Source organism: Ruminococcus sp. XPD3002 (assembly GCA_900119535.1).
GTDB lineage: Bacteria > Bacillota > Clostridia > Oscillospirales > Ruminococcaceae > Ruminococcus > Ruminococcus flavefaciens_H.
Map to the genome: position 1 here is coordinate 114,499 of FPJT01000008.1, position 57,671 is coordinate 172,169.

At 46.2% G+C, this 57,671-nt stretch carries 55 protein-coding genes and 1 pseudogene (2 of these 56 only partly in view); 43 read left to right on the forward strand and 13 right to left on the reverse strand.

The features are described from left to right. Positions 1-693: the 3' portion of a recombinase family protein gene (locus BT127_RS08950; protein WP_075424667.1), read on the forward strand. Its footprint begins 861 nt before the window's first position; only the last 693 of its 1,554 coding nucleotides appear in the window; its start codon lies off the left edge, out of view; its stop codon occupies positions 691-693. Between the two features lie 52 nt (positions 694-745). Here the strand turns inward: BT127_RS08950 and BT127_RS08955 are convergent, their stop codons facing one another. From BT127_RS08955 to BT127_RS08995, 9 genes are all read right to left on the reverse strand, one after another. Further along, entirely contained in the window at positions 746-1,405 is a 660-nt protein-coding gene (locus BT127_RS08955; protein ID WP_075424668.1) for an SMI1/KNR4 family protein, read from the reverse strand. Positions 1,406-1,656: 251 nt separating this feature from the next. Further along, entirely contained in the window at positions 1,657-3,015 is a 1,359-nt protein-coding gene (gene rlmD, locus BT127_RS08960) for a 23S rRNA (uracil(1939)-C(5))-methyltransferase RlmD (protein WP_075424669.1), read from the reverse strand. Between the two features lie 59 nt (positions 3,016-3,074). Further along, a complete protein-coding gene (locus BT127_RS08965) occupies positions 3,075-3,521 on the reverse strand; it encodes a hypothetical protein (protein WP_075424670.1) in 447 nt (148 codons plus the stop codon). Positions 3,522-3,561: 40 nt separating this feature from the next. Next, the gene (hemZ, locus tag BT127_RS08970; RefSeq protein ID WP_082334969.1) at positions 3,562-5,061 is read right to left on the reverse strand and encodes a coproporphyrinogen dehydrogenase HemZ; all 1,500 of its coding nucleotides are present in this window, start codon (positions 5,059-5,061) and stop codon (positions 3,562-3,564) included. Then, positions 5,048-5,692: an MBL fold metallo-hydrolase gene (locus BT127_RS08975; protein WP_075424671.1), complete on the reverse strand. Its 645-nt coding sequence runs from the start codon at positions 5,690-5,692 to the stop codon at positions 5,048-5,050. The genes hemZ and BT127_RS08975 overlap by 14 nt, the downstream gene beginning before the upstream one ends. Before the next feature lie 24 nt (positions 5,693-5,716). Then, positions 5,717-8,056: a RelA/SpoT family protein gene (locus BT127_RS08980; RefSeq protein WP_318257207.1), complete on the reverse strand. Its 2,340-nt coding sequence runs from the start codon at positions 8,054-8,056 to the stop codon at positions 5,717-5,719. A gap of 48 nt (positions 8,057-8,104) precedes the next feature. Beyond that, positions 8,105-10,150: a single-stranded-DNA-specific exonuclease RecJ gene (gene recJ / locus BT127_RS08985; protein ID WP_075424672.1), complete on the reverse strand. Its 2,046-nt coding sequence runs from the start codon at positions 10,148-10,150 to the stop codon at positions 8,105-8,107. 183 nt (positions 10,151-10,333) lie between these two features. Further along, entirely contained in the window at positions 10,334-11,032 is a 699-nt protein-coding gene (gene sigE / locus BT127_RS08990; RefSeq protein WP_075424673.1) for an RNA polymerase sporulation sigma factor SigE, read from the reverse strand. Between the two features lie 17 nt (positions 11,033-11,049). Then, on the reverse strand, positions 11,050-11,868 hold the full coding sequence (locus BT127_RS08995) for a sigma-E processing peptidase SpoIIGA (protein ID WP_075424674.1): 819 nt from the start codon (positions 11,866-11,868) through the stop codon (positions 11,050-11,052). 200 nt (positions 11,869-12,068) lie between these two features. On the opposite strand from BT127_RS08995, the gene BT127_RS09000 reads away from it, so the two are divergent. From BT127_RS09000 to BT127_RS09165, 33 genes and pseudogenes are all read left to right on the forward strand, one after another. After that, entirely contained in the window at positions 12,069-13,796 is a 1,728-nt protein-coding gene (locus BT127_RS09000; RefSeq protein ID WP_075424675.1) for a DEAD/DEAH box helicase, read from the forward strand. A gap of 167 nt (positions 13,797-13,963) precedes the next feature. Continuing rightward, positions 13,964-14,611 (forward strand): stage II sporulation protein R, encoded by a 648-nt coding sequence (gene spoIIR, locus BT127_RS09005; RefSeq protein WP_075424676.1) that lies wholly within the window; start codon positions 13,964-13,966, stop codon positions 14,609-14,611. A 185-nt stretch (positions 14,612-14,796) separates the two neighbouring features. Further along, complete coding sequence (gene infC / locus BT127_RS09010; RefSeq protein WP_075424677.1) at positions 14,797-15,321, forward strand: translation initiation factor IF-3; 525 nt, start codon at positions 14,797-14,799, stop codon at positions 15,319-15,321. A 36-nt stretch (positions 15,322-15,357) separates the two neighbouring features. Then, the gene (rpmI, locus tag BT127_RS09015; RefSeq protein ID WP_075424678.1) at positions 15,358-15,561 is read left to right on the forward strand and encodes a 50S ribosomal protein L35; all 204 of its coding nucleotides are present in this window, start codon (positions 15,358-15,360) and stop codon (positions 15,559-15,561) included. A 74-nt stretch (positions 15,562-15,635) separates the two neighbouring features. Further along, positions 15,636-15,989, forward strand: a complete 354-nt coding sequence (gene rplT / locus BT127_RS09020; protein ID WP_075424679.1) for a 50S ribosomal protein L20 — start codon at positions 15,636-15,638, stop codon at positions 15,987-15,989. 75 nt (positions 15,990-16,064) lie between these two features. Further along, positions 16,065-16,889 (forward strand): TrmH family RNA methyltransferase, encoded by an 825-nt coding sequence (locus BT127_RS09025; RefSeq protein ID WP_082334971.1) that lies wholly within the window; start codon positions 16,065-16,067, stop codon positions 16,887-16,889. 21 nt (positions 16,890-16,910) lie between these two features. Then, on the forward strand, positions 16,911-18,191 hold the full coding sequence (gene dprA, locus BT127_RS09030) for a DNA-processing protein DprA (RefSeq protein WP_075424680.1): 1,281 nt from the start codon (positions 16,911-16,913) through the stop codon (positions 18,189-18,191). A gap of 25 nt (positions 18,192-18,216) precedes the next feature. Then, complete coding sequence (gene topA, locus BT127_RS09035; RefSeq protein ID WP_075424681.1) at positions 18,217-20,298, forward strand: type I DNA topoisomerase; 2,082 nt, start codon at positions 18,217-18,219, stop codon at positions 20,296-20,298. Then, positions 20,295-21,626, forward strand: a complete 1,332-nt coding sequence (gene trmFO / locus BT127_RS09040; protein WP_082334972.1) for a methylenetetrahydrofolate--tRNA-(uracil(54)-C(5))-methyltransferase (FADH(2)-oxidizing) TrmFO — start codon at positions 20,295-20,297, stop codon at positions 21,624-21,626. Before topA ends, trmFO begins: the two co-directional genes overlap by 4 nt. Continuing rightward, positions 21,607-22,617 (forward strand): phosphate acyltransferase PlsX, encoded by a 1,011-nt coding sequence (plsX, locus tag BT127_RS09045; RefSeq protein WP_075424683.1) that lies wholly within the window; start codon positions 21,607-21,609, stop codon positions 22,615-22,617. Before trmFO ends, plsX begins: the two co-directional genes overlap by 20 nt. Further along, a complete protein-coding gene (rnc, locus tag BT127_RS09050) occupies positions 22,607-23,302 on the forward strand; it encodes a ribonuclease III (RefSeq protein ID WP_075424684.1) in 696 nt (231 codons plus the stop codon). The genes plsX and rnc overlap by 11 nt, the downstream gene beginning before the upstream one ends. Beyond that, positions 23,289-24,287, forward strand: coding sequence for an elongator complex protein 3 (locus BT127_RS09055; RefSeq protein WP_075424685.1), 999 nt, complete (start codon positions 23,289-23,291; stop codon positions 24,285-24,287). Before rnc ends, BT127_RS09055 begins: the two co-directional genes overlap by 14 nt. A gap of 4 nt (positions 24,288-24,291) precedes the next feature. Further along, positions 24,292-27,864: a chromosome segregation protein SMC gene (gene smc / locus BT127_RS09060; protein ID WP_075424686.1), complete on the forward strand. Its 3,573-nt coding sequence runs from the start codon at positions 24,292-24,294 to the stop codon at positions 27,862-27,864. A 68-nt stretch (positions 27,865-27,932) separates the two neighbouring features. Beyond that, positions 27,933-28,835, forward strand: a pseudogene (ftsY, locus tag BT127_RS09065) (signal recognition particle-docking protein FtsY); the annotation flags it as partial. Positions 28,836-29,244: 409 nt separating this feature from the next. Next, a complete protein-coding gene (gene rdgB, locus BT127_RS09075) occupies positions 29,245-29,817 on the forward strand; it encodes an RdgB/HAM1 family non-canonical purine NTP pyrophosphatase (RefSeq protein ID WP_075424687.1) in 573 nt (190 codons plus the stop codon). Positions 29,818-29,827: 10 nt separating this feature from the next. Continuing rightward, positions 29,828-30,130 carry a YhbY family RNA-binding protein gene (locus tag BT127_RS09080; protein ID WP_075424688.1) on the forward strand — a complete coding sequence of 101 codons (303 nt, stop codon included), beginning with the start codon at positions 29,828-29,830 and terminating at the stop codon, positions 30,128-30,130. Next, the gene (locus BT127_RS09085; RefSeq protein WP_075424689.1) at positions 30,130-30,819 is read left to right on the forward strand and encodes a flavodoxin family protein; all 690 of its coding nucleotides are present in this window, start codon (positions 30,130-30,132) and stop codon (positions 30,817-30,819) included. The genes BT127_RS09080 and BT127_RS09085 overlap by 1 nt, the downstream gene beginning before the upstream one ends. Positions 30,820-30,831: 12 nt before the next feature. Beyond that, positions 30,832-32,037: a nicotinate-nucleotide adenylyltransferase gene (locus BT127_RS09090; RefSeq protein WP_075424690.1), complete on the forward strand. Its 1,206-nt coding sequence runs from the start codon at positions 30,832-30,834 to the stop codon at positions 32,035-32,037. 31 nt (positions 32,038-32,068) lie between these two features. Next, entirely contained in the window at positions 32,069-33,601 is a 1,533-nt protein-coding gene (locus BT127_RS09095) for an LCP family protein (RefSeq protein ID WP_075424691.1), read from the forward strand. Between the two features lie 4 nt (positions 33,602-33,605). Then, complete coding sequence (gene rsfS / locus BT127_RS09100) at positions 33,606-33,962, forward strand: ribosome silencing factor (RefSeq protein WP_075424692.1); 357 nt, start codon at positions 33,606-33,608, stop codon at positions 33,960-33,962. A 274-nt stretch (positions 33,963-34,236) separates the two neighbouring features. Continuing rightward, entirely contained in the window at positions 34,237-34,410 is a 174-nt protein-coding gene (gene rpsU, locus BT127_RS09105; protein WP_009984057.1) for a 30S ribosomal protein S21, read from the forward strand. Between the two features lie 139 nt (positions 34,411-34,549). Continuing rightward, complete coding sequence (gene aroQ / locus BT127_RS09110) at positions 34,550-34,981, forward strand: type II 3-dehydroquinate dehydratase (RefSeq protein WP_075424693.1); 432 nt, start codon at positions 34,550-34,552, stop codon at positions 34,979-34,981. A 10-nt stretch (positions 34,982-34,991) separates the two neighbouring features. Further along, positions 34,992-36,059 (forward strand): M24 family metallopeptidase, encoded by a 1,068-nt coding sequence (locus BT127_RS09115; RefSeq protein ID WP_075424694.1) that lies wholly within the window; start codon positions 34,992-34,994, stop codon positions 36,057-36,059. Between the two features lie 86 nt (positions 36,060-36,145). Continuing rightward, positions 36,146-36,703 carry an elongation factor P gene (gene efp / locus BT127_RS09120; RefSeq protein ID WP_075424695.1) on the forward strand — a complete coding sequence of 186 codons (558 nt, stop codon included), beginning with the start codon at positions 36,146-36,148 and terminating at the stop codon, positions 36,701-36,703. Between the two features lie 40 nt (positions 36,704-36,743). After that, entirely contained in the window at positions 36,744-37,211 is a 468-nt protein-coding gene (locus tag BT127_RS16820) for a CD1247 N-terminal domain-containing protein (RefSeq protein ID WP_075424696.1), read from the forward strand. Between the two features lie 164 nt (positions 37,212-37,375). Further along, the gene (locus tag BT127_RS09130) at positions 37,376-38,452 is read left to right on the forward strand and encodes a dockerin type I repeat-containing protein (RefSeq protein ID WP_075424697.1); all 1,077 of its coding nucleotides are present in this window, start codon (positions 37,376-37,378) and stop codon (positions 38,450-38,452) included. A gap of 111 nt (positions 38,453-38,563) precedes the next feature. Then, positions 38,564-38,977, forward strand: coding sequence for a hypothetical protein (locus tag BT127_RS09135; protein WP_075424698.1), 414 nt, complete (start codon positions 38,564-38,566; stop codon positions 38,975-38,977). Continuing rightward, the gene (locus BT127_RS09140; protein WP_075424699.1) at positions 38,974-39,987 is read left to right on the forward strand and encodes an ion transporter; all 1,014 of its coding nucleotides are present in this window, start codon (positions 38,974-38,976) and stop codon (positions 39,985-39,987) included. The genes BT127_RS09135 and BT127_RS09140 overlap by 4 nt, the downstream gene beginning before the upstream one ends. 144 nt (positions 39,988-40,131) lie before the next feature. Further along, positions 40,132-40,431: an ATP-dependent Clp protease adaptor ClpS gene (locus BT127_RS09145; RefSeq protein ID WP_075424700.1), complete on the forward strand. Its 300-nt coding sequence runs from the start codon at positions 40,132-40,134 to the stop codon at positions 40,429-40,431. A 1-nt stretch (position 40,432) separates the two neighbouring features. After that, a complete protein-coding gene (locus BT127_RS09150; protein WP_075424701.1) occupies positions 40,433-42,676 on the forward strand; it encodes an AAA family ATPase in 2,244 nt (747 codons plus the stop codon). Next, positions 42,657-43,319, forward strand: coding sequence for a leucyl/phenylalanyl-tRNA--protein transferase (gene aat, locus BT127_RS09155; protein WP_075424702.1), 663 nt, complete (start codon positions 42,657-42,659; stop codon positions 43,317-43,319). The genes BT127_RS09150 and aat overlap by 20 nt, the downstream gene beginning before the upstream one ends. Before the next feature lie 115 nt (positions 43,320-43,434). Then, positions 43,435-44,565 (forward strand): helix-turn-helix domain-containing protein, encoded by a 1,131-nt coding sequence (locus tag BT127_RS09160; protein WP_075424703.1) that lies wholly within the window; start codon positions 43,435-43,437, stop codon positions 44,563-44,565. 177 nt (positions 44,566-44,742) lie between these two features. Further along, positions 44,743-45,273 carry an isochorismatase family protein gene (locus tag BT127_RS09165; RefSeq protein ID WP_075424704.1) on the forward strand — a complete coding sequence of 177 codons (531 nt, stop codon included), beginning with the start codon at positions 44,743-44,745 and terminating at the stop codon, positions 45,271-45,273. Between the two features lie 75 nt (positions 45,274-45,348). Here BT127_RS09165 and BT127_RS16290 read toward each other — a convergent pair whose 3' ends face one another. The 4 genes from BT127_RS16290 to BT127_RS09185 are packed head-to-tail and all read right to left on the reverse strand — an operon-like array spanning position 45,349 to position 49,080. Beyond that, positions 45,349-46,275: a dockerin type I domain-containing protein gene (locus BT127_RS16290; RefSeq protein WP_082334974.1), complete on the reverse strand. Its 927-nt coding sequence runs from the start codon at positions 46,273-46,275 to the stop codon at positions 45,349-45,351. A gap of 48 nt (positions 46,276-46,323) precedes the next feature. Further along, positions 46,324-47,001 (reverse strand): 5'-methylthioadenosine/adenosylhomocysteine nucleosidase, encoded by a 678-nt coding sequence (locus BT127_RS09175; RefSeq protein ID WP_075424705.1) that lies wholly within the window; start codon positions 46,999-47,001, stop codon positions 46,324-46,326. Positions 47,002-47,020: 19 nt separating this feature from the next. After that, positions 47,021-47,764, reverse strand: a complete 744-nt coding sequence (pflA, locus tag BT127_RS09180) for a pyruvate formate-lyase-activating protein (RefSeq protein ID WP_075424706.1) — start codon at positions 47,762-47,764, stop codon at positions 47,021-47,023. Beyond that, entirely contained in the window at positions 47,761-49,080 is a 1,320-nt protein-coding gene (locus tag BT127_RS09185; protein ID WP_075424707.1) for a CCA tRNA nucleotidyltransferase, read from the reverse strand. The genes pflA and BT127_RS09185 overlap by 4 nt, the downstream gene beginning before the upstream one ends. Before the next feature lie 491 nt (positions 49,081-49,571). Here BT127_RS09185 and BT127_RS09190 point away from each other — a divergent pair, with 491 nt between their 5' ends. From BT127_RS09190 to BT127_RS09230, 9 genes are all read left to right on the forward strand, one after another. Continuing rightward, positions 49,572-49,883, forward strand: coding sequence for a hypothetical protein (locus tag BT127_RS09190; RefSeq protein ID WP_075424708.1), 312 nt, complete (start codon positions 49,572-49,574; stop codon positions 49,881-49,883). Between the two features lie 15 nt (positions 49,884-49,898). Beyond that, positions 49,899-51,872, forward strand: a complete 1,974-nt coding sequence (locus tag BT127_RS09195; protein WP_075424709.1) for a V-type ATP synthase subunit I — start codon at positions 49,899-49,901, stop codon at positions 51,870-51,872. Beyond that, positions 51,865-52,338, forward strand: a complete 474-nt coding sequence (locus BT127_RS09200; RefSeq protein WP_075424710.1) for a V-type ATP synthase subunit K — start codon at positions 51,865-51,867, stop codon at positions 52,336-52,338. Before BT127_RS09195 ends, BT127_RS09200 begins: the two co-directional genes overlap by 8 nt. A gap of 13 nt (positions 52,339-52,351) precedes the next feature. After that, positions 52,352-52,945 (forward strand): V-type ATP synthase subunit E, encoded by a 594-nt coding sequence (locus BT127_RS09205; protein WP_075424711.1) that lies wholly within the window; start codon positions 52,352-52,354, stop codon positions 52,943-52,945. A 9-nt stretch (positions 52,946-52,954) separates the two neighbouring features. Beyond that, a complete protein-coding gene (locus BT127_RS09210) occupies positions 52,955-53,896 on the forward strand; it encodes a V-type ATPase subunit (protein WP_075424712.1) in 942 nt (313 codons plus the stop codon). Further along, a complete protein-coding gene (locus BT127_RS09215) occupies positions 53,889-54,212 on the forward strand; it encodes a V-type ATP synthase subunit F (protein ID WP_075424713.1) in 324 nt (107 codons plus the stop codon). The genes BT127_RS09210 and BT127_RS09215 overlap by 8 nt, the downstream gene beginning before the upstream one ends. A gap of 72 nt (positions 54,213-54,284) precedes the next feature. Continuing rightward, a complete protein-coding gene (locus BT127_RS09220; RefSeq protein WP_502687162.1) occupies positions 54,285-55,997 on the forward strand; it encodes a V-type ATP synthase subunit A in 1,713 nt (570 codons plus the stop codon). Beyond that, the gene (locus BT127_RS09225; protein ID WP_075424715.1) at positions 55,997-57,373 is read left to right on the forward strand and encodes a V-type ATP synthase subunit B; all 1,377 of its coding nucleotides are present in this window, start codon (positions 55,997-55,999) and stop codon (positions 57,371-57,373) included. Before BT127_RS09220 ends, BT127_RS09225 begins: the two co-directional genes overlap by 1 nt. 11 nt (positions 57,374-57,384) lie before the next feature. Beyond that, positions 57,385-57,671, forward strand: the 5' end (the start) of a protein-coding gene (locus BT127_RS09230; protein WP_075424716.1) for a V-type ATP synthase subunit D. It continues 364 nt past the right edge of the window; the window shows 287 of its 651 coding nt (coding positions 1-287); its start codon is at positions 57,385-57,387; its stop codon lies off the right edge, out of view.

The window sequence follows — 57,671 nt, forward strand, 5'->3', positions numbered from 1 at the left end:
GCTATTATATCGAAAGAGACATTCCTGATGGTGCAGGAAGAAATGGCACGACGAGCGAGAACGCAGCTCCCGTTCGGCGGAAAGAAGGGCTATAGCGCCAACCACGCATTCTCGCAGATAATCTTCTGCGCTGGCTGCGGAGAGCAGTTCCGCAGAATACACTGGAACAACCGTGGCAAGAAGTCGGTCGTCTGGCGCTGCGTCACACGATTGAAGGAGAAGGACAAGTGCCGTGCCAGAACCGTCAGCGAGGAAACCTTAAAGGCAGCATTCCTTGAAGCCCTCAACGAGATGGTCTGCGACAGCGACACCTACCTGAACAGGCTCCGGGAGAACCTTGAAGCTGCGATCAATTCAGCTAATCCCATGTCGGCGGAAGCCCTCTCAGCGAGAATGGCTGAACTGCAGCGGGAGCTGATCAACCGGACGGAGCGCCGGGAGAACTTCGATGACATCACAGAGGAAATCCTGCGCCTGCGTGAGCTGCAGGAGCAGAAAGGCATGGACGAAGCTACGCAGAAGGAACACACGAAGCGCATAAAGGAGCTTCAGAAATTCATTCAGTCTCAGCCGAGTGAGATCACGGAGTTTGATGAGGCTCTGGTAAAGAAGCTGCTCGAAAAGGTTACCGTCCACGATGACTACTTGGAATTCCGGTTCAAGTCGGGCGTGACAATCAGTATTGAAATGTGAATAGATATGAAGAGCCCCGCATCACTGAATTTCAGTGATACGGGGCTGTTTTTTATTCATAATCAAATCCAATTAATTTTCTGAATGCAAAAGCATTTTCACACTTCGGATCAATGCCATTATTGCTGTCGGAGATAAACGGCATCATCTGCCAGTCCTCCATCCCGCAGCCACCACACATAATAAGGTTCATCAAGAAAGTATCAAAGTCCTTTCCGAGGATGATACCGTTGCTGTCATCTCCTTCGTGGCTAAGGTAAACTACAGGAGGATTGTCAGGATTCGAGCCGATATCTAATGAAATAATGTCACCATTTCCTACATCAATGATACCGAGCTTGTTATGCCATACTTTATCGTATTCGTCTTCTTCATCAGGGAAGCATTCTGTAACCCAGTCTCTACGGATTATTTCGTTGCTCTCGACTTCTTCCAAAGAAATCACATATTGAGCAGCAAAAATACCTTTCAGCTCCTTCGGCAGATTATCACAGAATTCATCCGGCAGAAACGCATACATTTCAAAGTTTTCAGAGAAATGCAAAAAGAAGTCTCGTAACTGTTTGGGCAAGGTGATTCCTATGCGTTCCTCTACTGCTTTGATGCTTGCTTCATCTGAACAGGGAGCAGTTTTGTAATGGGCTTTGTCATCCATTTTCTGATAGCATTTTATCAGGCGATTGCATAACAGATCTAATTTCTGATAGTCCATAGTTCTGATTCCTTTCTATACTTTTCCGCATTACTACGGATTTGTTTCCACTTTGTACATTTTGACGAATGACAACCAATCTACGAAGTATCGAACCCTCTGTTATCCAATCTGCGCACTAACCTCACTGAGCAGATTGGTTGTCAGGCGTTTTTAGTTCGTAGATGTTTTTCCAAATACAGTAAAAAGCCGGTTAGGGTTGACTTCGCAGATTGACTGTATAGCCGAAAACTGCCGTAAAATCGGCACTTTTACGCCTTATCCCTTGACATCAATACTACGCACTCAACGTGCCTGGTTCTTGGGAACAGGTCAGCGCCGCAGACTTTTACAGTATTGTAGCCATGCTGTGAGAGCCATTTAGCATCACGAGCAGCAGTTGACGGGTTACATGATATCATGACTATTTTCTGCGGAGCGGCATTTGTTACGGTTCGGAGTGTATCCTCGGAACAGCCTTTACGCGGCGGATCGAGTATTATTATATCGGGTGAGCAGCCGTTTTTACTAAGTTCAGCGAATACGTTTCCTGCATCACCTGCATAGAATTCGGCGTTTGATATGTTATTCATTTTTGCGTTGAACTGAGCATTTTTAATGGCATCGGGAACTATCTCAACTCCGATTATCTTTCCCGCTTTATGAGCCATAGAAAGACCTATAGTACCTGCACCGCAATAGAGGTCCGCAATTGTGTCTGTTGTTGAAGGTGAAGCATACTCAAGTGCCTTGGCGTAAAGTTTTTCCGCCTGAACCGTATTGACCTGGTAGAAGGAGAGGGGAGATATCTGGATGCTGTTGCCGCACATTGTATCATTTATGTGATCGCTTCCCCATAAAGTGATACATTTTTCTCCGAGGATGACATTAGTGCATTTGGGATTGATATTAAGGATGATACTTTTTATGTCCGAATATTTTTCCGTGAGATTTCTGCAAAGAGAAGAGAACTGACGTGAAACATCCTTACGGGCAACGATACAGACCATTATCTCACCTGAATGTGTACCGCGCCTCAGGTAGATATGTCTGAGAAGTCCGTTACCTGAGACTTCATCGTATACGGACAGTTTTTTAGAGTCTATGTAGTCAAGTATATCATTGGTTATGCTGCTGAATATTTCAGGCTGTAGAGCACAGTCATGGACCGGTATGACACGGTGACTTCTCTGGGCGTAGAAACCACAGACAGCCTTGCCGTTCTGGACAGCAAGCGGGTATTGAGCCTTATTGCGGTAGTGTTCGGTAGTGTCAGCGGAGAGGAATTCCTCGAATTCGGGTTCGAAACCGCCTATCCTGCGGAAAGCATCACGTACTGTATCAGCTTTTGCTCGGCATTCTGCTTCGTAGGAGATATGACGGTAAACACATCCTCCGCATTTTTTATATACCTGACAGTTATCAGTAATTCTGTCGGGAGAAGACTCTGTGATCTCCTCGACGATACCGTAAGCATAGCTGGTGAGGACCTTTACTATCCTGACCTTTATTTTGTCACCTACAGCGGTATCGGGTACAAAAACAGCCATGCCGTCCACACGACAGACACCGCTGCCTTCAGATGTAAGTGCAGTTATCTCAGCGTTACAGACCTGATTTTTTTCAGGCATATCGCCACCTCTTTCCATAATAAAGTTGTATTCACAACGGAGCTGAATATATAGGATGTTTATTCGCCCCAGAATTTGTATTTCAGACTTTCGATATAATCAGGTATACTGATCTCTTTTCCCTTGGTATCGGTTGCCCGCCAGAAATCAGGTTGATACATTTCGGTTTCTCCTGCATAATATTGCATCAGGAAGTTGTGTTCATTATCAGCACTAAGAGTGTAGATTCGTTCATCTTTGTCACTTTTTCCATCCTGAACAATATATCCGATGCATGCTTCGGTATCTTTTGCATTTATTGATCTGCTGATAGTTCCATATGGCATATATTGTCTGCCTTCAAATTCAATAACGCTATATGCTGCATCGTCATCAGAAGTATCGATATATTCGCCCATTTCAAAAGCTATCGCTTTGTCAGTAAGGTCCGGGAAATCTTTTTTTCCGCAGCTTGGAAGTGAAAGAGCAAGTACATATGCCATAAAAACAGACAGATATTTTTTCATAATGAAGCCTTTCAAGGGAGTGGAGTTAAGAAGTTAAAAATCAAAAATTGTTGCTTCCTGATAATATCCTGAGACATTCAGCGGCTTCGTTTTTCTTCGTCAGAAGTTCGTCGAAGCGTCGGATATATTCATAGGGGTACTTGTGGTTGTGAATTCGTGTTATTTTTCCGTTGGGGTATACGAGCTTCGTTGAAGCGGCACATCCTACTCCGAGAATAGTCTGAGTTTCGTCCATGATGAAGATGTTGTAAAGACTCTCGAAGCCTTTCTTTGCATAGCCAACATTTTCGAGGTTATCAACAGTATTTTTCTGACGGTACATGTAATAGGGGAGATAGTCATTTTTCATGAGACTGTCAACGCTGTAACGAACCATGTCAGCGGCAGGTTCGTGGTCCACGTTGTAACCCTCGGAGAACAGCGTGGCAGAGCGCTTTATGGTAAGAGTATGGACGGTTATACTTTCAGGTGATAGACCGATGATGCGGTCGAGAGTATTGCAGAAGCTTTCAAGCGATTCAGTCGGAAGACCTGCAATAAGGTCGGTATTGATATTATTGAAACCTACCTTTCGTGCAAGCTCGAACGCCTTTACGGCATCCTCGCCCGAATGGCGGCGTCCTATGACTTTAAGGACATCGTCATTGAGTGTCTGAGGGTTAACTGAAATGCGGTCCGCACCGTATTCCTTGATGACCTTCAGTTTTTCCTCGGTTATGGTATCAGGTCTTCCTGCCTCGACACTGTATTCACGGACGTTGTCAAGATCGAATGAGCGCTGAACGCACTCCATTATGGTACGAAGATCTTCGGCTGAGATCGAAGTGGGAGTACCTCCGCCGAAGTATATGGTATCTATCTTAGTTCCTGTTTCACGTACCATTTCACCTGTATACTCTATTTCCCGGCACAGTGAAGCCACATATTCGGGCATCAGTTTTATAGCGGAGTCCATAGAGTGTGATACAAATGAGCAGTAGCTGCATCGTGTGGGACAGAAGGGGATAGAAACGTAAAGGCTTACAGCAGAAGTATCAATCCTGTCCAGCAGAGGAAGCTGGTTTTCGGCTGTAGCGCAGGCAAGTTCGAGTTTATCGGGAGATATCTCGTATTTTTCGGTCATGATGCGTTGAATCTCATCCCTGTCGAGTCCCTGACGTATAAGCTCGATAACCTTCTTAACGGGACGAATTCCCGTCATAAGTCCCCATGGCGGCACTATCCCTGTTTTGCGGCTGAGTATATGGTATATAAGCCTGCACAGTTCATGCTCGCAGGTGTTTTTATCGGAATCTGCGGGCAGAGTTATCTCATCCTTTTCGGGAGAACCTTCAAGACATACAACAGCTGAAAGCTTCACCTTGTCCCATGAGAAAGCTGACATCTCTGCTATAACGTAGCTTTCTCCCTGGGCATCTGATACATTATCGGAAAAGCTGAATCTTGATGTGCTGAAAAACAGCTTAAGAGTAGCCTCTACCTCATATTTGAATGAATTGCCCAGAAGTACAACGGGCATTCTGTAGTTACTGTCGTTCATTGGCACCTCTCAGACCTGCAAGGTATGGATTGTTCTCACGTTCATAGTCCAGTGTTGTGGACTCGTTATGTCCCGGATATACCTTATAGTCGCCTTCAAGCTCGCCGAGTCTTATCAGTGATTGTCTGAGGAACTGAGCATTTCCGCCCGGGAAATCAGTCCTTCCTGCCGAGCAGCAGAAAAGAGTATCGCCTGAGAAGATAACATCGTCACAGATATAGCACACACTGCCGTAGGAGTGTCCGGGAGTATGGAAAACACGGAAGGTACAGTCCCCGTCATTGATGAAGCAGTCGCCTACAACAACGGTATAATCGTTTATTGGTCTGAACTCCATTATCGACATTGCGCTGTGGAGCGATTTTGCGGGACTTGTCAGCATAGGTGCATCATTCTGGTGGATATACACCTCTGCGCCTGTAGCTTCACGGACCTCCTCAACACCGCCTATATGGTCAAAGTGACCGTGGGTAAGGAGTATTTTTGTAAGACGAAGCTGTTTCATCTTAAGGTATTCAAGGAATATCCTGCTTCCTCCGCCTATGTCCACAGCAACGCATCTTCCGGGTGCAGTTTCCACGATATAGCTGTTTGCATGCAGTTCACCGAGCTGGAGTATATGTATCCTCATAGTGCTGACCTCCGATCAGTAGCTTTAAATATTGGAACGTTCAACGGTTATTACTCCTTTTACATGGCGTATCTTATCGAAAACATGTTTAAGCTGATCAGTTCCCGATATAATGATAGTACCTTCAAACAGAGCGTTTCCGTTTTTCAGTATTCTTGATGATGAATGTACGATTGGTATCCTTGCTTCAAGGAGGATAGCGGAAATATCGTATACCAGTCCCACACGGTCCGTAGCAGTTACCTCGAAGCTTGTCTGCATCTGGGTATTGCTGTTGTCGCTCCACTGTATATCGCACCAGCGGGCGAGCTCCTCGGGATCGTTCCTTGCTAAAGCTGCTTTGTAGTTGGTGCATCTTGTGGTGTGGACGGATATGCCGTAGCCTCTTGTAATGAATCCGACTATCTCATCTCCAGGTAGAGGACTGCAGCAGTGAGCGAATTTTACTACCATATCGTCTATCTGGTCGAGAACGATGTTGCTCCTTCCTGTAAGCTTTGGCTTTATAGGCGAAGCAGGAGCGGTTTCCTCTTCTGTACCGTAAAGACGGACGTACTTGTCCTTAAGTCTTGCGATTATCTTGGAAAGGGATACGCCTCCGTAGCCTATGGATGCATAGAAGTCATTGAGGTCTGAACAGTTATGGCGCCTGAAATCGTCCTGAAGGAATTCTGTGTAATCCTCTTCGGGGAGGTTGATGTGGTGACGTTTGAATTCACGTTCAAGAGCGGCTTTTCCCTCGATGATATTCTCTTCGCGGCGTTCCTTCTTGAACCACGAGCGTATTTTGGAACGTGCCTCATTGGTCTGTACGATATTGAGCCATGCTCTGTTAGGTCCCTTATCGGGATCCTTGGTGGTGAGTATCTCGCATATCTGACCTGTCTGGAGCTTGTAATCAAGGGGAACGATCTTGCCGTCCACCTTAGCGCCGACGGTCTTATGACCTATCTCGGTATGGATACGGTAAGCGAAATCGATGACTGTGGAGTTGACAGGAAGGCTTACTGAAAGACCTTTCGGAGTCATAACCACAATATCCTCGGGATCGAGGTCGGTCTTGATGATACGGACTATTTCCTCAACGTCATCGGAGGTCTGCTGAGCCTCTATGACCTGACGTACCCACGCAAGACGCTGTTCCATTTTGTCCTGACCGTGTATGCCCTCTTTGTATTTCCAGTGTGCTGCGATACCGTATTCAGCTGTCTCATGCATGTCCCATGTACGTATCTGAACCTCAAAGGGGATACCCTCCTTGCCGAGAACAGTGGTGTGTAGAGACTGGTAGAAGTTAGCCTTCGGAGTTGAGATATAGTCCTTGAATCGGTTCGGTATGGGGCGGAACATATCGTGTATGAGACCGAGCACGTTATAGCATTCACCGATAGTTGTAACGATTATTCTTACTGCGTATTTATCGTATACTTCCTCGATACTCTTGTGGTCAATAAACACTTTGCGGTAAATGCTGTAAACGCTCTTTACTCTTCCGTCTATCTGTGGAGGTCGTGTGAATTCCTCACCCTTGAAGCGCTGAGCAATACGTTCCTTGATAGTCTCGATGAAAGCCTCACGTTCCTCCTTGTTGTTTTCAAGGATGTTCTCTATCTCGGCATAAGCGTACGGATCGAGATAGTGGAAGGAAAGGTCCTGAAGCTCCTCCTTTATCGCTCTGATACCGAGACGGTGGGCAATAGGAGCGTAGATATTCATTGTCTCGAGGGCTGTGTTGCGCTGTTTGTCAAGGGGACGGTACTTAAGTGTACGCATATTGTGGAGTCTGTCCGCAAGCTTGATTATCATAACGCGGATATCCTGTGACATAGCAAGGAGTATCTTGCGTATATTTACAGCCATTTCCTCTTCCTTGGTGTTTGTAGGGATCTTGCTGAGTTTTGTAACACCGTCAACGAGGTTAGCAACGTCCTGACCGAAGCGCTTTTTCAGATCGTCGAGGGTAGCGTCTGTATCCTCAACAACATCGTGAAGGAGCGCCGCACAGATAGTGTCTGTATCCATGCCGAATTCAAGGAGGATATATGCTACTGCCAGCGGATGTATGATATAAGCCTGACCTGATGAACGCTTCTGACCTTCATGAGCCTTTGCGGCGAACTCATAAGCAGATATGATCTTTGAAAGGTCGTACTGCTTGTCATCGGTAAGTATCTTCTCGATTATCATTTCGATAGTGAAATTATCGTCATAATCAGGGATATCCTTGAGAAAATCCGCCGAATCATCCGTCTGTTCGGGAATAAGTATCTCACGTTCCTGATGTGGGATATTGGAAACGTTCATAGAGTTGATGTCCTTGTTCTCGATGTTTCCGAAATCCTCGGTATTACTTTTCTTATCCATACTCTCATCCTCCTCAATAACTTTCACGCCCGCTTACTTGCGAGTCTTTTATTTTTTACGTTCTGCGGCATCTCCGCAGAGTTCCCTTAGTCTGACCAGTACAGGAGCAGATGCAAGGTCTGCACGTTCTGTAACTCTGACACGTGATACGTTCATATCCGCTGAATTCACACGGATAAGTCCGAGCTGACGGAGTGCTTCGACTGCTACAGCAAAGCGGCAGTAATTCAGTCTCAGGTCGCTGAGACGAATGAACAGCGTGTCGAAGTTGGTACCTGTCTCGTTAATGCCTTTATAGACCTTGATGACGTCTTCACGGGAAGGCATCATGCTCGGGTAGTAATTTTTCGGAAGCTCCTCATTACGAAGGAAAGCCTCGAAAACGTCCCTGCCTGCAAAGTATTTGCTCTGAGTGAATACGTGGGGGCGTATATCACTGACGAAAATGCTTGGGGATATGTTCCCTCTGAACTCATTAACGCCGAGCGAAACTATCATATCACAGATATCGCCCTTTTTCACAGTGAGCTGCGAGGGACTGCACCTGAATACCAGAGCCTCGGCAGTGGTGTATCCGAGTTTCAGCCTTAGCTTGGAGTGTGCGCCCTCTGAAAGGGGAAATATATCCATTACCTGAGCATTTTCTATGTAGAAAAGCGGTTTTTCGTTGTCCATACCGAATGGTTCAAGGACGGAAAGTCCGCGGATATTATCGATGTCCAGTTCTTCGGGAGTAAGCTGTGCATCTGCGGAAAGCTCTGCAACAGGCATCGTTTTATGGTTCTCCAGAGCGTATTTTTCAAGAAGCCTGCGGAACTCATCAGCCTGTCCCTCTTTTATTGTGAAACCGCCTGCACCGGGATGTCCGCCGAACTTGACGAGGGTATCGGCGGCATATGTAAGCGCTCCGAATACCGAGAATTCAGCGAATGAACGTGCCGAACCCCGTATCTCGCCGTTATCTTCGGAAGCGATGAAGCAAGGCTTTCCGAACTGCTCCATTATACGTGAAGCGACGATACCTATAACGCCGTGGTGCCAGTTCTTTCCGCAGATGAAAATGATTCTGCCGCGGATGAGGTCTGGGCTGGCATCTATCATGTCATAGACCTCGGAAATAATGGCGTTTTCCGCATCCTTGCGCTCGTTGTTCAGTCGGTCCAGCTCACGGGCAATGGGAAGAGCCTCGTCGTAGTCCTCACACAGGAACAGCTTAAGAGCGGTAAGAGGTGAACCGAAGCGTCCTGATGCGTTTATGCGCGGTGCAAGTCCGAATCCCACGGCTCTTGAATCGATAGCCTTTTCTGTAAGACCGCTTACTTCTTTCAGAGCGATAAGTGCGGGACGATCCGTATTGTTTATGAGTTCCATACCGTAAGCGGCAATGAATCTGTTCTCGCCCTTAAGGCTGACTATGTCCGCTATTGTCGCTATTGCTGCAAGGTCGCCGAACTGTTCAAGCGCCATTGTGTAGTCACCTCCGTCGAGGGCAGCAACAAGTTTCAGTGCTATGACTGCACCGCAGGCGTACTTGAAGGGGGAGAAGCAGTCGTGTCTGTGGGGATCCACAACAGCCTCTGCACGGGGAAGTGTATCTCCCTGTTGGTGGTGGTCTGTGACGATGAGTTTCATTCCGAGAGCGTAGATGTATTCGGCTTCGGAAATAGCGGTTATACCGTTATCAACAGTGATTATCATGTTAACTCCGCTGTCGGAGAGTTTATCTATGGCAGTTGTATTAAGACCGTATCCCTCGTTTCGTTCGGGGATATAGTACATTACGTCCGCACCTATTTCGGTGAGGTAAGAATAGAGTATTGCTGTGGACATTATACCGTCGCAGTCATAATCGCCGTAAATGCACAGCTTCATTCCCGAGTCTATGGCGTTATTGACAGCGTCCGCAGCTTTCTGCATGTCCTTTATGAGGAAAGAATCTGAAAGTCCCTCTGCCTGAAGGTCATTGATGACGGATTCAGGGGAAGAATAGCCTTTTGAAGCAAGTACGGCAGCTGTAAGGGTACTTACGCCGCATCCGAAAGTCAGCGCAGAAACTGTTTTGCGTTCTGGGATGCGGATATTCCATTTTTTCATTTATAAGCTCCTATACGATTCCAATTTATTACTTATTATTATATCATTAAGGTCTGATTATTTCAATAGCGGCTGAAAAAATCGTCAGTTTATCCTAAATGGGGTGTTGATAATTCATGACGGATATGATTTTTAACATTACAAAGCAAAAAGCGCGTATCGAAGGACGGTACGCGCTAACGCTCATGACAGACTTTCAAGTCTTACACGAAGCTTCTTGATGATTTTTTTCTCCAGTCTTGATATGTAGGACTGGGATATGCCTATTATGTCCGCCACTTCCTTTTGCGTTTTCTCTTTGCCGTCAAGGAGTCCGAAGCGCATTTCCATTATCTCGCGCTCACGTCCACCGAGCTCCGCAACAGCATCACGGAGCATTGTGCGTTCAGCTTCGTTTTCTATGCCTTTGCTGACGATATCATCATCTGTGCCGAGAACATCCGACAGCAGGAGTTCGTTGCCGTCATAGTCGGTGTTAAGCGGTTCATCGATAGACAGGTCTCCGCGGTACTGTGAAGCTTTCCGCAGGAACATGAGTATCTCGTTCTCTATGCACCTTGAAGCGTATGTCGCAAGCTTTATGTTCTTGGTGGGACAGAAGGTGTTCACAGCCTTTATGAGGCCGATAGTGCCTATGGAGACAAGATCCTCGATGCCTATGCCTGTGGACTCGAACTTCTTTGCGATATAGACCACAAGACGAAGATTGTGAACTATGAGAGTTTTACGGGCTTCGGTGTCATCCTCCATAAGACGGCAGAATACCTCCTGTTCCTCTTGCTTTGTCAGAGGCGGAGGGAGTGTGTCGGAACCGTTGACGTAGTGGACGTTTCCCGTAAAGAAGCGCTGTATGCACTCTTTTAGTTTTTGCAGTATATTCATGTTTTCTCCTTTCGTTTCTAAAGTATTTTAGGGTTGAAAATCGCTTTTCCGCCGGTCCTGCCGAAGCCGATAAGCACTTCCGCTGACTTGCGGCGGCTGTTCCTCATATCCTTTATTATCACTTCATCGGGACGGAATACGGGTATCACTCCTTCTGCTGAGACAGTCGAGCAGGGGATAATGCGGAACCCCTTCGGCAATTCGGTCATTGTCAGTTCTGAAATCCCGGTTATACGGTACGAGTCGGCAGTATCGCAAATTATGACGGGACTACCTGTAAACAGGTCCACAAGAGCGTTACCTGTATCAGCAAGTCCTTCAAGTGAAGTGACCCTTTCGCCGTATCGTATCAGGACCTGATAGCAGCCTTCCTCACATGGAGTTGAATCGGTAAAACGCCTGAATACGGACACTCCTGCGTATGCTGCGGCAGTAGTCACAACGAGGAGTATGAGTGAGAAGTCTATGTAGAAGTAGGAATTGCAGAAATGCATTGATGCAGGCTTTAGCCACGAGTAAACAGCGTAGACAATACCTGCAAGGACAAAGTTTGAAGCGAAGAATGCAGTTGTGTTCATGACAAGACTTCTTATGCCTCCGTATCCGAAAGCGGCTGCGACTATAGTGACTGCTGCGGCGGTACGTACAGCAGTTGTAAGCGGAAACGGCATATCGGGAGCGAGTATTAGGAGCGAATATATGCTGCCGTATACAGCTGCTGCGGTGCATCTGCCTGTTTTCAGCGGAGAATGAGTTAGCTTGGCGGTAATCTTCAGCAGAAAGAAATTCACGTAGATGTTGAGGATAATAAGAACATCGATATAGATTGTCTGCAATATACGCCTCCCTTCGACTGCATCTTCAGTCTGTCCTGAGAATATTATAATGCGGAACTTGTGCGTAATATGTCGGAAAACGTCGGCTGATGATAAGTAAAAATATTTTTGTATTTTTTCATCCCTTGACCTTTGCTGATATTTGTGGTATTATGATATATAGGAAATTAGCGCAATTTGTAAACAGAGAAAGGAAAATTATGCAATTCAAGGAACTTGATCTTTCACAGGAGATAATCGACGCAGTAGAGGAGCTCGGCTTCTCTGAAATGACAGAAATACAGGAAAAAAGTATTCCCGTTCTGCTGGAGGGCAGAGACGTTGTGGGACGTTCCAACACAGGTACGGGAAAAACAGCAGCTTTCGGCATCCCTGCCGTTGAACGTGTTACGGGAAGCGACAAAAGATGTGCGGAAGTGCTGATACTCTGTCCTACGAGAGAGCTTGCAATGCAGGCAGCAGGCGAGATACGAAAATTCGCCAAGTACAAGAGGAATGTCAGGACTTGTGCGGTCTACGGCGGTGCAAGTATGGAAAAGCAGATAATGGAGCTTAAACGAGGTGCAAATATCGTTATAGGAACTCCCGGACGTGTCATGGATCACATGCGCAGACGTACACTGAAACTCGAACAGCTAAAAACTGTGATACTCGATGAGGCGGACGAGATGCTGAATATGGGATTCCGTGAGGATATTGAAACTATCCTTGCAGAAGCTCCCGAGGAACGCCAGACTGTGCTGTTCTCGGCTACTATGCCGAAGGAGATCATGGCTATAACGGAGAAATACCAGCGTGATCCCGTTCAGATAAAGATAAAGTCCGCACAGAAAACAGTGGACCTCATCGAGCAGTACTATTTTGAGGTTGCTATGGGACGCAAGACTGATGCTCTCAGACTGCTGATAGCGGCATATTCGCCGTCCTCTGCAATGGTTTTCTGCAACACCAAGAAAATGGTGGACGAGCTTACAGAGGAGCTTATGAAGTCGGGACTCCGTGCCGCAGGACTTCACGGAGACATGAAGCAGGCTCAGAGAACTCAGGTCATGAACTCCTTCAAGGCGAAAAACACAAATATACTTGTGGCTACGGATGTAGCTGCAAGAGGCATAGATGTAAGCGGTATCGATGCGGTTTTCAATTACGATCTTCCGCAGGATAATGAGTACTACATACACCGTATAGGACGTACAGGCAGAGCAGGCAAGAAGGGTGCTGCATACACGCTGATAACGGGCAGAAGGCAGTTCTTCGACCTTAAGGCTATTGCTCAGTACACCAAGGCTGAAATAAGGGAGATGCCGCTTCCGGAGCGTTCGGATATAGTTGCTCTGAAAAAACAGAAACTCGTTGAGGATATCTCGGCTATGGCACATCCCGAGGACGGTGCGGTATATGACATACTGAGCGTACTGGAATCCATGGGCATTGGTCCCCGCGAAGCGGCTGCACGTATAATCGGCGGAAAGCTCAGCGAGGAGATAGCTGCACTTCCAGAATTCAGTGCGGCGCGTCCTCTCAAAAAGGGACACAGGAACGGTGCAAAAACCGTTAAGGTGGACATCAATATCGGACGTAGCAAACGTATTGCTCCGAATTTCATCCTCGGCGCACTTGTTGATGCTACGGGAATGTCGGGACAGGATTTCGGCAAGATAGACATTTATGACGACCATACTACGGTGGAAGTTCCCGAGACCGAGTATGACTATATAATCGAAAGCACCAACCCGATGAAGATTAATGGTCATCAGGTCGAGGTGAAGCTCTATAAGGGCGGACACGAAAAGGGCAGCAGACCTGTTTACAATGACAGGAAACAGCGTCCCGACCGCAGAAAAATGGCTTACGGCGGACGCAGAAAGCAGGATGTGTTCAGTGATTACACTCCTGACAGAAGAAAACGTACAAAAAAGAGACACTGAGAGGTGATCGGCAATGGGTAAATACAGCAGACCTGATAAAAAACTGTGGATGAGAGTAGCGGTGCTTGGAGTAGCTCTTATACTTATACTTGCATACGTACTGATGCTTTTCATATGAATTGAATAATCTTTCGTTTTTTGCCAATGCTTTCAGCTGAGGTGATAAAATGAAAAAATACACAGATGCTGTGATAGCAATAGGATTAATTGCAGCGGTACTTATTTCACAGGTCGTATCCTTTTTCAGGGATGGTGATTCTCTTGAACATATCAGGGGGAACGTTCTTCGGCTCCACATTCTTGCGGATTCGGACAGTCCTCGCGATCAGGAACTGAAACTGAAAGTCAGGGATGAACTCCTTGAAAGCGGTTTGCTTTCCGAGGCTGATTCTCTTGCGGATGCAGAGGAAGAAGTGAGGGGACACATTCCAGAGATAGAACTGCTTGCTGAGGATGTTCTTCAGCACAATGGGTGCGATAAAAAAGTAAGGGCATACCTTACCGAAATGCACTTCGATAAGCGTGTTTACGGTGATATCACTATGCCGGAGGGAGACTATCATGCCCTTCGCATAGAGATAGGCAGTGCAAAAGGACATAACTGGTGGTGCGTCATGTATCCGCCACTTTGTCTGCCTGCGGCTTGCGAAGTCACGGACGATAAGGAAAAGGAGAATGACTTCTTTGACGAAAAAGAGCTTGATATACTCCGCAAACCTGAAAAATATGAGGTTCGTTTTGCTATCTGGGATAAAATCTGTGAGATGAAAGATAAAATGGTTGTGCAAAGTGATGAAATTCAGCCGACCACTTGACAACATCCGCAAAACGTATTATAATATTATGGAAAACAAAGCAGAGCGTACCGTTCTCACCGTAAGGCATTGCCGAAACGGTCAATATCAATGATCTATCTTCCCATAAGGGTTAATATATCAGAAGTATTGTGAGTGCGGATATTATCTGCACTCATTTTCTTTTATTTTATAGCTGGAGGTGCTTGACAATTAGCAAACAGGAACTGCAGATCAACGAAGAAATCAGAGACAAGGAAGTTCTCGTGATCGACGCTGATGGAAAGAAGCTCGGAGTATTATCCGCCAAGGATGCACAGAAATTAGCCTTTGAACAGGATCTCGATCTTGTAAAGATCGCTCCACAGGCAACACCGCCCGTATGCCGTATCATGGATTACGGAAAGTATTGCTTTGAACAGGCTAAGCGCGAAAAGGAAGCAAGAAAAAATCAGAAGGTAGTATCAATAAAAGAGATAAGAATGTTCTCTACTATAGATACCCACGATTTTGAAACAAAGGTCAATCAGGCTGTTAAATTCCTTCAGGGCGGAGATAAGCTTAAGGTATCCGTAAGGTTCCGTAAGCGTGCAATCGCTCACCCTGAACTGGGTAACGAGCTGCTCGATCGCTTCAAGGAGGCAGTTTCGGATGCTGGTGTCGTTGATAAGCCGGCTAAAATGGAGGGACGCAGCATCGTTATGTTCGTAAGTCCCAAAACCAATAAGTAAGAACCAGCCTGTTCTTAAATTAAGGAGGATAAAACAATGGCAAAGGTTAAGGTTAAAACTCACTCAGGCGCAAAGAAGCGTTTTAAGATTACAGGAAGCGGTAAGGTAAAGTACCAGAAGACCAACAAGAGACACAGACTTACTCAGAAGGACACAAAGCGCAAGAGAATCGCTCGTACAGCAGGCGTTGCAGGAAGCGCAAACGCTCCTACAATCAAGAAGCTCGTTCCTTATATGTGATCTGACGCCGCAGAGTTATTCGCAGCGGTATGAAAACTAATTTCGCAATTTTCAATTATTGGAGGTAAAAGACTATGGCACGTATTAAGGGTGCAATGATGACTCGTAAGAGAAGAAATAAGGTTTTAAAGCTTGCTAAGGGCTACTGGGGCGCTAAGAGCAAGCACTTCAAGATGGCTAAACAGGCCGTAATGAAGTCAGGCAACTATGCTTACATCGGAAGAAAGCAGAAGAAGAGAGAGTTCAGACAGCTCTGGATCGCAAGAATCTCTGCTGCATGCAAGATGAATGGTATGAACTACTCAACATTCATGAACGGCTGCAAGAAGGCTGGCATCACACTTAACAGAAAGATGCTCTCAGAGATCGCTATCAACGACGCTGCCGGATTCACAGCTATCGTAGATAAGGCTAAGGCTGCTCTTTGATCGGGATCAGAAACACGCTCCTTATTTATTAAGAGCGTGTTTTGTTGTATATCAGATAAAAGGGAGTGTGTGATATTGTCAGGAAATATGACATTCATCGGCGGTCTTCCCGTACCTGCCGATCACTGTATCACTTCTAAGGATAATCCCGCTGTCAAGCTGTATCTTAAGCTGTCCTCTCAGAAAAAAGAGAGACAGAGATACGGCTTGTTCGTGTTGGAGGGACTTCGCATCGTGGAGGATGCTGTGCAGGCGGGAAATGTGGAGAAACTGTTCTTTACAGAGGATAACTTCATTGCCTTTTCGGGTGAACATGACCTTTCCGATATTATGGACAGAGTGTTCATAATATCACCTGAGATAGCAAAGAAGATATCCCTCACAGAAACTACTCAGGGCGTATTTGCAGTTTGCCGTATCATGGACTGCGCCCCTGTTTTTACGGAAAACGGAAAGTATGTGGTGTTATACGGACTTCAGGATCCGGGCAATGTGGGAACTATTATCCGCACAGCTGATGCTCTTGGTATTGACGGCATTTTTATGTGCGGCTCCTGCGATCTGTATAACCCCAAAACGCTCAGATCAACTATGGGATCTGTTTTCCGTATGCCCGTTATGATAATTAATAACGATGACGAACTTTTCAGTATGCTGAAAGAAAATGAAGTAAAGACAATGGCTGCGGTCATAGATGCGGATGCTGTTAAAATAACGGATATCCGTCCGGAGGGAAAACAGGCTGTGTTCATCGGAAACGAGGGAAACGGTCTCTCACGTGAGACTGCGGACAGATGCGATATTAAAGTAACTATACCTATGCACGGAAATATCAATTCCCTTAATGCAGCTATGGCTGCGGGGATACTGATGTGGGAGATAAGCAGAGATAAGAACTGACGACCGAAGGAGGTTGCTGCCGTGAATGAAACTGTATACTGGCTGTGGCTGTCGATGGTTTTCGGCACGGGCAGCAGAAGGATTTGGGAAGCTATGTGCTTCTTTGAAACAGCTACAGAGGCTTACTGCGAGCTTTCGGCGGAGAACTGCCGCCTGAACCTTACGCAGGAAGAAATTGCCAATATACGCAGCATAACTCTGGATCAGGTACGTTCTCTCATGGAGGAATCCGAGAAAAAGGGCGTCAAGGCTGTCGGCTACAGTTCTGAGGAATATCCTCATCAGCTCAGGCATATTGTCAACCCTCCTGCCGTACTCTATTACAAGGGTGATATTTCCTGTCTTAAGGGTACACGCACTGTCACATCGGTAGGCGCAAGATACGCTTCGGACTATTCACTCAGAGCCGCTGAGGAGATATGTTCCGAGCTTGCAAGGAACGGATATGTCATCGTAAGCGGATTTGCACTGGGTATCGATATTGCATCGCATCTTGCAGCGGTATCTGTGAATCGTCCGACTGCCTGCGTTATGGGCTGCGGAGTTGATGTTGACTATCCTAAAGATAATTTCAGGTTCAGGGATATGATAATTGAAAACGGCGGTGTGTTCATTTCGGAGTTTCCCATAGGAACTCCGCCTCACTCATCGAATTTCCCTAAGCGAAACCGTATCCTTTCGGCGCTTGGCAGAGTATCGGTCGTGTTTGAAGCGACGGATCACAGCGGTTCGCTTATAACTGCGAACCTATCGGCTGAACAGGGCAGAGAAGTCTTCTGTCTGCCGCCTGCTGATATTTTCAGTTCTGCGTATTCGGGTAATATCCTCCTTCTCAGGGACGGTGCTACACCTCTTTACAGTGCCGAGGATATTATGGAACGCTTCCTGATCGGCGGTGTTAATGAACAGGAGATCAGAGAGGAAATGTACACAGGTATAGATACATTTGGCGTAGAACCTACTTCCTCAGCTGATAAACCCAAACTTGATATAACACGTCTTGCACGTCCGAAAAAGGGACGAAGAAAGAAAAAGGCAGAGAAGATTACAGAACATAATGAAGTCGTAGAAGAAAAAGAGACAGAACAAAACAAGGCAGATATCATCGGTAGTATCCCCGAGGGAACTCTTACCGATGTACAGGAAAGTATAGTGAAACTTCTGGAAGGCTGTTCGCTCCATGCAGATGTCATTATGACAAAGCTGGAGATAGAACCTGCATCACTTATGGTGGAACTCACCGAACTGGAGATGCTGGGGATAGTTAAGGCGCTTCCCGGAAAAATGTATTCACTTTGCTGAACTGTAGATTAAAGGAGAAAAAAGAATGTCAGATTTAGTGATCGTAGAGTCGCCTGCAAAGGCAAAAACCATACAGAAATACTTAGGCTCAGGATATGAGGTCATTGCTTCAATGGGACATGTTCGCGATCTTCCGAAGTCTAAGCTCGGTGTGGACACAGAAAACGATTTTGAGCCTCTTTATACCGATATGAAGGGCAAAGAGGATGTTATAAAGGAACTTAAGAAACACGCAAAGAAATGCGGAAAAATATATCTCGCTACCGACCCCGACCGCGAGGGTGAAGCTATATCATGGCATATAGCACAGATGCTGAAGCTCGATATGAACGACAATAACCGCGTCGCTTTCAACGAGATAACAAAGAGCGGCGTTCAGAATGGTATGAGCAATCCGCATAAGATAGATGTGGACCTTGTAAACGCTCAGCAGGCGAGACGTATACTGGATCGTCTTGTGGGCTACAAGCTCAGTCCTTTCCTCTGGAAAAAGGTCAAAAGGGGACTTTCAGCAGGACGAGTACAGTCTGTTGCTGTACGTCTTGTAGTGGACCGTGAAAACGAGATAAGAAGCTTCATACCGAAGGAGTACTGGTCGATCGATGCAAAGTTTACTGCTCCGGGTTCAAGGAAGGTCTTTGACGCTGCACTCGTTGCAGTGGACGGAAAGAAACTTGAAATACCGAATCAGGCTGATGCTGACGGACTTCTTGCACGTCTTGAAGGTGCGGAATACACAGTTACCTCCGTTAAGAAGCGTGTCACAAAGAAACAGCCAGCACCTCCTTTCATAACCTCTACTCTCCAGCAGGAAGCTTCGAGAAAGCTCGGCTTCAGCGCAAAGAGAACCATGAAAGCTGCTCAGGAGCTTTATGAAGGTGTCGATGTTGAGGGCGTAGGTGCAGTAGGTCTTATCACATACATGAGAACCGACAGTCTGCGTATATCAGACGAGGCAAAGGCTGCTGCTGCTGAGTATATAAGTACAGTTTACGGCAAGGAATATCTCCCCGACAAGCCGCGTACATTCAAGACAAAGAGCAATGCTCAGGATGCTCATGAAGCTATACGTCCGTCAATTACAGAAATGACGCCTGCAAGAGTAAAGAACAGTCTTTCAAATGACCAGTTCAAGCTCTATAAGCTGATATGGGAGAGATTCATCGCAAGCCAGATGGCAAATGCTCAGCTCAATACAGTATCTGTTGATATCGACGCAAACGGATGTACATTCCGTGCAACAGGCTATTCCGTCAAGTTTGACGGCTTCATGACTCTTTATGTTGAGTCTACAGACGGCGAGGAAAGCAACAAGAAAATGCTTCCCGAGCTTAAGGCAGAGGATAAGCTCAAACTGAAGTCCATCGCAGGAAATCAGCACTTTACACAGCCGCCTCCGAGATATACCGAAGCTTCGCTTATCAAGGCGCTTGAAGAAAACGGTATCGGACGTCCGAGTACCTATGCTCCTACCATAACCACTATCACCGCAAGACAGTATGTGGAACATGAGGGAAAACAGCTCAAACCTACCAACCTCGGCGAGGTAATAACCGAGCTGATGAAGGACCACTTCGAGAAGATAGTTGATGCCAAGTTCACGGCTGAAATGGAGAATGACCTTGATGAGGTGGAGCACGGTCACAAGAACTGGGTAACTACCCTCCATGATTTCTACGATGATTTCTCTGCAACTCTCCAGAAGGCAGAGGAAGCTATGGAAGGCAAGAGAGTAAAGGTGCCGGACGAAGAAACAGATGTAGTTTGCGAACTTTGCGGCAGAAACATGGTCATAAAGTACGGTAAATACGGTAAATTCCTTGCTTGTCCCGGATTCCCTGAATGTTCAAACACCAAGAAGATAGTTACAGAGACTGAGGGAAGCTGTCCGAGATGCGGAAAGAAAATGCTTCTTAAGAAGTCAAAGAAGGGCAGAAGCTTCTACGGATGTGAAGGCTTCCCCGAGTGTAATTTCATGACATGGAACGTACCTACTGCTGAAAAGTGTCCCGAGTGCGGAAAGACTCTGTTCACTAAGGGCGGCAAATCAGGCAGACTCGTTTGTGAAAACGAGGGATGCGGTTACGAAAGAGAGCTGAAAAAATGAGTCAGACCGTAAATGTTATCGGCGCAGGTCTTGCAGGCTGCGAAGCAGCATGGAGCCTTGCACGTTACGGGATAAACGTAAGGCTTTACGAGATGAAGCCCGAGAAGTATTCTCCTGCACACAAATACAGCGGATTTGCGGAGCTTGTATGCTCCAATTCGCTTAAGGCTTCAAGGCTTGAATCCTCCGCAGGACTTCTTAAAACAGAAATGGAAATGCTCGGTTCACTGACAGTACCCTGTGCAAAGGCTAATTCGGTCGAAGCGGGAGGAGCTCTTGCAGTGGACAGAGAGCGTTTTTCCGACAGTGTTACCGAAGCCATAAAGAATGAACCGCTGATAGAGGTCGTCGAAGGCGAGGTAAAAGAGCTTCCCGAGGGAATGTGCATTATTGCCACAGGTCCCCTCACTTCGGGAGCAATGGCAGACAGGATAAAGGAACTCTGCGGCGAAGGTCTCAGCTTTTACGACGCAGCAGCTCCTATAGTGACATACGAGAGCCTTGACAAGGAGAAGGTATTCTTTGCGTCAAGATACGACCGCGGTGATGCGGACTACATCAACTGTCCCATGGATAAAGAGGAGTATCAGGCTTTCTACAAGGCACTTATCGGTGCCGAGAGAGTTGAGCTGAAGGACTTTGAGACTCATCCCTTCAGTGTATACGAGGGTTGTATGCCTATAGAAGTCCTTGCTTCAAGAGGCGAGGACACTATGCGTTTCGGTCCCATGAAGCCTGTAGGAATAACGGACCAGCGAACAGGAAGACGTCCCTATGCGGTAGTACAGCTCCGAAGAGAGAACAAGGAGGCTACTCTTTTCAACCTGGTTGGCTTCCAGACTAACCTCAAATTCGGCGAGCAGAAGAGAGTTTTCTCAATGATCCCGGGACTGGAAAATGCAGAGTTCATGCGCTATGGAGTTATGCACAGGAATACCTTCATAAACAGTCCCACTCTTCTGAACAGTGACTTCTCCATGCGTGAGCATAAGGACATATGGTTCGCGGGACAGATAACGGGCGTTGAGGGATATATGGAATCTGCCGCAAGCGGTATCATCGCAGGTACTGCTGCCGCAAGAAGGATACTCGGACTTGAACCGCTGTGCCTTCCGAATGATACGATGCTGGGAGCGCTCTCGGCGTATATCAGTGATCCGTTCAACGACGGCAAGTTCCAGCCGATGGGCGCTAATATGGGTATACTTCCCGATATAGGCGTAAGGATAAAGGATAAGAAGGAAAGGTACGGAGCATATGCACGCCGTGCCGTTGAATCGCTTGAAAAGGAGCTGAAGAGGATCGGATATGACAAGAGTGATCGTTGATGCTTTCGGCGGAGATAACGCTCCGCTGGAAGTACTTAAGGGCTGCGAGAGAGCCGTCAGGGAACTGGGAGTTTCAGTCATACTGACAGGCAGCAGCGACAAGATAAAGAAATGTGCCGAAGAAAACGGCATAAGCCTCGAAGGCATAGAGATAGAGCATACGGATGATGTTTTTGATATACATGAAGAACCGAAGGAGATAATAAAATCAGGCAAGAATACTTCTATGGCACTGGGCTTGCAGCTCCTTGCTGACGGACGCGGCGACGCTTTCGTTTCAGCGGGAAGTACGGGAGCACTGGTCATGGGAGCTACCTTCATCGTCAAGCGTATCAAAGGTATCAAGAGAGTTGCTCCGTCACCTGTAATGCCTGCGGATAAGGGCAGTTTCATTCTTGTGGACGCAGGTGCAAATACCGAGTGCCGTCCCGAGATGCTGGTGCAGTTCGCAGTTATGGGAAGCGCCTACATGGAAAAGGTAATGGGAGTATCTACGCCTAAGGTCGGACTCCTGAATATAGGCGCTGAAGAGACCAAGGGCAGGGAACTGGAGATCGAGTCCTACAAGCTGCTTGAAAGCTCGGGACTGAACTTCACAGGCAATATCGAAGCAAGAGATATCCCGAAGGGCGAGATACAGGTCGTCGTTACGGACGGCTTTACGGGAAACGTTGTACTTAAGCTCTATGAGGGAATGGGTTCATTCTTCTCTAAGAAGATAAAGTGGATATTCTCAGGGGCAGGCAAAATAGGCGCACTGTTCTCACTTGGCAAGATAAAGCAGTTCCGCAAACAGATGGATTATAAGGAAGTAGGAGGCTCGGCACTTCTCGGCGTAAGGCGTCCCGTAATAAAGGCTCACGGAAGCTCGGACGCTACCGCATTCTACAATGCCGTAAGACAGGCAAAGCGATGCGTCGAGGGAAAAGTTACCGAAGCTATAGAGGAATACGTTGCAGCTATCGCAAAGGAGCAGACAAATGGAGAATAATTTTGAAAAACTCGAAGAGACAATAAATTATAAATTCAAAAATATACAGCTTCTCAAACAGGCGCTCTCACATTCGTCCTATGCAAACGAAAAGAAGCACCCCAACGGAAGCAATGAACGCCTTGAATTTCTCGGCGACAGTGTACTCTCTATCGTTGTTTCTGACTATCTCTACAAGAACCTTAACAACGTTGCAGAGGGTGAACTCACAAAGATACGTGCTTCGCTGGTATGCGAGAAATCACTTCATATTTTCGCAAAGCAGATAGAGCTTGGCAATTACCTCCGCCTTGGCAAGGGCGAGGAGAATACAGGCGGACGTGAGCGCCCATCGATACTTGCGGATGCTTTTGAAGCTGTTATAGCTGCTATATACCTGGACGGCGGTATGGAAGCTGCGTCAAAGCACATACTCCGTTTTATACCGAAGGACGTCGAGCATCTTCACCACCCTGCTTTCAGCGATTTCAAGACAGTTCTTCAGGAAGTAGTTCAGAAGAACCCCGAGGAAAAGGTGGAATACGTTCTTATAGGCGAAGAGGGACCTGACCACAACAAGAGATTCGTGGTAGAGGTGTGCCTTAATTCACAGGTTATCGGCAAGGGCAAGGGCAGAAGCAAGAAGGAAGCCGAACAGCTTGCCGCTAAGGAAGCTCTCGAGCTTATGGGCTATGAAACACAGTAATATCTCCATATTCGTACCTCATGTAGGCTGTCCGCATAAATGTACGTTCTGCGACCAGAATACTATCAGCGGAGCGCAGCATCTTCCTCATGGGGACGATGTAAGGGAGATATGCACAAGAGCGCTCAGCGAGGTTAGGTCTCCCGAGAATACAGAGATAGCATTTTTCGGAGGCAGCTTCACAGCTATACCTCACGATTACATGACAGAACTTCTCTCAGCAGCTCATGAATTCGTAGGCGAGGGCAGGTTCAGGGGCATACGCTGTTCAACACGTCCCGACTGTATAACTCCCGAGATACTTTTCGAGCTGAAAGCCGCAGGAGTTACCGCAATAGAGCTTGGAGCGCAGTCAATGGATGATGAGGTCCTTGCTCTCAATGAGCGCGGACATACGGCTCAGGAAGTAATTAATGCCTGTGAGCTGATACGGGCATTCGGTATTGAACTTGGCTTGCAGATGATGATCGGTCTTTACGGAAGCACTCCAGAAAAGGAATGGGAGACCATAAGGGCGATACATGCCCTGAGACCTGATACCGTGAGGATATACCCCGTGGTCGTACTTGAAGGTACCAAGCTTGCAGAGCTGTTGAAAAGCGGCGAGTATGTACCCTTTGACTTCGATACGGCAGTGGATATAGCCGCTTCTGCTATGGTAATGTTTGAGGGAGACGGCATCCGTGTCATAAAATGCGGACTTCATGCAAGCGAGTTCGTGGAGCACGATATGGTGGGAGGCTTCTATCATCCTGCCTTCAGGGAAATATGCGAAACTGTGATATACAGGCATAATATGGAATTTGAACTGAAAAACTGCGGTCACATGTCTGACACAGCAGTATTTGCGGTGTCCCCCTCATGCATAAGCAAAGCGGTCGGACACGGCAGAGCTAACATAGAATACTTCAGAGAGCGCGGTATAGCGCTTAAGATAACAGGGGATGAAAGCGTCCCGAAATACAGGTGCGAGCTCAGGAGGTGAGGATTTGTACCTTAAATCACTGGAAATACAGGGCTTCAAGTCCTTTCCCGATAAGATAAGCCTTACATTCGATAAAGGACTTACAGCAGTCGTAGGTCCTAACGGAAGCGGTAAGAGCAATATAGGCGATTCCGTCCGCTGGGTACTGGGCGAGCAGTCCACAAAGACTCTCCGCGGAAATAAAATGGAGGACGTTATATTCTCGGGTACTGTTGCAAGGAAACCGATGGGTTTTGCGGCAGTAACGCTCAACATAGACAATACAGACAAGACTCTTGCGGATATGGATGACGAGGTGGCAGTCACCCGTAAACTCTACCGCAGCGGTGAGAGCGAGTATATGATAAACGGCAAACCCTGCCGACTTAAGGATATAAACGAGCTGTTCATGGATACAGGTCTCGGAAGGGACGGTTACTCCATTATCGGACAGGGACGTATAGCCGAGATAGTCGGACAGAAAAGCAACGAGCGCCGTGATATATTCGAGGAAGCGGCAGGTATCTCAAAATTCCGCTACAAGAAGCTGGAGGCTGAAAGAAAGCTCACAGCCGCACAGGAAAACATGGTTCGTCTCACCGATATCATATCCGAGCTGGAAAGTCGTGTAGAACCTCTGAGGATACAGTCCCAGAAGGCGGAAAAGTTCGTAAAACTGGCAGAAGAGCGTAAGAGACTTGAAATATCCGTATGGGTAACACGTCTTGATGAACTCAGTGCAAAGGAACGTGAACTGGATGAGAAGATACTTGTAAGCCGTAATGAGTATGAGAACGTTGAGAATGACCTTCAGCGTCAGGACGAGAAGCTCCAGGAAGGCTACCGCAAGATGCAGGAGAGTACGGTACGTTCGGACGAGATAAGAAAAAAGATGCTGGAGGACGAACAGCTTTCATCCGAGAAGAAATCGGGAATTGCCGTACTTGAAAACGATATTCTCCACTGCAACGAGGCTGTAAAAAATGCAAGGCGCAGTATAGAGAACTCTGAGGATACAAAGTCCGAGCTGTTACAGCAGAAAAAGTCCGCAGAGGATAAGATAGCGGAGCTTAAATCACAGCGTGAGGCGCTTACCGAGGAGATAGATAAAGTAACTGCCGAGTTCAATACTGCCGAAGCCGAAAGCGACAAGCTGGGCGACAGCGTTGAGGAGGCATCGGGAGAGATAAATGCTCTGTACATAAAGCAGAGTGAACTAAAATACTCCGCCGAGTCTGCACGTCAGACCATTGAGGACGAGAATTCAAGACTTGCGGATCTGAAAAAGAGAAGCGAGGAAGCAAGGGAAAATACCGAAGAGTATAAACGAAAGCTGGAAGCCTGTAAGGCGGATTCCGGGAAGAATAAGGAAAACGCCGAGAGCATCAGGAATCGTTTAAGCGGTATTCAGCGGCTTTACGATTCACGAAAACAGGGATTCGAGCAGGTAAAGGCAGAGTTTGAAAAGGCTCTCTATGACCTTAAGGACAAACAGCAGAGACGCAAGATACTCAGCGACCTTGAAAATAATATGGAAGGCTTTGCGGGAAGCGTAAAGCAGGTCCTCCGTGCATCAAAGCAGGGCAGGATAGGCGGTATATTCGGTACGGTCGCTCAGAATATCGGCGTTGAACCAAAGTACGCCGTTGCTGTTGAAACCGCACTTGGCGGTGCGATGCAGAACATAATCGTCGAGGACGAGAATATAGCTAAGCGCTGTATCCGCTTCCTGAAGGAACAGAAGGGCGGACGTGCAACATTCCTGCCTATCACCTCCGTAAAGGGCTACGAGCTCCGTGAGCAGGGACTTGAAAACTGTGACGGATTCGTGGCTAATGCCAGCAGGATAGTTACTTATGACAGCAAATTCAGCGGCATAATAGCTTCACTTCTCGGCAGGATTGTTATTGCCGAGGATATCGATACTGCTACGAATATAGCCAAGAAGTACGGATATAAGTTCCGCATAGTTACTCTGGACGGACAGGTCATAAACGCAGGCGGTTCATTCACAGGCGGTTCGGCTCAGAAGTCGGGCGGAATAATAACCCGTAAAAATGAGATTGATACCCTTGACGGCGAGATAGAAAAGCTCACATCACTCCGTGACGAGCTCCGCGGCAAGGCTGAGAAGCTGAGAGCGGAGTCCGAAAAGCTGAGATACGATATGGAAGCGGCTAAGTCGGAACTTTCAGAATGCGAGAATGAGGGAGTTCGTCTCAGCGCCGAGATAAACAGCCTTACAGCTCTTACAGAGCAGGTTGAGGCGCAGTCCGAAAGCTCCGTAAAGTATGTTGCGGACGCAGAACGAAGGATAGCCGAAGCAAAGACGGCGATTGCTGACAGTGAACGTCTTATTGCTGAGAACAGCAAACTTATCGAAGAAGCTGAGGCAAAGCTTGCAAAGGGACAAAGCAGCCGTGAAAAGCTGAGACTTGCCCGTGCAGAGCTTTCAGAGAAACTTTCTCAGCTCCGTATCACCGATATGGAAAAGGATAAGGACATACAGGCTCAGCAGCTTGAGATACAGCATGCAGATGAACGTCTTGAAGAACTGAAAAGCGGAAACAGTCTTTTCCTCGAGGAGATATCACGTCAGGAGAAGCTTATAGCAGAAAAACAGGCTGATATCGAAAAGCTCCGGGGCGAACTCGAAGGAATGAAGAGTAATACTGAAAGCAGTCTTGAACAGATAAAGCGTTATCAGGACATTCATACCGAGCAGACACGTCTCGTAAACGAGATACAGAAGGGTATGAAAGGTCTGAACGAGGCAAAGGAAAATCTCTCGGGAGATATCACCCGTCTTGAAGAGCGAAGCGAGAACATCAAGCGTGACAGCGACAACATGATACGTCAGCTGCTTGAAGTCTACGAGCTTACCCGTTCGGAAGCTATTCAGATAGCCGAAAAGATAGAGGACCTCACTGCCGCACAGCAGGAGCTTACCTCAGTAAAAAACAAGATACGTGCATTGGGAAGCGTTAACGTGGACGCTATCGAGGAATACCGCGAGGTATCGGAAAGATACAGGTTCATGTCCGAACAGCTTGCGGACGTTCAGAAGTCCAAGAATGAGCTGGAGAGGATAATCGCTGAACTTACAGAGGAAATGTGCCGTATCTTCGAGGAGAGCTTCCGCATAATCAACTCTAACTTCAAGAGCATTTTCGTCGAACTGTTCGGAGGCGGCAAGGCAGAGCTGATACTCACCGATCCCGAGGATGTTCTCGGTTCGGGTATAGAGATAAGCGTTGCACCTCCCGGAAAGGTCATCAAGAACCTGATATCACTCTCGGGTGGTGAGCAGGCGTTTGTAGCTATTGCAATATACTTTGCGATACTTAAACTCCGTCCCGCACCTTTCTGTATACTTGATGAGATAGATGCGGCACTTGATGAGGTCAACGTAAGGAAGTACGCTCAGTACCTGAAGAACTTCACCGACACTACGCAGTTCGTACTGGTAACGCACAGACGAAGCGCAATGGAAGAAGCTAACGTGCTTTACGGTGTTACAATGCAGGAGGACGGTATATCCAAGCTCCTGAAAATGGAACAGGTGGATTTCCAGGAGGATGTTGCTGATATACAGTGATGTGTCACATTATCCCGCTTTTTAACGAATGTATTATATAGCCGCACCGCGGCAGATAGGAACAGATTATGAGTATTTTTTCAAAGATAGCAGAGGGACTTCGCAAGACCAAGGACTCCTTCCTGGGAGGTCTGCAAAGGATATTCAACTCGTTTACAAAGATCGATGAGGAGCTTTTCGAGGAACTCGAAGAGCAGATGATAATGAGTGATATCGGCGTTGATACCTCCGTTGAGATATGCGATAGACTGCGTAAACTTGTAAAGGAGCGCGGTATAACAGATCCAAAGGACATTATGGGACTTATCCATGAGGTAATTGCCGATATGATGGGTGATGATACAGGTCTCGACCTGTCGGTATCTCCCGCAGTCATCATGGTAATAGGCGTTAACGGCGCAGGAAAGACTACAACTATCGGTAAGCTCTGCCACCAGTTCAAGAACGAGGGCAAGAAGGTCCTTGTTGCAGCAGCTGATACATTCCGTGCGGCTGCTATAGACCAGCTTCAGGTCTGGACTGACCGTGCAGGGGTTGACATTGTAAAACACGCTGAGGGTTCTGATCCGGGTGCTGTAGTTTATGATGCACTTGAAGCTGCAAAGGCAAGAGGCTGCGATGTAGTCATTATAGATACAGCAGGAAGACTCCATAACAAGAAGAACCTTATGGAGGAGCTTAAAAAGATAAACCGTATCATCGATACAAAGGCAGGGGAAAGTTCTCGTGAGATACTTCTCGTTCTTGATGCCACAACAGGTCAGAACGCAGTAAGTCAGGCTAAGCTTTTCAGTGAAACAGCGCCTATTACGGGTATCGTACTCACAAAGCTGGACGGTACGGCAAAGGGCGGTATCGTTATATCTATCAAGAACGAACTGGGTATACCAGTAAAGCTGATAGGTGTCGGCGAAACTATCGAGGATCTTCAGCCATTCGACAGCCATATGTTCGTTGATGCACTCTTTGATACGACCTATGAGGAGGACGAGGAAGAGGAAGAAAACGAGCTTGAAGATACAGAGTCAGAGGACTATGATGAGTCTGAGTATGACGAAGACGAGTCCGACGATGAGGATGAAGACGAGTCTGATGATGAAGATGAAGATGAGTCCGACGATGAGGATGAAGACGAGTCTGATGATGAAGATGAAGATGAGTCCGATGATGACTCATTTGATGTAGACAACTTCGATGAAAATGCCGTATTTGAGGCAAGAACAGACTACAACTTCGATGAGAGCTTCATGGATAACTTCCCTGAGGATGCTCCGTCCGACGAAGATGAAGAGGAACAGGAAGAAGAAGCTGCTCCCGAGCCTGAGAAGAAGAAAAAGAAGGGCTTCTTCAGCAGACTTTTCGGCAGAAAGGACGATGACGATGATAACTAAGCTCGTTATGGCTACAAATAATGCCAATAAGCTCCGCGAGGCAAGAGAGATACTTGCTCCGCTGGGGATAGAAGTCCTTTCACAGCGTGAAGCAGGTGCAAACTGCGATCCCGAGGAAAACGGTACAACATTCGCAGAAAATGCGCTTATCAAAGCCCGTGCAGTTTTTGAGGCAACAGGGCTTCCCACTATTGCAGACGACAGCGGTCTCTGCGTGGAGGCAATGGACGGCAGACCGGGAGTTTACTCTGCAAGATATGCTCCCGAAGGTCAGCACTGTTCTAAGCTTCTGGATGAAATGAAGGACGTTCCCGAGGAAAAAAGGGGAGCTGCATTCATGTGTACTATCGCATATGTGGACGGCAATGAGTCATCGACTATGAGCGGAGAATGCAAGGGAAGCATCGGTCACGAGATGCGCGGAACAAACGGATTCGGCTATGATCCCGTATTCATGGTAGGGGACAGAAGCATGGCTGAACTCACACCGGATGAGAAGAATGCAATAAGTCACAGAGGTGCTGCACTTAAGGCACTGTATGAATACTTAAGCAAAAAATAAGGAGAGTTATATGCTTACAAGCAAACAGAGAGCGTACCTGAGAGGTATCGCTTCAAATTACGAGACTATATATCAGGTAGGCAAGGGCGGAGTTACCGAAGCAATGTGCAAGGATATCTCCGATGCGCTTCGCAAGAGAGAACTTATAAAGCTGAGAGTACTTGATAATTCAGGATGGACCGCAAGGGAAGCTGCTGATGCGATAGCAGAGCAGACAGGTGCGGACGTTGTACAGGTAATAGGCAGCAAGTTCGTACTTTTCAAGCGTAACGAAAAGGATCCCGTTATCGAGGGGATACCTAAGGCAAAATAATGAAGGTCCTTATTATAAGCGGAACGGACCACAAGGGTTCCACCTACAATATTGGCAGACTTCTTGCCGGAAAAATCACATCTGAGGAAAATATCAGCGAGATATTCCTTCCCCGTGATTTCGGAGAATTCTGCTGCGGCTGCACAAACTGTTTCGGTAAAAGCGAGAGAGAATGTCCGCACTTTGGTAAGCTTTCGCCGCTGACTGAAATGATCGACAGCTCGGATATACTTATCTTCACTACGCCCGTATATGTATACCATGCAACGGGACAGATGAAGGCTTTTCTGGATCACTACGGCTGGCGCTGGATGGTACACCGTCCCGAGGAGAAGATGTTCAGCAAACAGGCTGTTGTTATCTCCACGGCAGCAGGTGCGGGAATGAAGTCCGCAATAAAGGACGTCGCAGACAGCTGCTTCTTCTGGGGGATACCAAGAGTGTACAAGTATGGTAAAGCAGTTATGGAAGCACGCTGGGATCACGTAAAGCCCAAGATCAAAAAGAGCATTGAAGTAAAAACGGATTCGATCGCAAAGAAGATACTCGGCTATAAAGGCGGCATACCGCTAAAAACACGCGGTATGTTCTTCATAATGAGCATGATGCAGCGTAACGGCTTCAACGAAGCAGATGCTGGATACTGGAAGGAAAAAGGCTGGACAAGCGGAAAAAGACCATGGAAATGATCGGAGGTAATAATGCGTATAGGTATATACGGAGGCAGCTTCAACCCGATACATAACGGACATGTTCATGTTGCGGAAACTGCTGCGGAGGAATTCTCTCTGGACAAGGTGATATTTGTACCGTCGAAGATATCTCCGCATCGTTCGAGCGACGAGTATATAGACGGAAAAGAACGTATCAAGCTGATAAAGCTTGCCGTAAAAGGCAAGAAAAATATGAGCTGCAGCGACTGGGAACTCTCTCAGGAAAGAGTAAGCTATTCGTTGTATACGGTAAAGCATTTCAGGGAAAGATATCCCGATGCCGAGCTTTTCCTGCTTGTGGGAAGCGATATGCTGCTCTCATTTGATTCGTGGTTCTGCTTCGAGGAGATACTTGATGAGGCTTCGCTGATCGTTGTATCACGCCACGGCGGAGACATGCAGGAGCTTGAAGCAAAGGCGGAGGAACTGAGAAAATATGGCAATATTTTCATCAGCAAAAGCACTCCGTTGGAGATATCATCCTCTGAAATACGAAAAAAAATTGCAAAAAATGAAGATTTTGCTTGCTATCTGAACGAAAGTGTAGTACAATATATAAGTAAAATGGGTCATTATAAGAAAGAGGCTTTTACTGAAATGTACAAGATAGATGACAAAAAGAAATATCTGAAGGAAAATCTTTCTGCAAAAAGGTATCAGCATTCGCTGAATGTTGCTGCCGAATGCAAAAAACTTGCTGAGAAATACGGTGAGGATCCCGACAAGGCGTATTTTGCGGGACTGCTTCACGATATATGCAAGGAGCTCCCGACTGAAGAACAGCGCGATCTGGTAACAGAAAGCGGTTTTACTGTTTGCCGCGAGGAGCTTGAAACACGTTCACTGCTTCACGGTATAGCAGGAGCATATTTTATCAAGAAGGAATACGGTGTTGCCGATATAGATATACTTAACGCCGTGCGCTTCCATACAGTGGGACGTGCAGGAATGTCCCGGCTTGAAGAGATAGTTTATCTCGGCGACCTTGTTTCAGCTGAAAGGGACTATAAGGACGTTGACAAAATGAGAAAGCTGGTTTATACCGACCTCAATGAAGCGATGCTGTATGCACTTGCCTTCTCGATACGTTCGGTTCTGAAAAAGGGCGGACTCATACCGCCTTGCACCATAGAAGCCTATAATTTCTATACAAGGCTTATAAAAGAAGAAAAGGAAGAGCGGTCCGCAAAATGACTGACCTGAGCAAAATGAAAAGAGGATATTAATGGAAGAGAAAGATATAAAAAACACAAGCGCTCCTGAAAGTGCTTCTTCTGAAAATAAACCTAAACCGATAAGGAAATTAAAGAGAGTATCACATGAATCCGCAGCTCCCGTACAGCAGGCACCTGTACAGCCTCAGCAGCAGATGCCGAAAAAAGGCAAGTATGAAGCTGATACACCTTCTCCGCTGACTGCTGAACAGTACCACGGAACACACGAGGCTGCTCCTAAGCTTGTTTACAAAAACAGGAAAAAAACTCAGGAGAACGTACAGCCTGCGCCTCAGCGGGTATATCCTTCACATGTAAAGAATCCCGATCCGGTTGAAAGCGACGAGATAATCGTTTCTAACCTCAATGACGAGGGTTCGATAAAGGATGCACTGATAAAGATAGTTTCAGTCATCGCAAGTATCTTTATTATCGGTGCAATGTGCCTTAATATGCCGATGTTCGTGGATAAAAACACAAAGAAGAACGTTTCGGCAGTATATCTCGTAAAGCACTGGCAGCCTATTGCAAAGGAAGGTCAGCTCGATAAGACCGAGGTAATGAACATCAGCGGCGATACAGCCGATAACTGGGATGACGGTCTGGATCTTCCGCAGCTTGTAGAAGGTCAGTACACAGTTCTTCTTCTCGGCTTCGATGAGGACGAGTTCAACTCTGATGTTATGTGGATAATGCAGTTCGATATCGGTCACGGAGAACTCAACATCCTTCAGGTGCCCCGTGACTGCTGTCTGCCTGACTTCACAAGCAGTCCTACAGGAAAGATAAACAGCTGCTACTCAATGGGTGATTCAAGCATTATCCCGATACAGCGAGTAGTTAATGCAATGCAGCAGAATTTCGGTATCCCGATAGATGCCTATGTAACAACAGCATGCTTCGATATAGTTGATATCATCGACCTTATAGGCGGTATCCCGATACACCTTGACAACGAGATAATCTACGAAGCTGATAAGATAATCCCTGCAGGCGATATAACGCTTACAGGCGAGCAGTCCGAGTGGTTCATCCGTTTCAGAACAGAATGGCTCGAAGGCGATATCGGACGTATGATGAACCAGCGCCGTTTCATGGCTGCTGCTATGAACAAGCTTATGAGCGTTGTAAACGACGAGGGAAGACTCAAGCTTTACAGCTACCTCAAGCAGATATATGACAGAGAACTGGTATATACAGACCTCAGCCTTGACGAAATGAGCAAGATCGCTAACTTCGCTTCAACTCTCACAATGGACAACGTAAGAGTAAATATGGTACCGGGTGAGGGCGCTATATACTATGCTCCAGACGGAAATGAATATGACGTATTCTCAGTTCACAAGCAGGCAACTATCGACATGCTCAATGAGTACTACAGACCGTATCAGTCGGATATGACTTCATCTGATACAGCTATCGTTGAGCTTATAACAGACTACTCATACACAGGCTATGATGATACAGGTTCGACATTTGATGAACTTGAAAAAGCTACCGAGCCTGAAAGAGATCCCGCAAAAAAACCATGGTGGAAGGAATGATCTGATGACACAGCAGGAAAAACTTGAACTTATAATAAAAACACTCGACAGCAAAAAAGGCGAGGATATACAGGCTATCAGAATAGCTGATCTTACGATACTTGCCGACTATTTCGTAATAGTAAACGGTAACAGCAATACTCACGCAAGAACCCTTGCAGATGAAGTTGAATATCAGCTTTCACAGAGGGGGATCGAGCCTGAGAGACGAGAGTCCGATACGGGAAATACATGGATCATTCTCGACTATGCAGATATAATCGTACATGTATTCTACAAAGAGACAAGAAGTTTCTATAAGCTTGAAGGTCTCTGGGCAGACGGTGAACAGGTTGACATTACCAATCTGATAGAGCCGTAAAAGTGAGAAACGGTCATAAAATGCATTGTTTTTTGCACCTCGTTTTACCATTTCCTACAAAAATAATGCTATGTTTTGTGACATAATAACGAAATTTAATTAGTCGCAAAAAAAGCTTGACATATCATAATAAAAGTGGTAAAATAATATTATGTTAATTTATGTATCTGCTATGTTTCCGAGGTACAAAGCCGCTGACACTCATATAAAGGGTGATTAGTATAGAGCCTGAGGTCCGCTTCAGGCAACCTCTAAACAAGGGAGGGAAAGATAAATGGCAGAAGTTCGTGTTGGCAAGAACGAGTCCTTAGATACTGCTCTTAAGAGATTCAAGAGATCATGTGCAAAGGACGGAGTTATTGCTGAGGTTCGTAAGAGAGAACACTACGAAAAGCCTTCAGTAAAGCGTAAGAAGAAGTCTGAGGCAGCTCGTAAGCGTAAGTATTGATCTTGCGAAAAGCTATGAAATCGTTGATGAAAGCGGACTGTTATAGTCCGCTTTTTCATGTCATTGCGAAAAACATCGGAATATGTCGGAACATGTCCGGTAATGAGTATAATAAACTATAAGTCAGGAGAATATAATTATGATAAGGAAGATTCTTGTAATACACGGTCCAAATCTCAATCTTTTGGGGGAACGTGAACCGGGTGTTTACGGCAGCTCAGGAATCGACGTTCTCAACAGCAATATAATCGACCGCGCAAAGGAACAGGGACTTGAATGTGAGATATTTCAGTCCAACCATGAAGGTGCTATAATAGATAAGCTCCATGCAGCAAGAACAGAGTTTGACGGCGTTATTATCAACGCAGGTGCGTATACACACTACAGCTACGCTATTAGAGACGCTATTGCTGCTATAAAGATACCTGTAATTGAGGTACATATAAGCAATATAAATGCAAGGGAAGAATTCCGTTCAAATTCAGTTATCGCTCCCGTTTGCAAGGGCAGCATATGCGGATTCGGCTTCCTGAGCTACTATCTTGCGGTTCAGGCAATGTCAGAAATATGAGGTGAATTTAATGACAAGATTTGATAGATTGTTTGAGGAGCTCCCCGAGTCAATTGACTGCGCTCTGATAACATCTGACGTAAACAGAAGATACTTTACGGGAATGAAATCATCGGACGGTACTATTCTTGCTTTCCGTGAGAAGGCTTACCTGCTCATCGATTTCAGATACATCGAAAAAGCAAGAGATACAGTTACGTCCGCAGAGGTCATCGAGCAGAAGAAGCTCTATCATCAGATAGCTCAGCTCATCCGTGAACACGGTGCTGCAAATATGGCTATAGAAGCTCAGACAATGACAGTCAGCCAGCTGAGAAACTTCCGCAATATCCTTAAAGAAACGGAAATAATAGATACAGATGCCCTCAGCAATGCAATAAACAAGCTGAGAACAGTCAAGGACGAGGAGGAGATAGTGTGCATCAGGAAGGCACAGGAAATAGCTGAAAAAGCCTTCGACCACATTCTCGGATTTATCAAGCCCGGTGTTACGGAAAGGGAGATAGCTCTCGAGCTTAACCGTGTGATGTTCAATTACGGTGCTGAGGATCTCTCCTTTGAGACTATCGCTCTTTCGGGACCGAATACATCAATGCCCCACGGAGTTCCTTCGGACAGAAAAGTGCAGGATGGCGAGTTCGTTCTTATGGACTACGGCGCAGTTTACAACGGCTATCACAGCGATATGACTCGTACAGTATGTGTGGGTGAACCTACCGAGAAAATGCGCAAGGTCTACGAGATAGTACTTGAAGCGCAGAACACAGCTATAAATGCGGCTCACGGCGGTATCACAGGCTGTGAGCTTGACAGGATAGCACGTTCCATAATAGAGGACGCAGGTTACGGCGACTGCTTCGGACATTCACTCGGTCACGGAGTCGGTATGGAGATACACGAGAAGCCGAATGCTTCACCTAATTACAGGCTCGAACTTGAAACGGGAGCTGTTGTAACCGTTGAGCCCGGCATATATATTGCAGGAGAATTCGGTGTCAGAATTGAGGATTTTGTCATTTTAACTGAAAATAGCTGCGAAAATATGACAAAATGTGCTAAAAATCTCATTTCTTTATAATAATGTTGCTTTAGGTATTGCCAAAAAACGTTTTTTGTGGTAAAATAAAGTATGTAATTTTTGAGAAAAATACGGAGGTATTTATAATGATTTCAGCAGGAGATTTTAGAAACGGCGTTACTTTTGAGCTCGATGGACAGGTTGTTCAGGTAATCGAGTTCCAGCACGTAAAACCAGGTAAAGGCGCTGCTTTCGTTAGAACAAAGTATAAGAACGTTATCACAGGTTCAGTTGTTGAAACTTCTTTCAACCCAACAGCTAAGTTCCCAACAGCTTTCGTTGAGAGAAAGGATATGCAGTACAGCTACAACGACGGTGACCTTTACTACTTCATGGACCTTGAAACTTATGAGCAGGTTCCGATCAGTGCATCTATCCTCGGCGACAACTTCAAGTTCGTTAAGGAAGAGATGATCTGCAAGATCCTTTCATACAAGGGCACTGTTTTCGGTGTTGAGCCGCCAAACTTTGTTGAGCTCGTTGTAACACAGACAGATCCCGGCTTCAAGGGTGATACTGCTACTAACGCTACAAAGCCTGCAACTCTTGAGACAGGCGCAGAGATCAAGGTTCCTCTCTTCATCGATGAGGGCGAAAAGATCCAGGTAGATACACGTACAGGCGAATACATGTCAAGAGCATGATCTTGATTCATGCGGTCTTATAATGAGAGGAGGAGCTGTTATGAAGCTTACTGAGAAAATGTCATATTTAAAGGGACTTATCGATGGTCTCGATATCGATAATACTACCAAAGAGGGTAAGGCTCTGCTCCAGATGGCAGACATTCTTTCCGAAATGGTAATGTATGTTGACGATCTTCAGTCACAGGTAGACGAGCTTACAGAGCTTTGCGATATCCTCGATCAGGATCTCGGTGAACTCGAGGACGATGTCTATGAGGACGTAGATTTCGACTGTGAAGAGTGCGACGGTTGTCCTGATGATGACGACGACGATGATGATTTCGATGATGACGATGAGCTTTACGAAGTTACATGTCCTTCATGCGGCGACACTATCCTTCTTGACGAGGGTATGATCGACGAGGGCTCAATCAATTGCCCTAACTGCAATGAACTCCTCGAGTTTGACTATGATGACCTCACTATCGAAGACTTTGAGGACATCAACGAAGATCAGGATAAGTAATAACTGATAAAATAAAAAAAATAAGATTTTTCTTGTTATAAATCCTTTTTGTTCAGCGAGTGTAGTTTATGAAACCGTTAGTAACGGTTCACGGCTATGCCGAAGAGATTAAGGGTGGATGGAGACATTTGCTCTGTCCACTTATTTTTTTAGGAGGGTTTATTATGAAAACAAGAAGAAGCATATCGTTTGTAATGTCATTATGTCTTTTAGGTTCAGTTTTTTCTGCATCCTGTGTTTCGGCTTATGCAGTGGATGAAGTTACTGAAGCTGAAACTATCAGCACTGAAACCGAAGTATCATTCCGGTATGACCGCAAGGAAGGACCTCTTTATTTTTCAGGCAATGATGTTGTTAAATGTGATCCCGAATACAGCGGAGAGGTAGTGATCCCTCCTCTGCAGGACGAAAACAATATAGGTCATATCCTGGAAGATGCTTTTGACCGCTGTTATAACGTTACATCTGTAGTTATTCCCGATGGCTATATAGTGGATGAGAATGCTTACGGAACTATTGCCCGCGGTGATATAAAGCAGTTCTATCAGGAAGGTCCATTTTATTTCCGCTGTGACCTTGAACACGCAGTTCTTGTAAGATGTGCTGTCGACTATAGCGGAGACGTGGAGATACCTGCTTTTGTTCAGGGACTTCCTGTGACATTTGTATCGGGATTAGCTTTCAATGGCTGTGAGGATATAACATCCGTAACAGTTCCGTCAGGTGTCAGTGTAGGTCCAAATGCTTTTACAGGTATGGTACGTCTGGAAAAGCTGATATTTGAAGGCAGTTCATTTTCGTTCCTCGGTCTTGATTACGTTATGGGAAATACTATCCTGGATGATCTTATAATTGATTCACATTACTTTGTACCTCTTAAATTCGATGAATACAATGTGCCGGTCAATTGTACGGATAATCTCTCCTGCAGAGTAGGTATCCATAGGGGTTCCCGTGCAGATGAACTTCTGAATGACAGTGATTCAGGCTTTAAGCTCGGATATACGGAGTTATATTACCTCGAAGATGAAGCCGAGAACTTTGAAGCAGGGGATGTAAATATGGATTCAAAGGTTTCCATTGCAGATTCTGTTGCGATAATGAATTATATAACCAATTCAGAGAAGCACGGACTTACCGAAGCTCAGCAGAAGCTTGCAGATGTTGTCGGTTCGGGTGACGGAATAACCGCAGTTGACGCTCTCGAGATACAGAGACGAGGTACAGAGGCATCTCTGTAAACTAAAGTTCATACGTACAGAGTAATTTTCTGATGTGACATTCAGACGGATATTGCCGATAAAATTTTTTATCGGTCTTATCCGTCTGTTTTATTTGAAAGCGAGGAAGTTATGGGCAATTATGATGATATTATCGACCTTCCGCATCATGTATCCTCTACCCGTCCTCAGATGCCGAGGTATAAACGTGCGGCTCAGTTTGCACCATTTGCCGCTCTGAAAGGTTATGAGGAAAAGATAGCTGAAGTTCAGCGACTCACTGAGCCAAAACGTGAACCTGATGAGGACCGTATCAATAAGATCAATACCACGCTCAGGTTCCTGAATGACCATGCATCGGAACAGCCTGAAACTACGGTTGTTTATTTTATCCCTGATGAGAAAAAATCAGGAGGATGCTACACAGAGGTTAAAGGTAGTTTTCTCAGAATAGACGAGTATAAAAAGCAAGTGATCCTTGTAAGCGGAAAACAGATACCTATTGATGATATTTATGACATTTCAGTTGAGGGGGCGGAATTTTGACTCGTCAAAAGGAAAAGTCGTCACTTAGACGGCGTATTTTCGACATAATACAGATAGGCCAGAAAGAGGATATACCGAGCCGAGCTTTCGACTGGTTCATAGTTATCGTAATTATCCTCAATATCCTAACAATGTTTTTAGAGACCTTTGACGGACTTGCTCCATTCTACACGATAATGGAGGTCATCGAGTTTGTTACGATGATAATATTCTGCATAGAATATGTCCTGAGGATATGGACTGCCGATCTCTTATACCCCGAATTATCCAAAGGAAAAGCGGTTATACGCTTCCTTTTCAGCTTTGACGGTATAGTGGATCTGTTTACTATACTGCCTTTCTTCTATCTGTCAGGATTTATAGTTTTCAGGATGCTGAGAGTTGTAAGGATATTCCACCTTTTCAGAATAAATGCACAGTATGATTCCTTCAATATCATAACTACGGTACTGTATGAAAAGCGCAATCAGATAGTATCGTCGGTATTCATAATTCTGATACTGATGATGGCTTCTTCACTGGGAATGTACAACGTCGAGCACAACGCTCAGCCTGATGTCTTTAAAAACGCCTTTTCGGGCATATGGTGGAGCATGTCCACACTGCTTACAGTGGGATACGGTGATATTTACCCCGTTACGGTACTCGGCAGGATAATGGCTATATTCATCGCTTTTCTCGGAGTCGGCGTGGTAGCTATCCCTACAGGTATCATCAGTGCGGGATTTGTTGAGCAGTATTCCAAGAAGGCTCATTGTGACGCTAAACTCCACGATATAAATGAGATAGGCGAGATAAAAATAGGTAATGACAGCGAGTTTCTCGGACGTTCTGTTGAGGAGATACAGTATGAGTATGATATTCATGTCATAGTAGTTATGAGAAACGATCTTACTGTTATTGCAACCGATAATCTCATTGTTGCCAAGGGAGATATACTTGTAGTCAATTCTGAGAACATTAACAAGACTTCGCCGAGATCCCGCAGAAGACGAAGCGGAAAACGCTGACATAAGAAATGAGGACTGTGTGACATTTAGCTTGCACAGTCCTGTTTTTATTTGCGGAAAGCTCCTTTTGACTTTTATGTCATATAATGGTATAATATAAGATAACTCAGAGAAAAAACTCGATTATCAGAGGGAGATGAGAGTATGTCTACACAGGGTGCTGCAAAGGAACGTACAGAAAACAGAGTTAAAGAACCAAAGCAGTATAATGTTATAATGATAAATGATGATTTTACAACTATGGAATTCGTGGTTGATGTGCTGGTGACTATTTTCCACAAGGATGAGGTGACTGCACAGGCTATAATGATGAACGTACATAAAAACGGACAGGCAGTTGTCGGAAAATACCCGTATGATATGGCTGCAACAAGAGTCAAAAAAGCACTTACACGGGCTAAGGAAGAAGGATTCCCTTTCAGAATGGTCATAGAGGAGGCGTAATATGAATTTCTCAGAGGAAACAAGCAATATTATCTATCAGGCGATAGAATATTCGCATGAAAAAGGGTATGAGTATGTAACTCCCGAGATACTGCTTCTTATGATACTTGATAACGGGATCTTTTCAGAAGCTTTTGAAAACTGTGGAGGAAGTACGGAGATGCTTCGTGACTATCTTAAGGAGTATGCTGAGGAGTACATCGACAGAGCTGATACTGAAAAGCCTGAGTTTTCAGACGGTGTAAATGCGCTTCTCAATATTGCCGCAAGGAGCGCATACAACAGCGGAAGCAAGGAAGTCTGCCTGAGACATCTGATTCACGGACTCTGGCAGCTTGATGACTGTTATGCGGTTTATTTCATTGAAAAGCAGGGGATATCGGAAGCCGACCTTCTGCAGGAAATGGCAGTAACTGAGGAAGTCCTGAGCGAGATAGGGGAGAAATCCAAGAGTGAAGATTCAGATGACGCTCAGAGCGGCTGGAAGCTTTACGCACCTTGCCTTAACGAGACTCTTACCGATGTGAACCCACTTATCGGACGTCAGGCAGAGCTGGACCGTACAATACAGATACTTTGCCGAAAGGACAAGAACAATCCGCTTCATATTGGTGAACCGGGAGTGGGAAAAACTGCGCTGACATACGGACTTGTACAGCTTATCCGTAAAGGTGAGATTCCCGAACCGCTGAAAGATGCAAAGGTATTTGCTCTTGACCTTGGCGGAATGCTTGCAGGTACACAGTACCGCGGCGATTTTGAAAAGCGTTTCAAGAAGGTTCTTGCAGAGATAGGTAAGGAGCAGAGTCCCATAATATATATCGATGAGATACATAACCTGTCAGGTGCAGGCGCAGTGGGAGAGGGTTCGTTCGATGCCTCGAATATGCTGAAACCTTATCTTTCTGACGGCAAAATACGTTTCATAGGTGCAACTACCTTCGAGGAGTATAAAAAGTATTTCGAGAAGAACAAAAGCCTTGTGCGCCGTTTTCAGAACGTCGAGATAAAAGAACCTGATGAGGAAGAAACTATAAAGATACTTGAGGGACTGAAAAGCAAATACGAGAAGTTTCACAAAGTCAGGTATTCAAGAGGAGTTCTGGAATATGCCGTGCATATGAGCGCAAAGTATATCAACGAGCGCTGTCTGCCTGATAAAGCCATCGACCTCATAGACGAGGCAGGTGCTTACCGTAAGCTTCATCCTTCCGAAAAGAAGACAAATACAGTGGATAAGGCAGTAATAAATGAGGTCCTTACAACTATCTGCCGTGTCCCTGTCGAGACAGTTTCGACTGATGACATATCGGGACTTGCAGGACTTGAAAAACGTCTTAAGAAGCGCATTTTCGGTCAGGATGAGGCTATAGACCAGGTAGTTAATGCAGTTAAGTTCTCAAAGGCAGGACTCATCGAAGAGAACAAACCTCTTGCAAGTCTGCTTTTCGTAGGTCCTACCGGTGTAGGAAAGACCGAGATAGCTAAAAGCCTTGCGGACGAGCTTGGAGTTAAACTCATACGATTTGATATGAGTGAATACGGTGAAAAACATGCAGTTGCAAAGCTTATCGGTTCGCCTGCGGGATACGTTGGTTACGAGGACGGCGGACTTCTCACTGAAGCCATAAGAAAGACTCCTTCCGCCGTACTTCTTCTTGACGAAATAGAGAAAGCTAACAGTGATATATATAACATTCTGCTTCAGGTCATGGACTACGCCACACTTACAGATAATCAGGGCAGAAAAGCGGATTTCCGCAATGTGGTTGTCATAATGACTTCAAATGCAGGTGCGGACCGTATCGGCAAGAGTACTATAGGTTTTCAGAGTTCGGACCTTAATGCAAGTGTCATTTCCGAAGCTGTTAAACAGACATTTCAGCCTGAATTCCGAAACAGGCTCAATAAGATAGTTGTCTTCAACAGCATGGATGATAAAATGGCACAGCTTATAGTGGATAAGAAACTCAGTGAACTTGCAGTGCAGTTATCCGCAAAGAAGATATTGTTCAATGCAGACAAAAATGCCCGCACACTTGTACAGAGCAAGGGAATCAGTCAGGAATTCGGTGCAAGAGAAGTGGACCGTGTTATAAGAAACGAGATAAAGCCGCTTTTCGTGGACGAGATACTCTTTGGCAGTCTTAAAAACGGCGGAAGCCTTACTCTGTCCGCAGCTGACGGCAGCTTTACCATAAAGGCAGGCAGAAAGAGGGAGAAAAATGGCGGTATACAAACTTGACGATGTTGTATGGTTCCCGAAACCCGAGCTTGCCGACGAGGACGGACTTCTTGCAGTAGGCGGTGATCTTTCTGTTGAGAGACTGGTGCTGGCATACAGCAATGGTATATTCCCGTGGTACAATCCCGACCAGCCGATACTTTGGTGGTGTCCCCACAGGCGTTTCATAATCCGACCTGACTGTATACACGTTTCAAAGTCAATGAAGAAGTTCATGCGACAGCATGACACCGCTATACAGCTCAACCGTGATTTTGCGGACACTATCCACAGATGCCGAATGAAAAGGGAATTCAAAGAAGGTACATGGATAACTGATGACATGGAGGAAGCATACTGTCGGCTTCACAGCTACGGACTTGCAGTAAGCGTAGAATCCTATATCGACGGAGAACTTGCAGGAGGACTTTACGGAGTTTGCATAGGAAAGTGCTTTTTTGGAGAGAGTATGTTCTCGGATATGGAGAACGGCTCTAAGATCGCACTGATCCTCCTTGCAGAGCTTCTTGAACAGAACGATTTTACCATGATAGACTGTCAGTTCCATACCGATCATCTTGAAAGCATGGGCGGTGAATATGTCAGCTGGGAGGAGTACCGAAAGCTCCTTGATATCGGTATAAACTCATCGGACAGCGAGTAAGTTCTGGAACTAAACGCTGCGTTTGCATCGTGTGGAAAAAACGTTGATTGACTCTTTCCGAGATGTGATATATAATGAAATTACGGTACCGGAATAATTGCTAAGGAGAATACCTATGAATATATCTATCGGAGAAAATATAAGAGCAATGAGACGCAGATGCGGTTTTACACAGGAGGAGCTTGCTGCACAGCTTGCAGTTACTCCACAGGCGGTAAGTAAATGGGAAAACGGAAACGGTATGCCTGATATTACGCAGATAGTACCTCTTGCACAGATATTCGGTATAACTACCGACACACTTCTCGGAGTTGTATCTGCAAAATACGGAGATGTTCACACAGAAGCGGCGAAGTCCCATGTCAGAATGCTTATGGCAACTTCGCAGAGTTCAGCGGAAAAGAATCTTGCAGCGTATACGTATATGCGTTCCGAATCGGAAAAAGAGCCTGCAAATTACACTATCATGCGCCTTTGCATCAACTATGCCGCTGAAATAAGCAGATATGCCGATTTTGAAGGCTTTATGGCTGACAGACCTGATATCCGTGATGAGATATTTGCGGACTGCGAACGGAAAAATATCTGCATCTCACGATACTGTGAAGACAGAGCGAATGTTGAGAGCTCGGATTATGCAATGGCGTGGATATACATACACACGAAGCGCTATGATAAAGCAAAGGCAGTTATCGGAAGGCTTCCGGGACTTGAAAGTTCATTCATGCGCGAACACATGGAAACTAAGCTTACCATGTTTCAGTACGGATACGATAAGGCAAGGGAACTGATACCGAACAATATACGTAAACTTCTGGGTGTCAGCATAACCGAGCTTGCAAATGATTTCGAGAACGTTGCATGGTTCGGAGAAAGCAGTGAAGCTATTGAACTTGGAACAAAGATATCGGGGATACTTGATGCATACAAGGCTTTCGCCGAACTGAAGGATGAAGCGATACTCGGTGAACTGAGGATAAGAAGGTATTTACCCAGATGTTATGCTGCGGCAGGAGATATGGAGAAAGCGGAAAATGAATTCGTGACAATCGCTGAGAGACTTGCAGAAACAGTTAAAACCGATGTGTTTGAAAAGAACTGCGAGGATACAGCAGCAGAGGCAGAACAGCTTCTGAGTACGGCGCTTGAAAGTGTCGATGAAAGCAAAAGGGAAGCTCTCAGAATATCGGACGGATATAAAAAAGCCGCAGATATATTGAGAACTGCGCTTGAAAAACTTGCATAAAACGCTTACTTTTAAAGTGCGGTACTGACATAGAGCTTTAGCCATAGTATTTCTGATATGAGGTCGGAAGTACTATGGCTTTTCTGTTGACATTTCGTCTGCTGTATGCTATAATCATTCCTATCGTATACGCAGTTTATACGTACTTCCCCAAAAAACGAAATAAAGGAGAAACAAATGATACTATTGGTTGTAGATACACAAAAGGGATGTTTTGACGAAAGACTTTATTCCTTTGAAACTGTAAGAAAAAACATAAAACAGCTTATCGCTACAGCGAGAGAGAATAATGTTGAGGTAGTATACGTCCAGCATGATGACGGTCCCGGTACTGAGCTGGACAAGTCTACGGACAACTATGAAATATACGAGGATTTTGCGCCGATGAACGGTGAAAGACGTTTTGAGAAGAATGTAAACAGCGCTTTTCATCCTATGACAGGATTAACAGAATATCTGAATTCTAAAGGTGAAAAGGACATTATAACAATTGGTGTTTCGACAGATTATTGCATGGATGCAACAATTAAAAGCGGATTTGAAAAAGGCTTCAATATTTTTGTCCCTTCATATACAAACTCGACCTATGATAACCCCTACTTTGATAAGGAGACCGCCTATAAGTATTATAATGAATTTATGTGGGGAAAACGTTACGCAAAAGTGATCTCTGTTGAACAAGCGATCCAACTCTTGAAATCTCAATAAAAAATGCCCCTGAGTGTTTTGTAACTCTCAGGGGCAAAATGTATATGTATCTTCCTTAAAGCGTAAGTCTTGCTGTTACTTTGTATACTCCTCTATGGAGAGAGGTGTTTCGCCTGAGAAGGTCGAAAGGTACGAATAGTATGCAAGTATAGCAGTAGCATCCGATGAATTTATCTGAGTATCCCCGTTCACATCGGCAGCGAACTGCTGATTGTTTGAAAGGGATACTTCGCTTCCGACGGATAACTCGGAATATGCGATAAGAGCCTGAGTTGCGTCAGCAGAACTGATACTGCCGTCTTCGTCAACGTCACCGAGTTTATAGTCGGCAATAGAAATCTTCAGGTCATTTACTTCAGGTATCAGCTTGCGGTCTCCATCTTCGGTGTTAAGGTAGATTTCAGTGCGGCTCTGATTCTCATAGTCCACATCTTCTACGATGAAAAAGATCTTCTGGTCGCCTTCCTCTATGGAAGGATCAATTTTTACATCGAATGAAGTAAGCGGGAAAGAGTCCGAAGCCTCTCCGTAAGGAACGAGAGATGAGGTATCTCCGGACATGCTTGCACTCATGCAGACAAATGACATTATATTAAGGTCTTTGTTGTTGGAAACGATCACGGTGTATCTTGCAAAAAGTTCACCCTTGTCATTTTTCTGTGCATAGGCGAACTCGACAGGCGGCTTGTAGACATTTACCAGATTATCGAGTGCAAGAAGGGGAGAAGAACTTTTCCACTGAGGAGTCACTACTCCTGCGGCAAGTGATTCGTCGTGTACATATATGGAACACTTAAGTGCAAGGTCGGTATCTTTTGGAAAATCACGCTTGTTGATGACTACCGAACCGTCTGAGAGGACTCTTGCGTAATCTGAGGCCTCAGCTTTAAAACTAACGGAAGGAACATAGACCATTGGATCAGGAGCGGCGTTTGCGGGTGCGATCTGAACTGCGGATGCAGTAAGTACTGCGGCAGACATAATAGAGATAAGTTTGTTCATAGTTGTTTACTCCTTTTATGTTGTTAAGCTTTGATGTAAGTGTTAATATCAGAGTATTTCTGTCATTCTGAGAACTATCTCGGCAACGCGCTTTGTAGCGATCTTTTCAAACTCGTCAAAGGACATAGCACCTTCGTCATCGGCGTTATCTGAAATGCATCTTACACTGACGAACGGCATATCGTTAAGGAAACAGCAGTGTCCGACTGCGGCACTTTCCATATCAACGGCATGTGGTTCAAAGCGCTTCTGTATATCTGCTTTAACGTTATTGTCCGAGATGAAAGCTTCTCCCGAAACGATCCTTCCGCGGAAGCTGTTAACGCCGAATTCGGCGCAAACCTTTTCAGCTGCGGACATAAGTCTCTCGTCGGACTTGAAAACTCCGCAGTAAGGAGGATAGTCCTTAAGGAAGTGAAGGTCGAGATCGTGAGGGAGGACCTCAGTAGAAATAACGATATCGCAAACCTTGACGCTGCTGTTCATACCTCCTGCAATACCTGCATTTATAATGCAGTCGGGGTGGAAGTTGTCGGTTATTACCTGAGTGCAAACAGCTGCGTTGACCTTTGCGATACCACAGCAGGCGTTGACGATAGTTTTTCCTTTGTAGTTGTTGACATAGATATCGAAGCCTGAGATATGTTTTATCTCAGCTTCACCGAGCATCCTGCGGATGTCGGCGAGTTCTGACGGCATTGCTCCGATAATAGCGATAGTGTTCATTGGTATTACCTCCTGATGGTTATTTGTTATCTTTAAGCCCCTGTTTTATGCCGCTGATTATAGTTTCGCGGGCTTCGACAGCCTTTTCCTTCGGAAGAGGCGGAGTATCGGGCAGGGGATATTTTATACCGAGCTGTTCGTATTTTGGTATAGCCATATTGTGGTAGGGCAGAACGTCCAGAGCTTTGATGCTGTTGAGTCGTGAGATGAATTTTCCAAGTGAAAAAAGCTCGTCATGATCGTCAGTGATACCCGGTACCACTACATGGCGTATCCAGATCGGGATACCCTTGCCGCTTACGTATTCGGCAAAGGCGAGTATATTTGTGTTCGGATGACCTGTGAGTTTTATATGTTCATCGTTATCGATGTGTTTTATATCGAGCATTACAAGGTCTGTATACTTTAGTATCTCGTCGGTCTCAGCGGTATTGTCAGGACGGAATGTGACTCCGGATGTGTCGAGGCAGGTGTGTACCTTCTTTGATTTTGCAAGTGAAAAGAGTTCGGCGAGGAACTGCGGCTGAGCCATAGGTTCACCGCCTGTAGCGGTTATACCACCAGATTTGAGAAACTCTTTGTACGAGTTGTACTCATCCATAAGTTCCTGAGCTGTAACTTCACGACCGCCCGAGAAAGACCATGTATCGGGATTGTGACAGTATTTGCACCTCATGGGGCAACCCTGGAAAAATACTACATAGCGTATTCCGGGACCGTCAACTGTTCCGAAGCTTTCTGTTGAGTGGATACGACCTGTCATGTTAAAAACTCCTTTGCGTGTTCAAGAAGAATATTATGCTGATTCGGGAGCTCTCCGCTGACTGCAAGTTTCAGCAGTTCATTCAGTACATTGCCCGTATTTCTTCCTTTGATGCCGATATTATTGAGGTCCCTGCCGTTAACGTCAAGCTGACGGAGAGTGAGGCAAGCGTTCTCTTTTATCAGTTCGCTTATCATCTTGCTGTATCTGTCAAAATCGGCATTTTCAGCGGTCACGAATTCATTTTTTGCCATATTATCGGCTTTTTTGCACTCCATAAGCTCAGCGAAAAGCTCGGGACCTATCTCAGAGGCAAGAAGCTTTGCTTCCGTATCGTTATGAAGGTTTCTGCTGTGGAAGTAGATCAGCCTGCACATTTTTTCAACCGACTTGTTATCGTAACGAAGCCGCTTGTATATCTTTTCAGCCATTTCCGCACCAACTTCACCGTGGTGTTTGAAATGTCCCGTACCGTTCTCATCCATAGTGAAGCAGGCGGGCTTGGCAACATCGTGGAGAAGCATTGTGCGGCGCAGAAGAAGTTCATCTTCGGGGAGTGCGCCCACAGCACGGATAGTATGTTCATAGACGTTGTATTTATGGTATCTGGAATGCTGTTCAAAACCGATGCTTTCGCTCAGCTCGGGGATTATCTGACAAATAAGTTCGGGATAGCGGAGCATAACTTCTGTGGAGAATCTTCCGCAGATGAGCTTATCAAGTTCATCCCTGATACGTTCATATGAGACGTTGCTGAGACGTTCTTTCAGTGAGAGTATAGCATCCGATGTGTTTTTTTCTATAGTGAAGCCTGTCTGAGAAGCGAATCTTATTCCGCGAAGGATACGCAGGGCATCTTCGGTAAAGCGTTTTACTGGATCGCCTACACAGCGGATAATACCATTGCTGATATCTTCTTTTCCGCCGAAGGGATCGAAAATGTTCCCGTTTATATCCATAGCCATAGCATTCATGGTGAAATCACGTCTTGCAAGGTCATCACGGATATTGCGTGTGAACTCCACGCTGTCGGGACGTCGTGAATCGGAATAATCGCCGTCTATCCTGAATGTTGTTATCTCATAGGGAGTGCCTTCAAGTAGAAGGGTAACAGTGCCGTGTTTTATCCCTGTAGGTATAACTGTCTCGGAGCTGAATATCTCCGTTACCTGCTGAGGGAGCGCACTTGAAGCGATATCGTGATCGTGAACGGGACGTTCCATAAGGCTGTCCCTTACACAACCGCCCACAAGGTAAGCGCTGTGACCTGCATCGCCGAGTTTCTGCAGGATGAAACGGCATTTTTCGTCTATCATTTTATACACCGCCTTTTATATTGCTCCGCCGATTAACACTTGAAGAATTACAGCGAAGAACAGGCAGCGAAAGGCAAGAAAGAAAGTTGCAGGAATACTGTCGTATTTCAAGACTTTCTGACGAAGTATTTCGTTGTCAGGACAAGCAAGAAAATTCAAGAGTTAGTTGGTGGAGCAATAATATTATACTACATTTCGTGATATATTGCAAGTATTAAAGGGTTTGGAAATAAATATGAGTAAAATGGTCGGAATTAATAAAAAATTCACTATATTTTTTTAAGGTTCACTTGACAAGTTGTTGATGATGTGGTATAATAAAATGCATAGGAGTAAAACTCCAATGAGGGAGCTGTCTGTAGGGGATAGCTCCCTTGATTTTTATACCATAGGAGGAAATGACTAACGTTCATTTTTCTATTGACAAACGGGATGAAACGTGGTATAATAATCACATAATGACCAATGGTCAATTTATAAAGGAGGTATTTATGGCTTCTGAAACTGTAAAAATGGTACTTGATGCCGAGGCCGAGTCTGATAAAAAAGTTGCTGAAGCACGGGCTAAATGCGATGAGATCATTTCTTCCGCCGAGCAGAAGGCGGCGCTTGCTGTTCAGAAGAAGATCACTGATGCAACTATACAGGCTGATAAGATCAGAGCCGAAAATAAAAAACGGCTTGAGGAGTATACGGCTTCTGCACTTGAAAGGTGCGAGGATGAGATATCCGCTTTGAAAAAGCTTGCGGCAGACAATTCTGAAAAGGCTGCCGATGCGGTGATAAGCCGCTTTTTCAGCTGAACGGGAGTGTGATATATGGCAAAGCTTAAAATGAAAAAGATCGAGCTTATCGCTCCGCTCACCGAAAGCAAGAAGATAATAGAGCTTCTTCAGCGACGTGGAGTTGTAGAGCTGTGCAGGAATACCGACGAGGAGCTTGAACAGACCAACGTTAACGCTGTTAACGGCGAATTCGGAAAGTTCAGGAGCACCGTCCTACAGGCTCTGGATATCCTCGATACTTACGCTCCCGAAAAGCAGGGTATCAATGAGATGTTCGGGGGGCGCACCGAGGTAGATAAGCACGATTTCGGCTCTAAGGCTATGGAGCTTGAAAAGATAATGAACACTGCAAACGATATAATAAGGTGCAGGAAGACAATAGCCGATTCACAGGCAGAAAAGGCACAGCTTGAAGTCAGGGCGGATACTCTGCGCCCCTGGAGGGAACTTGATGTGCCGATGAACTTCAAAGGTACTTCGACTACAGCGGCATTTATCGGTTCTCTGCCCTTTGCCGTTGAACCTGATGAACTTGAAGAACAGCTTCCCGAGGGGACTTCTGCGGAAGTTGTGTCTGCTTCAAAGGAACAGACCGACCTGTTCATTCTGTGTGCCGATAACGTCAGGGATGAAGCCGAGGAACAGCTGAGGAAAATGGGATTCATACCCATTTCGGAGTCGGACAGCCGTACTCCCGATGAGGCTATCCGTGACTGTGCCGACAAAATGAATGAACTGGAAGAACGTGTGGAAGCTGCGGAAGAAGCTATCCGCTCACACGAGGAGGAACGCAAATCGCTGAAATTTGCAGTGGACTATCTGTCCATGCGTCAGGAAAAATATGACGCTCTTGCTGATCTTGGCTTTACGGGAAGCACTTTTGTACTTACGGGATACGTGCCTGAGAAGTACAGCGAAAGGCTTAAGCTTGAAATAGAAGCGAAGCATCCTGTTTCGATCACGCTTACTGATCCCGCTGATGACGAGGATGTTCCTGTACTGCTTGAAAACAACAGATTCTCATCCCCTGTTGAGGAGATAACAAAAATGTATGCTATGCCCTCGAAATCGGACATAGATCCTACTCCGGTCATGGCGTTCTTCTATTACCTTTTCTTCGGAATGATGCTTTCGGATGCAGGCTACGGTCTGGTCATGGTAATAGGAACTATGATAGCGCTTAAAAAGTTTAAGCTTGAAACTTCCATGCGAAAGACTCTTATAATGTTCAGAAACTGCGGTGTTTCAACGACAATCTGGGGCGCACTGTTCGGAAGCTGGTTCGGCGACATCATACAGGTCGTGGGAAGAGAGTTCTTCAACAAGGAGATCGGAAGTACTGCACTGTGGTTCGAGCCCCTTGACAATCCCGTAAAACTCCTGCTTTTCAGCTTCGGACTCGGTATAATCCACCTGTTCGCAGGCGTGGCTGTATCTTTCCACATGGCATGGAAGGACGGCAGAAAGCTTGATGCGTTTCTCGATACCATACCCGTCTATCTGACGGTTCTCGGCATTGCGCCTATTGGTGCATCCCTTCTGACGGATGTGCCGCCGATACTGAAAACTATCGGCACATATGTCCTTATTGCGGGCGTTGTGCTTCTGGTGCTTACTGCGGGACGTTCATCAAAGAGCATATTCGGCAAGTTCTTCGGCGGACTTTATGCGCTGTACAATACAGCTACGGGATATCTCAGTGACATCCTTTCATATTCAAGACTTCTCGCCCTCGGACTTGCTACGGGAAGTATCGCAGGCGTTATAAATCTCATGGGCACTATGCCGCAGAACAAGATACTTAAACTCATAGTACTTGTACTTGTTTTCATAGTAGGCCATACGGCAAATCTTGCAATAAATCTTCTGGGCGCTTATGTTCATACGGACAGACTTCAGTTCGTTGAGATGTTCAGCAAGTTTTATTCTGGCGGAGGAAGAGAATTCTCTCCGCTTACAGTAAATACAAAGTATATAAAATTCAAGGAGGAAAATTTAAATGACTAACGGTGTAGTATTAGCTTTCATAGGAGCTGCTATTGCAGCACTTCTCGCAGGTATAGGTTCGGCAAAGGGCGTAGGTACAGTCGGTGAGGCTGCCGCAGGTGTTATCTCGGTAGATCCTTCAAAGTTCAGCAAGGTTCTCGTACTGGAGCTTCTGCCGGGTACACAGGGACTTTACGGCTTCCTTACATTCATTCTTCTCATGGGACGTATCGGCGTATTCAGCGGCAATATCGCTCAGCTCACAACAGCTCAGGGCTGGAGCTTCCTTGTTGCATGTCTTCCTATTGCGATCGTCGGACTTATCTCAGGTATAATCCAGGGCAAGACTGCTGCTGCAAGCGTTGGCATCACAGCAAAGAAGCCGGAGCATAACACAAAGGGTATCATCATGTCTGCAATGGTAGAGACATACGCTATCCTTGCACTTCTTGTGTCTATCCTTATGATGATTAACATAGCTATCTGACGGAGGTGTTACAATGTCAGGAATCGAAAAGATCCTAAGCATCATCCAGCAGCAGGCTAAACAGACTGAGGAACAGCTGATATCTTCCGCAAAAAAACGTGCGGAGTACATCGAGTTTCAGGGTGACGAAAAGGCAAAGACAGCTTACGAGGAGCATCTTGCATCTTCAAAGGAGAAGCTGGAGCAGAGCTACGTCAATTCCTGCAAATCGGTGGATGCAGATATAAAGCGTAAGCTTCTTGCATGTAAGGTGGCGTGTGTTGACGAGGCAGTTAAACTCGCACTTGACAAGCTGAGGAACCTTCCCGACAAGGAGTACTTCGATATGATAGCTTCACTTGCAGGAAAGGCAATGCGTGAGGGAAGCGGAGTAATATCCTTCGGTGAAAGGGATCTTGCAAGATTACCCGATGATCTTGCGGAAAAACTCAGCTCTCTTGCAGCTGCGAAAAACGGTACGGTTACGATTTCTTCCGAGCCTGCCGATATTCCCGACGGCTTCATTCTCAGCTACGGTCTGATATCGGAAAATTACAGCTTTGATGCAGTTATAGAAGCGGAAAAGGAAAGAGTACGTGACACCGCCGCAAAGGCGATTTTCGGGTAGGTGAACGGTATGAGCAGTACAAAATACGCAAGTGCTGTTGCGGCTATAAAGGCGATGGAGAACACTCTTCTCACAAAAGCCGATATGGAGCAGCTTATAAATGCTGGCGGCAATGCAGAGGCTGATTCACTTATTGCAGCAAAACGTTCGGGTTCGGGAGAGCTTACAGCTGAGGGTGTATGGACGATGCTTCGGGAGTACGCTCCCGACTGCGATGAGATGAAGATACTTCTCTATCCGAATGATTTCCACAACCTCAAGGCTGCGCTGAAGGCTATGATCGCCGACAGAGCTCCCGAGGACTACTATATCCGTCCCACAAATATCGATACGGAGCAGCTTTCTGTCCTTCTCGGAAAGAAGGACTACGAGCATCTTCCCGCATATATCCGAAATACGGCAGAGGAGGCATATGAGCTCCTTACACGTACCCTTGACGGACAGCTGGCGGATTCTCTTATCGACTGCGCTGCACTTTCGGCAATGCAGAAGGATGCGGAAGCGTTCGGCGGTAAATTCATACAGGCTTATGCTGAACTGATAACTGCTTCCGCTGACATAAAGACTGCCTACAGAGCTATGCTCATGAAGAAGTCAAAGAACTTCATGGAAGGTGCAGTCTGCGGAAGTACGCATCTGGACAAGACGGACCTTATAAATGCTGCACTGGGCGGAAGTGAGAGCTTCTTCTCTTACCTTGATATGACTCCTTATGACGAGGCAGGAAAATGCCTTGCACGTTCTGCGGCAGCCTTCGAGAAATGGGCGGATGATGCAGTTATGGAGCTTGCTGAACCTGCACGTATGCAGGCTTTCGGATGCGAGCCGCTGGAGGCTTACTATATATCGGTCTGCGCCGAGCTAAAAAATCTGCGTATACTGCGTGTATGCAGGGAATTCGGTGCGGACAGGGAAACAATAACGGAAAGGATGAGAAAGCTTTATGGCTGATAATTACAAGGCTGCCGTAATTGGCGATACCGCAAGTGTTTCGGGATTTGCGGCTCTCGGACTGTCCGTTTTCTGCGAGACCGAACCTGAAAAGATATCAAAGCTAATCAACCGTCTTGCAGTAAATGATTTTGCAGTTATATATATAACCGAGCCTGCTGCAGCAGCTGCAGGTGATACTATAAAGAAATACAGGAGCAGCAAGCTGCCATCGATAGTCCTTATACCTGCAATAGAGGGTAATACAGGGGACGGCATGAGGGCGCTTCACGAGGCTGTTGAAAAGGCAGTCGGCTCTGATATACTCAATAAATAAAGAGAGGTGCGAAATTTGAGCAGCATTGGAAATATAATCAAGATCTCAGGTCCTCTTGTAGTTGCCGAGGGCATGAGAGATGCCAATATGTTCGACGTTGTACGTGTAAGCGAAAAGCGTCTTATAGGCGAGATAATCGAGATGCACGGCGACCGTGCGTCCATACAGGTATACGAGGAGACAGCAGGTCTTGGCACAGGCGAATCAGTTGAGTCCACAGGCGAACCGATGAGCGCTGAGCTTGGCCCCGGACTTATCGGCAGTATCTACGACGGAATACAGCGTCCGCTGGATGATATACGCAAGGTCTGCGGAAACAATCTTGCAAGAGGTGTTGAAGTTCCATCGATAAAACGTGACAGAAAGTGGCAGTTCACTCCGACTGTAAAGGAGGGGGACACTGTTGAAAGCGGCGATGTTATAGGTACAGTTCCCGAGACGGATATAGTTCTCCACAAGATAATGGTACCGAACGGCGTAAGCGGCAAGGTCAAGTCCGTTAAGGAAGGCGAATTCAACGTTGACGAGGTAGTGTGCATCGTTGAGACCGACAAGGGTGACAGGGAGCTTACACTGGTACAGAAGTGGCCTGTCCGCCGCGGAAGACCTTACAAGAAGAAGCTCTCACCTGATATGCCGCTGGTAACAGGTCAGAGAGTCGTGGACTGCCTTTTCCCTATAGCCAAGGGCGGAGTTGCAGCTATTCCGGGACCTTTCGGAAGCGGAAAGACCGTTACACAGCATCAGCTTGCAAAGTGGGCAGAGGCGGATATCATCGTGTACATCGGATGCGGTGAGCGAGGAAACGAAATGACGGATGTACTGAACGAGTTTCCCGAGCTTATCGATCCTAAAACTGGCAAGTCGCTTATGGAGAGAACAGTTCTCATCGCAAATACATCGGATATGCCTGTTGCAGCCCGTGAGGCTTCTGTATATACAGGTATCACCATTGCGGAGTATTACCGTGATATGGGTTATTCAGTTGCACTTATGGCGGACTCTACCTCACGCTGGGCAGAGGCTCTCCGTGAGATGTCGGGACGTCTTGAAGAAATGCCCGGTGACGAGGGTTATCCCGCATACCTCGGAAGCCGTCTTGCACAGTTCTATGAGCGCGCAGGACGAGTTATATCAACAGGCAGTGAAGGCAGAGAAGGCGCACTTTCCGTTATCGGTGCGGTATCGCCTCCGGGAGGTGACATCTCCGAGCCTGTATCTCAGGCTACACTGCGTATCGTAAAGGTTTTCTGGGGACTTGATTCCTCACTTGCTTATCAGAGACACTTCCCTGCAATAAACTGGCTCACCAGTTATTCGCTTTATGCGGATTCACTTGCGGACTGGTACGATAACAACGTATCAAAGGACTGGATGATATGCCGCGGACGCTTTATGCAGATACTCCACGATGAATCCGAGCTGAAGGAGATAGTAAAGCTCATCGGTATGGATGCACTTTCTGCTAACGACCGTCTTAAAATGGAAACAGCAAGGTCTATACGTGAGGACTTCCTGCATCAGCTTGCTTTCCATGAGGTGGACACATACACAAGTCTCAAGAAGCAGCTTTACATGATGAAGCTCATACTCGGTTTCAACGATGAGGCTTCCGAAGCTATCGCAAAGGGTGCTGACGTTGAAGAAGTTGCAGGACTTGCAGTACGTGAAAAGATAGGACGATTCAAGTATATAGAAGAAAAGGACACAGATGCAGAATACAGCAGACTCACAACGGAGATATCCTCCGAGCTTCACGAGCTGCTCACTAAGGAGGAAGACTGATGCCAAGAGAATACAGAACTATAGAAGAAGCGGCAGGTCCTCTTCTTCTTGTAAAGGACGTTGAAAACGTTACCTACGGCGAGCTTGCCGAGATACGTCTCAGCAACGGTGAGAAGCGCAGATGCCGTGTTCTTGAAATAGACGGCAGCAATGCACTGGTACAGCTTTTCGAGAATGCCGCAGGTATCAACCTTAAGGACAGTGCGGTAGTTTTCTCGGGACATCAGATGGAGCTTGGCGTATCGGAGGATATGCTCGGCAGAGTCTTTGACGGACTGGGACGTCCTATAGATGACGGTCCCGAGATAATCCCCGAGGCGCGTATGGACGTTAACGGTCTTCCGATGAACCCTGTTGCAAGAAAATACCCGCAGGAATTCATACAGACAGGTGTGTCGGCTATTGACGGACTCAACACACTGGTAAGAGGTCAGAAGCTTCCTATCTTCTCTGCAAGCGGACTTCCTCATGCTCAGTTTGCCGCACAGATAGCACGTCAGGCACGAGTTCTCGGCGATAACGAGCAGTTTGCCGTTGTATTTGCAGCAATGGGAATTACCTTCGAGGAGTCGGAGTACTTCGTCCGCAGTTTCCGTGAAACAGGAGCTCTTGACCGTACAGTGCTGTTCATTAACCTTGCAAACGATTCCGCTATAGAACGTCTTGCCACCCCGAAAATGGCGCTTACCGCCGCAGAGTACCTTGCATTTGAAAAGGGGATGCACGTACTTGTTATCCTCACTGATATAACCAACTATGCGGACGCTCTCCGTGAAGTATCCGCCGCTCGTAAGGAAGTTCCCGGACGCCGAGGCTATCCCGGTTACATGTACACCGACCTTGCTTCACTGTATGAACGTGCAGGCCGTCAGGACGACAAGGAGGGAAGTATCACTATGATACCTATCCTCACCATGCCCGAGGACGATAAGACTCATCCTATCCCCGACCTTACAGGCTACATCACAGAGGGACAGATAATACTCTCCCGTGAGCTTTACAGAAAGGGCATTAATCCGCCTGTGGACGTTCTTCCGTCGCTTTCACGTCTTAAGGATAAGGGTATAGGCAAGGGCAAGACTCGTGCTGACCACTCAGATACAATGAACCAGCTTTTCTCCGCTTATGCAAGAGGAAAGGACGCCAAGGAACTCATGGTAGTTCTCGGTGAAGCGGCTCTTACTCCAACGGACCTTATCTATGCGAAGTTTGCAGATGAGTTCGAGCGCAGATATGTTTCACAGGGCTTCAACAACAACCGAAGCATTGAGGAAACTCTCTCTATCGGCTGGGAGCTTCTTAAGCTTCTTCCGAGAAGCGAGCTGAGAAGAATCAGGGAAGAATATCTTGCCGAATACTACGACAAGCAGAACTGAGGTGAGCTGTTTTGGCACGACTTAACGTAAATCCTACCCGTATGGAGCTGAGCAAGCTGAAAAAGAAGCTGGACTCGGCAAGGCGCGGTCATAAGCTCCTTAAGGACAAGCGTGACGAGCTTATGAGACAGTTCATGAACCTTATACGTGAGAACCGTCAGCTCCGTGCAGAGGTAGAGGAAGCTATAAAAGCTGCGGACAGATATATGGCAGTTGCAGGTTCGGTAATGCAGAGGGAGGCGCTGGAAACAGCACTCATGCTCCCGAAGCAGGAGGTGGAGCTTGAAGTGGGGGAGAA

Excerpts from the sequence above, each read along its gene's own strand:
- BT127_RS08955 (WP_075424668.1), bottom strand. The coding sequence starts at position 1,405 with ATGGACTATCAGAAATTAGATCTGTTATGCAATCGCCTGATAAAATGC.
- rlmD (WP_075424669.1), bottom strand. The coding sequence starts at position 3,015 with ATGCCTGAAAAAAATCAGGTCTGTAACGCTGAGATAACTGCACTTACA.
- BT127_RS08965 (WP_075424670.1), bottom strand. The coding sequence starts at position 3,521 with ATGAAAAAATATCTGTCTGTTTTTATGGCATATGTACTTGCTCTTTCA.
- hemZ (WP_082334969.1), bottom strand. The coding sequence starts at position 5,061 with ATGAACGACAGTAACTACAGAATGCCCGTTGTACTTCTGGGCAATTCA.
- BT127_RS08975 (WP_075424671.1), bottom strand. The coding sequence starts at position 5,692 with ATGAGGATACATATACTCCAGCTCGGTGAACTGCATGCAAACAGCTAT.
- BT127_RS08980 (WP_318257207.1), bottom strand. The coding sequence starts at position 8,056 with ATGGATAAGAAAAGTAATACCGAGGATTTCGGAAACATCGAGAACAAG.
- recJ (WP_075424672.1), bottom strand. The coding sequence starts at position 10,150 with ATGAAAAAATGGAATATCCGCATCCCAGAACGCAAAACAGTTTCTGCG.
- sigE (WP_075424673.1), bottom strand. The coding sequence starts at position 11,032 with ATGAATATACTGCAAAAACTAAAAGAGTGCATACAGCGCTTCTTTACG.
- BT127_RS09000 (WP_075424675.1), top strand. The coding sequence starts at position 12,069 with ATGCAATTCAAGGAACTTGATCTTTCACAGGAGATAATCGACGCAGTA.
- spoIIR (WP_075424676.1), top strand. The coding sequence starts at position 13,964 with ATGAAAAAATACACAGATGCTGTGATAGCAATAGGATTAATTGCAGCG.
- rpmI (WP_075424678.1), top strand. The coding sequence starts at position 15,358 with ATGGCAAAGGTTAAGGTTAAAACTCACTCAGGCGCAAAGAAGCGTTTT.
- rplT (WP_075424679.1), top strand. The coding sequence starts at position 15,636 with ATGGCACGTATTAAGGGTGCAATGATGACTCGTAAGAGAAGAAATAAG.
- topA (WP_075424681.1), top strand. The coding sequence starts at position 18,217 with ATGTCAGATTTAGTGATCGTAGAGTCGCCTGCAAAGGCAAAAACCATA.
- trmFO (WP_082334972.1), top strand. The coding sequence starts at position 20,295 with ATGAGTCAGACCGTAAATGTTATCGGCGCAGGTCTTGCAGGCTGCGAA.
- plsX (WP_075424683.1), top strand. The coding sequence starts at position 21,607 with ATGACAAGAGTGATCGTTGATGCTTTCGGCGGAGATAACGCTCCGCTG.
- rnc (WP_075424684.1), top strand. The coding sequence starts at position 22,607 with ATGGAGAATAATTTTGAAAAACTCGAAGAGACAATAAATTATAAATTC.
- BT127_RS09055 (WP_075424685.1), top strand. The coding sequence starts at position 23,289 with ATGAAACACAGTAATATCTCCATATTCGTACCTCATGTAGGCTGTCCG.
- rdgB (WP_075424687.1), top strand. The coding sequence starts at position 29,245 with ATGATAACTAAGCTCGTTATGGCTACAAATAATGCCAATAAGCTCCGC.
- BT127_RS09080 (WP_075424688.1), top strand. The coding sequence starts at position 29,828 with ATGCTTACAAGCAAACAGAGAGCGTACCTGAGAGGTATCGCTTCAAAT.
- BT127_RS09085 (WP_075424689.1), top strand. The coding sequence starts at position 30,130 with ATGAAGGTCCTTATTATAAGCGGAACGGACCACAAGGGTTCCACCTAC.
- BT127_RS09090 (WP_075424690.1), top strand. The coding sequence starts at position 30,832 with ATGCGTATAGGTATATACGGAGGCAGCTTCAACCCGATACATAACGGA.
- BT127_RS09095 (WP_075424691.1), top strand. The coding sequence starts at position 32,069 with ATGGAAGAGAAAGATATAAAAAACACAAGCGCTCCTGAAAGTGCTTCT.
- rsfS (WP_075424692.1), top strand. The coding sequence starts at position 33,606 with ATGACACAGCAGGAAAAACTTGAACTTATAATAAAAACACTCGACAGC.
- rpsU (WP_009984057.1), top strand. The coding sequence starts at position 34,237 with ATGGCAGAAGTTCGTGTTGGCAAGAACGAGTCCTTAGATACTGCTCTT.
- aroQ (WP_075424693.1), top strand. The coding sequence starts at position 34,550 with ATGATAAGGAAGATTCTTGTAATACACGGTCCAAATCTCAATCTTTTG.
- BT127_RS09115 (WP_075424694.1), top strand. The coding sequence starts at position 34,992 with ATGACAAGATTTGATAGATTGTTTGAGGAGCTCCCCGAGTCAATTGAC.
- efp (WP_075424695.1), top strand. The coding sequence starts at position 36,146 with ATGATTTCAGCAGGAGATTTTAGAAACGGCGTTACTTTTGAGCTCGAT.
- BT127_RS16820 (WP_075424696.1), top strand. The coding sequence starts at position 36,744 with ATGAAGCTTACTGAGAAAATGTCATATTTAAAGGGACTTATCGATGGT.
- BT127_RS09130 (WP_075424697.1), top strand. The coding sequence starts at position 37,376 with ATGAAAACAAGAAGAAGCATATCGTTTGTAATGTCATTATGTCTTTTA.
- BT127_RS09135 (WP_075424698.1), top strand. The coding sequence starts at position 38,564 with ATGGGCAATTATGATGATATTATCGACCTTCCGCATCATGTATCCTCT.
- BT127_RS09145 (WP_075424700.1), top strand. The coding sequence starts at position 40,132 with ATGTCTACACAGGGTGCTGCAAAGGAACGTACAGAAAACAGAGTTAAA.
- BT127_RS09150 (WP_075424701.1), top strand. The coding sequence starts at position 40,433 with ATGAATTTCTCAGAGGAAACAAGCAATATTATCTATCAGGCGATAGAA.
- aat (WP_075424702.1), top strand. The coding sequence starts at position 42,657 with ATGGCGGTATACAAACTTGACGATGTTGTATGGTTCCCGAAACCCGAG.
- BT127_RS09160 (WP_075424703.1), top strand. The coding sequence starts at position 43,435 with ATGAATATATCTATCGGAGAAAATATAAGAGCAATGAGACGCAGATGC.
- BT127_RS09165 (WP_075424704.1), top strand. The coding sequence starts at position 44,743 with ATGATACTATTGGTTGTAGATACACAAAAGGGATGTTTTGACGAAAGA.
- BT127_RS16290 (WP_082334974.1), bottom strand. The coding sequence starts at position 46,275 with ATGAACAAACTTATCTCTATTATGTCTGCCGCAGTACTTACTGCATCC.
- BT127_RS09175 (WP_075424705.1), bottom strand. The coding sequence starts at position 47,001 with ATGAACACTATCGCTATTATCGGAGCAATGCCGTCAGAACTCGCCGAC.
- pflA (WP_075424706.1), bottom strand. The coding sequence starts at position 47,764 with ATGACAGGTCGTATCCACTCAACAGAAAGCTTCGGAACAGTTGACGGT.
- BT127_RS09185 (WP_075424707.1), bottom strand. The coding sequence starts at position 49,080 with ATGATAGACGAAAAATGCCGTTTCATCCTGCAGAAACTCGGCGATGCA.
- BT127_RS09190 (WP_075424708.1), top strand. The coding sequence starts at position 49,572 with ATGGCTTCTGAAACTGTAAAAATGGTACTTGATGCCGAGGCCGAGTCT.
- BT127_RS09195 (WP_075424709.1), top strand. The coding sequence starts at position 49,899 with ATGGCAAAGCTTAAAATGAAAAAGATCGAGCTTATCGCTCCGCTCACC.
- BT127_RS09200 (WP_075424710.1), top strand. The coding sequence starts at position 51,865 with ATGACTAACGGTGTAGTATTAGCTTTCATAGGAGCTGCTATTGCAGCA.
- BT127_RS09205 (WP_075424711.1), top strand. The coding sequence starts at position 52,352 with ATGTCAGGAATCGAAAAGATCCTAAGCATCATCCAGCAGCAGGCTAAA.
- BT127_RS09210 (WP_075424712.1), top strand. The coding sequence starts at position 52,955 with ATGAGCAGTACAAAATACGCAAGTGCTGTTGCGGCTATAAAGGCGATG.
- BT127_RS09215 (WP_075424713.1), top strand. The coding sequence starts at position 53,889 with ATGGCTGATAATTACAAGGCTGCCGTAATTGGCGATACCGCAAGTGTT.
- BT127_RS09220 (WP_502687162.1), top strand. The coding sequence starts at position 54,285 with ATGAGAGATGCCAATATGTTCGACGTTGTACGTGTAAGCGAAAAGCGT.
- BT127_RS09225 (WP_075424715.1), top strand. The coding sequence starts at position 55,997 with ATGCCAAGAGAATACAGAACTATAGAAGAAGCGGCAGGTCCTCTTCTT.